This is a genomic window from Stenomitos frigidus ULC18, from assembly GCF_003003795.1.
GTDB lineage: Bacteria > Cyanobacteriota > Cyanobacteriia > Leptolyngbyales > Leptolyngbyaceae > Stenomitos > Stenomitos frigidus_A.
On sequence record NZ_PVWK01000050.1, the window covers coordinates 1 to 42,592 of the forward strand.

Sequence of the window (42,592 nt, forward strand, 5' to 3'; positions counted from 1 at the left end):
CTGGTTCATCAGGTTGCTTCTCTAGCTTACTGATGTAACTGGAAGTATTACACCTTATTTAATCCATAATCCTTAGCTTTCATGCCTCTTTACGCTTGCACGCAACTTGCATCTTCAATTTCCTCTGCCACTAAGAGACGTCACGATGAAGGGAATCAATCGCTCAATCACAGGTTTTTCTCTGTTAGTACTGGTTGGAGTGAGCTACTCCATCCCAACAGTCGCACAGACACAGACATCACCTGCTCAAACGAAGCTAGATCAAAAAGAGATTAGCGCTCCGCAGTCAGCTAGTCCTGTGCCGTCAGAAACTGCTTATACACTGGGCGCAGGCGATTTACTCAGAATCGATAGCTATGACACACCTGATCTCATTTTAGAAGCACGTTATCCAGTGCTAGTGGATGGCGCAGTAAATTTACCGTGGGTTGGCAGTGTTCCTGTCGCAGGCCTGACGCTCAAAGAGGCCTCTGAGCAGTTAAAAGCGAAGTATAGCAAGTTCATTAAAACCCCAACCATCACCGTCAGCTTAATCGGCGCTCGCACCTTAAAAATCGGTGTCATTGGTGAAGTCACCCGTCCAGGTTCTTACATTATTGCAAGCAATCTGATCAGTAGTTCTGCGGTAAACGTTAATGGCAATCAGAACACCCCGGCTGGGCAGCAGCAAGGTGGGGCTGAAAGCGGCAGTCAGTGGCCCACAGTGAGTAAAGCGATCCAGGCAGCCGGAGGCATTACCGAACAAGCAAATATCCGTCAAATCCAAATTCGTCGTGCGCAAGGTTCCGGTCGGGAAGAGACACTGACGATTGACCTCTGGAAATTTTTGAGTGCAGGCGATCTCTCTCAGGACATCCAGGTACGTGACGGTGATACCCTTGTGATTCCCAAAGCGGCTCAGGTTGATACAGCAGAGGCCCTTCAGATTGCCAGCAGCAATTTTTCTCCAGATGCTATCAAGGTTAACGTGGTCGGAGAAGTTGCAACACCTGGGGCTGTTGCCGTGAAACCTAACACAACATTAAACCAGGCAATTCTGGCGGCTGGCGGCTTTAAAAGTGGTCGGGCGAAGAAAGCTGTGGAGTTGATTCGTCTCAACCCCGATGGCTCTGTTGAACGGCGAAGCATTGCCGTTGATTTTTCACAAAATTTGGATGGAAAAAACAATCCCCCTTTACGCAATAACGATGTCGTTGTCGTGAATCGAAACGGGCTTGCTAGTGTTGGCGATACTTTAAGCACTGTTCTGGGGCCACTTGGCGGGATCTTAGGACTGTTTACTATCTTTAGGTAAGGTTTGACCGTCTCCGCGAGGCAGTCAAAAATTTTGTTGCTCAGAGTCAATGAGGTAGAGAGGAAAACCATGAAAGCTGAACAATACACTCAAGATTCATCGCTTAACGATCAAGAGCGATCGCGCGGAAATGGCATGTTGGGTGATGAAGCAGCCGACTCTACTGGAGGACAAAAGGGTCTGGATCTATCGCCTTTGGTAAGGATGATCCAGCGAAATGCTCTTCTTATTGCAGGTGTTACAACCGCTGGTGCTGCTCTTGTTGTCTATTCAATGCTGAGTGGACCGCGTACCTATAAAGGTCATTTTCAGCTTTTAGTAGAGCCAATCACGGCTCAAGCACGCCTTGCCGATCCCGCTGCGATTTCACGGCCGGGCGCGCAACAGCCTGATGCTGTTGACTATCCGACATTGATCCAGGTCTTACAAAGTCCTGAATTATTGTCTAAGATTGCGACCGAGATTCAACGTCGCTATCCCGACGTTACAGCAAATTCGCTTGCCGCTGCTGCCAGCAGTAAAGCACTGGTCATCAAGCGTTACGAGGTCATGGCACAGCGGTTTGGCTCTGATGCCTCAGACCCAACTAAAGTGCTTGATGTTTCGTACAAAGGTCAAGATCCTCAAAAAGTTGAATTTATCTTACAGGAGCTTGCCAGAGGGTATTTGAGATATAGCCTTGAAGACCGCAAAACTCGCATTGGCGGCGGTGTCCAGTTCATTGAAGACCAGCTTCCTAGCCTACAGCGCCGCGTCAATGACTTAGAAGGAGAACTGCAAGCCCTAAAGCAACGCTATCGGATCGCTGATCCAACGACGGAAGGGGCGCAGCTTTCTACTCAAGCTCAAGGCGTTCAGGCTCAGCAGCTAGAGACCCAGCGGAACTTGGCAGAGCAGCAGGCACTCTTCGCACGTCTGCAGGCACAGCTTGGCATTACACCGGAACAAGCGCTGGCAGCATCTTCTCTGAGTGAAAACACCAGCTATCAAACTCAGGTCGCTGAGTTGAAAAGGATACAAGCGCTCATTGCCTCTAAGTCAGCACGATATAGCGATGATAGTCCAGTCATTCGAGGGTTAAGGGAGCAGCAAACGAAAATAGAGCAATTCCTGGATCAGGAAGCTCGCAAGAACTTAGGCTTAACTGCTTCTAACGCAGCTATCGATCCACGCATTCTAGCGTTCCAAAATGCACTTCGAATAGACTTGATTAAGCAACTCGTCACCGCTGCAAATACCACTCAGCAATTGCAAGTACGTAAGCAGGCGATCGCACAGTCTCAAGCATTCCTCAATCAAAAGCTACAGGAATTTCCAGTCGTTGTTCGTCAATACACCGGCCTCAGTCAGCGGTTGGATCTTGCCAGAACGACACTGAATCAATTTCTGACACAACGTGAAACACTGCGAATTGAGGCGGCACAGAAAGAAGTTCCCTGGGAGATTGTCTCGGCTCCATCGATCGATCGAGATGGCAAAAACAATCCGATTCCATCCGCAAGTATTGAACCCAAATTCTTGATCGCTGGTTTAGGCGCTTGTTTATTGCTTGGGCTAGCCGCCGCTTTGCTGAAAGAGAAATCCAGGAATCAGTTCTACAGTGCAGAGGACATGGAAGGCTCTTTAAAATTGCCGCTTCTAGCAACGATTCCTTTCAGAGCAGGCTTAAACCAAACCACAAATTCTCTTGCGGCTCCGCGATCGGACGCCTTTTCAAAAGCCTTTAGTTCTCTTTATACAAACATTCACTTTCTCAATACCAATTCAGCTGTGCGCTCTATCGTCGTTAGCTCCGCAGAAGCGGGTGATGGCAAAACGATGGTTGCTTTCCATCTCGCACTAGAAGCTGCTTCGATGGGACAGCGAGTGTTGTTGGTTGATACCAACATGCGGTCTCCCCAGGTGCATGCGCTTTTTAGCTTGCCAAACTCCGCGGGGCTAAACGAAGTACTGTCAGGCAAGGCAGAGTTGGAACAAGCGATTCAACGCTCGCCCGTAGACAATAGTCTCTCTGTGTTGACGGCTGGTCAGACCCTACCAGATTCGGGCAGAGCGCTAGCTTCAAACAAAATGCAGGGACTGATGCAAAAATTGCACGATAAGTTTGACCTTGTGATTTATGACACATCCGCACTGTCAGACTTTTCTGACGCGAATTTTCTGGCAGCTCAGTCTAGCGGACTGCTCATGGTCGCTGGTGTTGCGAAAACAAAGCGTTCTGTCTTGACTCAAGTCATCGCTGAACTGGGTAGATTCCGGTTGCCTGTGCTAGGTTTCGTTCCTAATCACCCTGGCAGAGGGACCGCAAACGCTTACAATCAGCCGGGTCAGTTTGGGCAAAGCTTCACTGGTAAACCAACACTGTTGGAAAATCTCAAAATGCTCAAGCCGAATGAGTAAGTGTCAGGGTCAGCGATCGAGCGACCGGTTTCGAGACGTCGCTGTGTCACGCCAGCTATGCTTGAACTCATGTAAATTCAATTCATCCAAAAGTGAGCGAGCCACAGTGGAAGTGCCAGAGATGTCGTGATGAATCAACTGTTTAATTTTTTCTTGTTGGCGATCGCCATCGTCCTACTCATCCCCATCATCGTTCTTTGGGTAGAATGCTTTGCTGCAGTGTTGCCGGAACGCCAAAGACTGAAAGAGACGCCATCGGAACGTCCGACGATCGCTGTCCTGGTTCCAGCGCATGATGAGGCGGCAGGCATTGACGTCACTTTAAAGACTCTCTTACCACAGTTGACCAAGCAAGATCGCCTGGTGGTAGTGGCTGACAACTGTAGTGATGAAACGGCATCAGTAGCACAAGCGGCTGGTGCAGTAGTCATTGAGCGGCACGATTCCGAGAGACGCGGTAAGGGTTATGCATTAGACTTTGGGTTGAAATTTCTAGCCTCCGAGCCGCCTGAAGTGGTGGTGGTGGTCGATGCTGACTGCCTGGTTGCAGAAGGCTCGATCGAGAACATTGCATGGTTAGCAGCCGTGAAACAACGACCAGTGCAGGCAAGCTACCTGCTGACTCAACCCCCAAACCCTAGTCCTGCCTCTGCTGTTTCGCTCCTTGCTTTTACAGTCAAGAATTTAGTGCGTCCAGTCGGGCTGGCTCAACTGGGTTTACCTTGCCTTTTAACAGGTACTGGGATGGCATTCCCCTGGTCTGTGATCCAACAAGTTTCCTTAGCGAGCGGCAATCTTGTTGAAGATATGCAGCTCTCTCTTGATTTATTGATTGCTGGATATCCCACAATTTTCTGTGCAGAGGCTGATGTGACTGGCGCGCTGCCACAGGACAGAAAGGCTGCGACCAGCCAGCGAACGCGGTGGGAGCATGGTCATCTAAAAACCCTGCTCAAGCAGGTGCCACGTCTGCTCAAGGCATGGATTGACCAAAAGCGTTTTGCTTTGCTAGCGATCGCGCTTGACTTGTGTATTCCCCCACTATCGCTGTTAGTGATGTTGTGGTGTATGGCGACGATCGCTGCGATCGCGTTTAGCTTAACCGTTCAAATGTATGCGCCATTACTTCTACTGATGGTGGAAGGGCTGCTAATCTTAGTTGCAATTACGGCTGCTTGGGCAAAATTTACGCGACATCAATTACCGTTGAGTACGCTCTTAGCAGTGCCACTTTATGTCCTGTGGAAAGTACCTCTTTATATCGCTTTTTGGGTAAAACCCCAAACCAAATGGGTTCGCACAGAGCGGGACTTGGCAAAATCTCAAGAGCTTTAGTTCGCCCAACATCTGTAACACCGATTCGTTTTAAGCCTGCACTTTAATAGTATTGCTGGGCTGCATGGGGTGGAGTTGAACGGCTGAAAGCCTGCTCTTATGAGCTTCCATATCCATTTCTTGTGTAAGAGCCGCTCTGAAAAAGCCGCAAAGGTCGGCCTGTAGCATAGAGATTTTGCTGGCTGGACTCTTTACACAAGCTCTTATGAGCAGAGTCTTGCCGATTCTTCATGCAAGGTTTATCGCTCTTTAAGCATAGGTAGTAGACAGAAATTGTCGCTTTGAATACAACCTCTGAGAGAGGGCTTAACTAAGAACCTTTCGTATCGTTAAGGAGTGGATAGAGAAAGCGTTTGTTTGCTCTGTCCAATTCAAATAGTTCTTTAGAAACGGAGTACGAAGATGAGTTTGGAAGAAAGAGCTAAGGCTGCTGCCAAAAATGTCGAAGGCAAAGTTCAAGATGCGGCAGGCAAAGTGACAGGCGACCCCGCAGATCAAGCAGAAGGTAAAGCGAAGCAAGCGGAAGCGCATGCACGCAACGCCAAAGAAGATCTGAAAGATGGTGCAAAACGCACAGTTGACAACGTATAGTTTACGCATGTGGCTAGCAAAAGGGGACATCAATCAATTGATGTCCCCTTTTGCTTTTAATGCCTTTGTAAAGGCGATGAGCTAGAAAACTGGAGTGCTAAGCAAAAAATCGATCGCGAGTCTCCCTTCTCAGAAGAGAATAGCTGTTGTTACTGGACAGATTTTTAGTACGATGCTGTTTATTGACTTAGCACTCTGTGATTACTCGTGGCACAACGTTTTAGCACCTCGAATTTAGACGCGTCAGCCGATGCCTCCTTGCCCTCAAACGAATGGACTGTTCTGTTGCAGCAGTTACTCGATCGCGAGTCACTTTCAACTGAGCAAGCCGCTACTCTCATGCAAGGGTGGCTGCAGGATGCGATTCCGCCCGTGCTGTCAGGTGCAATTTTGATCGCACTGCAAACCAAAGGGGTATCTGCAGGCGAGTTGGTTGGCATGGCACAGGTGTTGCAGGGGTTGGCGTCCCCATTATCTTCAGGTAGGTACTTAGCTCTGCCTACGGTTGTTGACACCTGTGGCACAGGTGGTGATGGTTCTGGAACCTTCAATATTTCTACAGCAGTTGCGTTTGTGACTGCAGCCGCAGGTGTTCCTGTCGCTAAGCATGGTAACCGTTCTGCCTCTAGTCGTGTTGGTTCTGCAGACGTACTAGAAGCTCTAGGCGTTCATTTGGCCGCACCTGCAGAGACAATTCAGGCTGCGCTCTATGAAGTCGGCATCACATTCTTGTTTGCTCCAGGCTGGCATCCAGCGCTAAAAGTGGTGGCGCCAATGCGTCGTGCATTGAAAGTGCGAACAGTCTTTAATCTCTTAGGGCCATTAGTCAACCCAATGAACCCGACAGGGCAGGTGTTGGGAGTCTACACTCCAGGACTAATCAAAACGGTCGCGGAGGCGTTGCATCAGCTAGGTGTAAGACGAGCGATCGTGCTGCATGGTCGTGAAAAGCTAGACGAAGCTGGAATCGGAGACCTCACAGATCTGGCAATTTTGTCGGATCAGACCGTTAATTTGACCAGTGTGAATCCTGTTGAGCTGGGTATTAAGGCTGCACCACTGAGCGCGATCGCTGGGGGCGATGTAACCCACAACGCTGAGATTTTACGTTCAGTGCTGCAAGGTAAAGGAACACAGGCGCAGCAAGACGTCGTAGCCCTGAATGCAGCGTTAGCACTTCAGGTGGGTGACGCACTACCTCAAACAGACAACCCCTACGCAAAGGGTGTCATACTTGCCAGGGAGATCTTAAGCAGTGGTGCTGCCTGGCAGAAGCTTGAACAGCTAGTGCAGTTTCTCAAGCAAGCGGCATAAAGGTTCCATCCGCTGTCAAGGGAGACGCACGCGCAGTCATCTCTCCTTAGCGGGGCTTGAATTCAACGACATTTCGTTTGATGGTGACATCGTAATCAGCGAAAAAGTCGTGTCCTAATAAACCCGTATCCAGTGCTGAGTTGCCGATCGCAACGACCACGCCTTTAACCACTGCGCCACCAGCCGCAAGCGAGTTGATATAAGCAAGAGGCACTTCCACACCTTTTTCACTAGCAGTGTCTACTTTTGCTTTGCCGATGACACTAACCCCCAAAACCGATGCCATCGTACTGGTAATCACCGTACCGCTTGCTCCTGTATCAACAATCATTTCAAAGGTGCGACGGCCGTTGAACGTCACATCAATGACTGGCGTGCCTCCTTCCCGGCGCTTAATTCTAGCTATATAGACGCGTTGGTTACGGGGTGATGGATCTGAGCTGATGGCTTCAGGTTTGCTGTCAGAGGCGCTGTAGGTGCGAGGAGGCATGGGTAAAAGAGTTGGTTCAGAAGCAATTTCACCCGAACTAGCACTGATCGCCTGTCGTTTGGCATAGGCAAGATTGCGCTGATACTCGGTCAGCTTTGACTGTGCCAACGATCGATAAGGGCTGCCACTTGGAATCGATCGCAGGAACTGAATTGCCTGTTGCCAGCGACTAGCAACCAAATTCCAGTCATCCTTCGATTGAGCAGAGATCGTAATATTGCCTGCACTGTCTGCTTTTTCTAACGCAAGCTTATAAGGATCTAAACTGCTAGTGGTCACTGGTTGTGGTTTCGGAACGGGTGGCTCCGGGTTGGCATTAGGGACAAGGGATGGGGCATTTTCGGTCTCAAGGGCAGTGGGTGAAGCATTTTCAGCGCTCTTGGCAGCGGTTTTAATCGTTGTGGTATCGCGATTACAAGCAGTGCTTCCCAGCAAAATCGCACCCGATAGCAGAAGCAGAACGGCACCAGCACAAGAGCGTTTTAGCATGGGCTAAGAGAACTCACAAATAAGGTACGGATAGAGCGATTGCACACCTGTGTTGGTTTAGATCCACACTCTAACCATAGAGTGCCGCACTACTGGTGCTCAATTAACGCACTCTACGAAAATAACAAACTGAGCCTTAGCTAGATCATGCGAAACGACAGGCAGTGCTGATAGAGAGCCGTTTACAGCCAATCTGCTGTGAGGTTAAGGGTCATGGCTTTGCGACAGCTGTTGTCCGTTGTTAAAAGCGACTTGCTGATGTGAGCAGCGGCTTTGCTTTGCAAACCCTCAACAGGTGGCTTTGCAAGCCCTCAACAGGTGAAAGTGGCTTTGCTTTAACCTTCACATGCTTATGCTGAACTCCTGCAGTTGTTTGCGCATGGCATAATAAAGCGTCTATGTCTGATTGCAAAGGTGATTATGGTTCTTTCTCCTACTCAGCCTGCGTTGCTAGTCTTAGCGGATGGTACGTCTTACCAAGGATTATCGTTTGGGGCAACTGGCACAGCGATCGGTGAGGTTGTGTTCAATACAGGTATGACGGGTTATCAAGAGGTTTTGACCGACCCTAGCTACTGTGGTCAGATCGTCACGTTTACCTATCCAGAATTGGGTAATACAGGTGTGAATCCTGATGACGATGAGTCAGCCCAACCCCAAGTGCGAGGCACAATCGCTCGCAATGTTTGCTTTAAACCTAGCAATTGGCGATCGCAGCAATCGTTGCCCGACTACCTTAAACAACACCATATCCTGGCCATTTACGGTATCGATACCCGAGCCCTTACACTCAAGCTGCGCTCATCAGGAGCCATGAACGGGGCTATATCCACTGAAATCCTTGACCCTGCAGAGTTGTTGTCGCACGTGCAGGATGTCCCCAGCATGGCAGGGTTAAATCTAGTACGCGAAGTGAGTACTAAAACTAGCTATGAGTGGTCGGAAACCACAGATGCGGTTTGGGAGTTTGGACCGGTTGCCCAGCCTGCAGGTACGACTCCGCTCACAGTCGTTGCGATCGACTTTGGTATCAAGCGCAATATTCTGCGTCGCCTTGCCAGTTACGGGTGTCGCGTCATCGTCGTACCAGCAAACACGTCACCAGAGGAAATCCTCAAATACAACCCAGATGGCATCTTCCTCTCGAACGGGCCCGGTGACCCAGCGGCTGTGAGCGAAGGCATTGCGACAACCAAAGCGTTACTAGCAAGCCAAAAACCAATTTTTGGGATCTGTATGGGGCATCAGATTCTGGGTTTATCCCTTGGAGCAGAGACATTTAAATTGAAGTTTGGGCACCGAGGGTTGAATCAACCCTGTGGGCTGCATCAGCAAGTAGAAATTACCAGTCAGAATCACGGCTTTGCAATTACTGCCGATTCGTTAGCCGCTGATATCGAAATTACTCACTTGAATCTCAACGATCGTACGGTTGCTGGCTTACGCCACAAATCGCTACCGCTGTTTTCCGTCCAATATCACCCCGAAGCAAGTCCCGGCCCTCATGATGCTGACTACCTCTTCGATCGCTTCGTGCAAACGATGCGAGAACACTTGCCAGTAAGTGCAACATAAAGATAGAAAGGTAGACAAAGAGAAGGTGACTTCAGGTTTTCTTTTCCCTGTCTATCAATTATTCGCTAAGATATCGGCATTTAAGGGCAACCTTGCAGTAGCAGATTGACTGACGAGGATGTATACTTAAACGTCGAATCAAGGACTAAAAAGCTAGGAGGGTTTTATTCCTGAACAACTAACCCTGACGGTCAGCTTAAGAGGCACGCGCGAAGTTAGGGAAAATTACCAGTTATTTCGCCTCACAGGTCTCTTGGATGCCTTCTCAGAGCCTACTTTCCGTAAGGTGCTCACCAAATGTATAGAGGAGGGGCCCAAGCACATCATTCTGGATCTATCGAAAATTGATTTCGTCGATAGCTCTGGTTTAGGTGCTCTCGTGCAGCTTGCCAAGAAAGCTCAGACTGCTGAGGGTACTTTGCAAATTGTGACTAACCCTCGTGTTACTCAGACAGTCAAGCTCGTTCGCTTAGAGCAGTTCCTTGCGCTCCAAACTTCGGTTGAAGTTGCGATCGAGAACGTTAAAGCGGCCTAAACTTTAGCGTTTGTTCACCGCATTAGAGACAATCAAGCGATCAGTGTTTTTTGCAGCATGCACTGAGCTAGATAATTTGCCACTATTTGAGGGAGCTTGCTGCTGTGTCTTGGATGTCGTTCAGCATTCGACAATGCTTTAGAGTAGCTTGCACAGTTCCTGATCATGTTTGGCTGATCAAATAGCTCACCATGTCCTGCTGTTGTTGAGATTGTTGTCGTCTTTGCAGTTGGCAGGAGTTGAAGCTAAGCTATAGAGCGCGACATGATGACTACATTTATATGAGCCAGTTTATGCATTGGACTTGGCAAAATAGTTTACATCGATTTGTTGTCCTGGTTTTGGGGTTTGCAGTCACTATTTTGCTGCTCACCATCTCTTTGACTACGGTTAACGCTGCTCAGACGACTGTCCACGCAACTCCCAAAAATCACACTATGAGTACTCTTGCTCCACTTTCCAAGGAAGAATTGAACTCAGCCTTAACCCAACTCAGTGGTTGGAGTGTCAAAAATGGTAAGCTTCATCGCCAGCTACAATTTGCGTCCTTTGTTGAAGCCTTTGGGTTTATGTCGAGCGTGGCCTTGGTAGCAGAAGCCGCAGGGCATCATCCAGAGTGGTTTAATGTCTACAACCGCGTCACGATAGATTTGACCACCCATGATGCGGGCGGCATCACAACCAAGGATGTTGAGCTTGCCCGTCGAGTGAATACGCTAGCAAAATAAGCGCTTTTTACCGAGCTGCATCGCTGCCAATGCTCGGTCACGGTTGTAACCTCGCTGCTGTCCTAAGCACTTTAGAGTATTGTTACGATGCTCGTGGCAAGTGGGTGCAAGGGTTGTCGTTTAAGAAAGCGGATTGATCATCTTTAATGCCTGTGGATCTGTGCAATTTGTGTGCGTCCACAGGCATTTTTTTTGGTCTGAGTTCATGCATGCTGCAGCTCGATCGCATTCCCCGTTAGAACAACAGTAGAGTCCCAAAAAAAAGCCCCCGGAGGTCGGTGGGGTTTTTTGTGTGAAGGAGTGACGAGGTTTATAGTTCAAATGTACTAAAATGGTGCCGTTTCGTCAAGCTTTTGTAAATTTCGGAGCGAGAGAGGTGAATTTACTAGCAAAACGGGGAATCGTTGCGGAATTCAAGCCTACAGGTGTGGAAAGTCTAGAAGCGTTCCAGCAGCCCTCATGTCGTTAATGCTTGATTGAGCAATTGCTGCGATCGTGCTTGCCCCACCTCAATTGATATTAGATATTCTATGCCCTATCCTTACTCTCCCACCCCAAACCCTGGTCAAGCGCTAGATCCCACCCTATCGGTGCCTGCGACTTCAACCAATCCTGTGCCTAGCAGTGCGGTGACTGGGTTACTGGTTGTCACGCTAACGATCAGTTTGGCACTGGCTGCTTTTGGTTATAAAAAATATCGTGCGGTCCAGCGATCGCGGTTGTTAAAACGGCAAGTTGCTATGTTAGAGGCAATGTGGCGAATGAGTTCAACGAAACGAAAGTTTTAGCCACAATATTTCACCTCCTACACTCGTACAATCTATTTACCCTGCCAAGCTGCAAGATACTTTGCAGCTTGGCAGAGTGACTGGGGCTTTTAGAGGCCAAGTTACGACTGAATCTCCTTATGAAAGTTAAGGATGTATTTGGGTCATTATAGTGCAGGCATCTTGCCCGCATTGGCTGTGCTGCAGACGGGTGAATTGGGGCTTGGTATCATTTTCCACAAGCGATAGCGATGAAGGTTAATGTAGTGTGGCTTGACTTCATTGTGTTGCATTGATTTCACCGGTCTATGCCGTTAAAAGGAGCCCTTGATCGCATCAGCTTCAGCCTTCTGTGGCAGGCTGATCACATAGCGGTAGCCTGATTCGGATAGGCTTTGCATGGCAATTTGACCGTTGTGCATTTCAACCAGTTGACGACTCAGCAGTAAGCCTAAATTTTTGCTGGGAGCTGCCAACGCGTCTTTCATATTACCGTTAAGCCGTTCTACGGTCTCTGCTACTTTGGCTTCAGAAGCCTGTTGACTCAGTAGCACGTCTGCTGCTTCTAAGGGAGGTATGTGGTAGCTAGCGGGTAATTCTATGCTTGTCTGATTGGCGATCAATGAGGGCATGGGTAGTGCTATGGAATGAGCGCTCACTTCGGCGTAAGGCAAGCCCTCGCCAAGCCACGGGTGGGATACCCAAACGGCGATGATTAAATTGCTGCTCCGGTTGGAGACGTGGATTCGAATGGTGCTACCAGCGTTTGAGGCTTGGATGATGCTGAATACCAGGTGGTAAAGCATTTGGCGGACTTTATCTTTATCTAGTAGCCAGATACGGCGACCGGGTTCCACTGAGAGCTGGATCTGCTGTTCGCGGCGATGGGTAGCCTGTTCCAGCGTGTTAATAGCCTGTTGACAAAGCATCTCAATATCGACGGAGGCTAATTGCAACTGGCTACTGTCCTTCAAGCTCGACAGTTCGATAATTTCTTTGACCAACGATAACAAGTACTGCCCGCTGTGATGGATGATGTCCAGATATTCTTTTTGCTTGCTGGTCAGTGGTCCGTAGATTTCACGGGTTAACACACTTGCCATACCCATAACTGATGTCAGGGGCGTGCACAGCTCTTGTGTGAGTTGGCTCAGTAACTCAACTTTTAGCTGACTGGCGATCGATGGGTTGGCAGGAGCGGGCGTTGCGTTGACAGCAGAGGCTTTAACACAGCTTTTGCGAGCCTCGCTCTTAGTCAATGTTGAGGGCACCGTCGCCTGACTTTTAACCGCCTGCTGCCGTTCAAATTCGCTCATACTCCAGCGGGCAGTCAGTTCTAAAAACTCAACATCCTTCTCGGTAAAAGGATGTGACCTCAAATCCATCACCGCCAGAGTGCCAATACAGCAGCCACGAGAGGTGATTAGAGGCACTCCAAGATACGCTCTTACTCCATACTGCTGCGTCAGCAGGCTGTTAGCAAAAGCAGGATGAGTAAACGTATCTTCGATCGCCAGCACTTGATGACTATCTACGACATACGTACAAAACGATTCGAAGCGTGAAAATTGGCGGGAGGTTGCCAGGTTGTTCATCAACCCTAGCCGTGAAAGACCGACAAAGGACTTGAAATGTTGGGATTGTTGATCCATCAAACTCAGAGTGCAAACAGGCGCATTCAAAAAATGTGCGGCTGTTTGAGTCGCTTCATCGAAGACAGAGATATTCGTCAGCGCCGAGAAGCCTAGCTCTGCGATCGCGAGCATGCGCCGCTGCTCTCTTACTAAGACGGTTTCACCGTCAAGGCGACAAAACAATCGATTGTCAGGGTGTACCATTCCGACCTGCGTCCCCCGTATGTCACCGTAGAACCCTTGCCAAACCTCAAGGGCTTTAAACTATACCCATCGTTCCCTAACATCTGATGGGATGAACGTCTGCAGAGCAGGAGAGATTACTGAACTTTCCATCTCATCACGGTTGTAGGCAGGAAAGAATACGGAGGGAGGATGTTAGTTGTTGGTTGTTCCATCGGGTAGCGTAGCGCCCTGAAGGTTGGCTCCGGTTAAATTAGCGCTGCTTAATTCGGCCTTTGCCAAGTTTGCGTCGGTCAGGTTTGCATCACGTAAGTCGGCTCGACCGAGGTAGGCTTCGATCAGGGTGGCCTCGGTCAAATCGACGTTGTGTAACGTGGCACGACTCAAGTCTGCCCGGTTCAACCGTACTCGTCGCATGACAGACTGGGAGAAATTTACTTTGCTTAAAACTGCTTGCGTCAAGTTTGCTTCAGTCAGATTAGCGCTTTTAAGCGTTGCTTCAGTCAGGTTGGCGCGCTCTAACTTGGCATTGGTTAAATCTGCCTGACTCAAATTTGCCGCAGTTAAGATGGCATCGGTTAAGAAGCTACTTTGCAGTATTGCTCCCATCAGGTTGGCAGCGGTGAAATTCACCTCCCGCAAGTTGGTTTCAGTCAGATTGGCACCGCGCAGATCAGCTTTGGTTAAGTTGGCACCGTTGAAATTAGCGCCGCGTAAATCGGCATTACGGAGATCAACGCCGCGCAGATTAGCACCCTCATAGCAGCGCTTTTCGTAACGTAGGTTGGCCCCACGCAAGCAGGCTCCCCGGAGGTTAGCGCTGCCCAGATTCACGTTCCGCAAGTCGGCGCTGATCAAATTGGCATCCAACAGAGTTGCCAGAGTAATGTCGGCACCACGTAGATCGGCTCCATACAGAATGGCCCCGTGAAGGTCAGCATCGCGGAGTTTGGCGCTGATGAGGTCTGCCTGACTCAGATTGGCTCCACTGAAGCGGGTTCCGACCAGGTTAGCCTTGCTCAGATTGGCTCGATTGAGGTAAGCCAGGACTAGATTGGCTCCCCGCAGATCGGTGCCGCTAAGGTCTGCACCAATCAGATCGGCACCACTGAGGTCTGCGCCGCTGAGATTGGCTCCCCGGAAGTCTGTTTCACCGGCCTGGTAGCGTTTCACGAGTTCGATCGCGTCCATGCGTTGTTCCCCCCAGCGGCTATGAATCAGTTGCTCTTCGTTATTCGTTATCGATCGCGCTAGCGAACAGCCTTTTTATGGTGCCCATTGAGCATGACAACTGATACAGCGTTCGTTGTCGCGTTCTACGCCAACGGCGGCTGTAGAGAGGGCTTGCTTGAACCGTTTTCAGTCTGCTTGAGATTGTCTGCGATCGCAGTCACTGGGAGCATCAGTGACTGCTCTAGCGAAGACCCGTCGAAGATCCTCGTTGCTTCGACTACGGGCGGCAACAGTTGGCAAGTGTGGTCATCTTCGTCGGCGATGCTGGTAAATTCCAGTGTGTTTTCTTCAAAGTCGTCGAGCTTAAGTTGGGTAGGCTCCGTCAAACCAGCAGTTAGTTGGGCAGAACTGCTGTACAGATAGAAAGAGCGCAAGCACTTAATGATGGCTTCAGCAGTCTGCACAGTTGTTTCTGGCTCGGCCGATCGTCGTGCGGCTCCAAAAAGGCAGGCTTCCAGGTCTGTATAGGTTTTGCAAACGCTCAAGAGATGGCGCAATAAGCTGTCTAGATCATGCTGTTTGAGGTTGCTCCAGGCTTGACTGCTGAAATCAAAGTCATCGTGCAGAGCGGAGAAAAGCAGGATTTTTGCCTGTAATGGGTTTGTATACTTCATGATGCCAAGCCGAAAGTCAAACAGGCTCAGCTGCACCTCATGTAGAGAAGGGAGTGATGCTGCTACGACAGACGATCGCGCTCCTTCTCCTTTTCCTTCTCCTTTTCCTTCTCCTTTTCCTTCTCCTTTTCCTTCTCCTTTTCCTTCTCCTTTTCCTTCTCCTTTTCCTTCTCCTTTTCCTTCTCCTTTTCCTTCTCCTTTTCCTTCTCCTTTTCCTTCTCCTTCTCCTTTTCCTTCTCCTTCTCCTTTTCCTTCTCCTTCTCCTTTTCCTTCTCCTTTTCCTTCTCCTTTTCCTTCTCCTTTTCCTTCTCCTTTTCCTTCTCCTTCTCCTTTTCCTTCTCCTTCTCCTTTTCCTTCTCCTTCTCCTTTTCCTTCTCCTTTTCCTTCTCCTTTTCCTTCTCCTTTTCCTTCTCCTTTTCCTTCTCCTTCTCCTTTTCCTTCTCCTTTTCCTTCTCCTTTTCCTTTCGCCTGCTTGCCGTCCACCAACGCTACATTGGCAGCAACATGAGGCAGCACTGATTGGGCATCTACCTGTGGCGTTGGTAGCGGCTCTGGTGCGGGTGCTCGATATTCAGTGGCAGCAACTTGCGGCTCTAGTGTTGACACGGGCTGTGCCTCTGACTCCGGTGCTTGATAGCCAGGATAAAGCTGAGCCAGCTTGGTCACGATTGTCTGGGCGATCGCCCGATATTCGCCTTGCTTGTTCAGCGTTTTGACCACTGCATGCAGAGCTAACTCTAGCTGCTCAACAGTGCGTGTCATCTGATGGACGTCTTGCAGCAAACGCGTAAGGTCTAGGCTCTCTAATTTAGCGGCATCACTTTCCCATTGGCGGGAACAAACGTAGAACAGTAGCTTTTTGATCCGCAGGAGATTTGGCTCTGACTGTAGACTGCGAGCGATGACAGTGTACAGCGTTGTAGCCTCTGGTACTATTGGTGTAACAAGACCGATCGGAGGTACTTCTAACGGGGCTAACGCCTGACGTGGCTGAGGTGTAGCGACAGCAGCAGGTTCTGCAGCAGACACTCCATAAAGACGCTGCAGCTTGCTGATGATTGTGTTGGCAATCAAAGTATATTCTGCTTGCTTGCTGAGGGTTTGCACAAAGCCATCGATCGCGATCGTGAGTCGTTCCAACGTCGGCATCGACTGGTGTAGTTCGGCAACGAGATCCTCCAAGCGAATACTGTCTAGACGTCCTTGATCATTTTCCCAGCGTCGTCTACAGACGTAAAAAGCAAGTTTCTTAATGCGTGCCCCATTTCCAGTCGCTTCTAGCTCAGTGGCAAGTTGTTCGTAAAGTGCGTTAACAGCATGCTGTGATGGCTGAACCTCTGCTGGTAGGTTGTAGCAAGTTGGATCGTCATCGCGATCGTGCGCCACGGGATAAATGCGACTGATTTCCTTGACAAGCATATTGGCAATCAGGGAGTACTCGGCTGGCTTGCTCAGGGTTCTCACCGCAGCATCCAAAAAAAATCTGAGCCGCTCTGGTGTGGGGGCAAGCAGCATCACCTCCTGGATTTGGTCAGCCAAGTTTAGCAAGTTCAGCTTATTGTGGTCACTTTCCCAGCTGTTTTTGCACGCATAGAACAACAGCTTTTTGACACGCAGTAGGTTGCGGCTTTGCTCAAGATTGCGGATGGCTACCGTGTGCGGGTTTAAAACCTTCGACTCTGGCGTCATCAGAATCCGGTAAACAGGCACCACTTCACGAATGTTTTTCAGTTCACGCGGCCCAAGGTATTCACTCTCGACATGGAGACTGGCTTTGATGACATCAAAAACCGTTTGAGAAATGCAAATACCGCCCGGATCTGCTTCCGTTTGCAACCGTGCCGCGATATTGACGCCATTGCCCATCACGTCGGTTTCGGTGATGAACATATCCGCTAAGTGAATGCCGATACGATGCTCTAGCGCATCTTCAGGCGGAAGCTTAACGGCCTTTTCAGTCAGACTTTTCTGGATCTCCATCGCGCATTCAACGGCCTTGACAGCGCTGGTAAAGCACATCAACAAGCCATCGCCAGTGGATTTCAGAACGCGCCCTTCATATTGTCCGCAGAGCTGCTTCATGTACTTGAGATCACGACGAATCAGGTCAAGGGTGTGATCTTCATCGACTGACATCCTGGCGCTGAAACCAACGCAATCTGTAAACACCACAGTGGCGAGTGTGCGCTGCCCCCTCAATTCCGATGTTAGTAAGTCGTTTTCCATGAAGTTGCGACCAGCAAGCGCGTGCAGTCTAGGTGAGGTCAGGCATGACAGAGTCGTTTTGACATGATGCCCAGTGAAACAGCCTGCTAAGAAACTATGAGGGAGTGCGACAACCGCGCGATCGTCGATTTTCTATCTTAAGAGCTTAAAGATTTAATAAAGCTAATTAATTCATACAAACATGTCAGGCAGTTCAATTGTAGACACTCTTTTTAGTAGAGTGCCCTAATACTTGAAGTTTTAAACGGAGGCAGAGAAATCGGGAGATGAGTCCGGGAAAGACGTTGTGAGCTTTAAGTTAACTGTAACCACCAACTCCTGACCCGTGACTACCCACCCCTCAAGGCCCTCACACTTCTCACCACGAGAGGCATTGCACCGATCAGAATGAGGCTTGCAACAACAAGGCTAATGACTCCATCGGCCCAGAGCCATTGCAGAGTGGCAACCGCGATCGCGGCAAGAATGACCCCGATGCAACTCATGGCATCTGCCAGTACATGCAGAAACGCGCCACGCAGGTTGAGATCATGACTGCTACCGCGATGTAAGAGGGCAATATTGACACTATTCACAACAAGCCCAATAGCGGCTGTAATCAGCATAGGTAGACTCGCAATTGCTTCTGGAGGCGTATACAAGCGTTGGGCAGCTTCCCAGCCAATCCAAAAGGCAATCGCGACAAGTCCCAACCCATTAACCAATGCCGCCCACGTTTCCCATGCGGCTTGTGATGAGATGGGAGACGCTTCTGCCACCATGCCTGTCAGTAAATCACTCAATACACTGCCTTTGGGACGGAGGGTGAGTCGAGTGGCAACTAATGCCAGCACTAGCGCCAGGCTGTCAGCAGTCATGTGACCGGCTTCGGCAATAAGCGCCAAACTACCGCTGGTCAGACCGACTACGAGCTCGGCAACGGCAAAGCTGCCGATCAGTAGAAGGGCGATCGTTAATTGGGTTTGCTTGGTTTGTGACTCGCTTGCTGGCGACCCGGTTGCTTGTGGCTCTAACGGAATGTGATGGCAGTCAGCGGAATGTTGATGCATGCATGCGAGACGGGAAAAAATGAGGGATAGTAGCCGTAGTAGTGCGTTCCGGTTAATTCTACTCTTTGTGTGTCCTCTGCCTTACTGATGGTGTCACTTGGGGAGGTGTCACTTAGGAAACAGTATAACCGCAGTCGTCGATCGCCCCATCAGGTCATAAGATAAGGGCAAGGCTTTAGGAGTTGCGCGATGAACCGTTCCCACACATTGCCCATGACTGAGCAAGAACGCCAAACGTTAAGCCAGTTGCTCGACTACAGTCAAGCAAAATCGCTTCCAGAGATGTGGGCGATCGCAGCACAGCGCTTCAGCCAAAACGTGGCTGTATACGATCCTCACGCTAAGCCGATCGTCCAGCTCACTTACGCTGAACTTTACCAGCAGATGCAGCAGTTTGCGGCAGGTCTGCAAGCCTTGGGTGTGAAGCAAGGTGATCACGTTGCGTTGTTTGCCGATAACAGCCCGCACTGGCTGATTGCAGACCAGGGCATGATGGGTGCGGGTGCCGTAAATGCTGTGCGAGGTTCGCAAGCCGATCGCGATGAACTGCTGTTTATTCTCAAGCACAGCGACAGTAAGGCGATCGTGGTGCAAGATCAGGCAACGTTGAAAAAACTGGCTCAAGGATTGGAGACGCTGCCGCTACAGTTTATCGTCACGCTGACAGACGAACCACCACTGCCTGTCGGCACGTTGAAAAGCCTCAATTTTTCCCAACTAATGGAGCTTGGTGCAGGGCGTGCACTTCAACCTGTGCAGCTAGCCCGTGAGTCGTTGGCAACGCTGATGTATACCTCTGGCACCTCTGGCAGGCCCAAAGGGGTGATGCTAAGTCATAGCAACCTGCTAGCCCAAATTAGCGGTGCAGCATCGGTTGTTAATCCGCAGCAGGGGCGGGTGCTGAGCATTCTGCCCATCTGGCACTGCTACGAGCGCACCTTTGAGTACTTCATTTTTGCGTACGGCTGCGCCCAGGCGTATACCAACATCCGCCATGTCAAAAAAGATCTGAAGGACTTTAAGCCCAACTACATGGTGGCCGTACCGCGTCTGTGGGAATCCATCTATGAAGGGGTGCAAAAGCAGTTTCGCGATCAGCCGCCCAGCAAGCAGCGTCTGGTGACGTTCTTTTTCGATGTGAGCCATCGCTATATTGCCGCTCGCCGCATTCTACACGGTGTGAGCCTGGAAGTGTTAAGCCCCTCGATCGCCCAACGTCTTGCTGCAGCTTTGCAAGCAGCCCTTTGGTGGCTCCCCCATCGCTTAGGCGATCGACTGGTCTATCGTCAGGTGAGAGAGGGGATTGGCGGTGAAGTGACATTCCTGGTGAGCGGTGGCGGGTCGATCGCTGAACACCTGGAAGATTTTTTTGAAATCATTGGTGTGGCTATTTTGGGTGGCTATGGACTGACGGAAACTGCTCCCATTACCCATGTTCGGAGACCCTGGCGCAACATCCGCGGTGGTGACGGACAACCATTGCCCCAGACCGAAACTCGCATCGTTGATCCGGAGACTCGGAAACCAGTGCCCCTCCTGAAGCAGGGTTTGGTATTGATTCGTGGGGCTCAGGTGATGCAGGGCTACTACAAAAATCCAGAGGCGACTGCGAAAGCGATCGATCCCGATGGCTGGTTCGATACAGGCGATTTAGGCTGGGTGACAGACCAGGATGACCTGATTATTACCGGACGAGCCAAAGATACAATCGTGCTGACCAGTGGTGAAAACATTGAACCCCAGCCGATCGAAGATGCCTGCCTCCGCAGTCCCTATATTGACCAGATTATGTTGGTAGGGCAGGATCAAAAATTGCTGGGAGCGCTGATCGTACCGAATCTGGAGGCGTTACAGAAATGGGCGGTAGCGCAGAATATGGATTTGCAGCTACCACCGGAGTCAGCGGTCAGCGGTCAGCCATCAGCCGTCAGCAGTCAGGATCAACTCAAACCTCAAAACGCTCCACGCCTCATGCCTCACGCTTCATGCCTCACGCTCGACAGCAAACCTGTTCAAGATCTCATTCGCCAAGAGCTCAACCGAGAAGTGCAGAATCGTCCAGGCTATCGTGCGGACGATCGCGTGGGGCTCTTTCGACTACTTCCAGAACCGTTTTCGATCGAAAACGGGATGCTGACACAGACGCTAAAAATTCGGCGTAATGTCGTGACGGAGCGCTACCACGGTATGATTAACGAGATGTTCGTTGGGTAGTCTGGCTAGGTGCAAGCCGCAGTACCTCATTGGTTGTGACTACTGAGCGGGTGGCATCAGTGCAATTGCTTGCCCAAAGATATGCCAACGGACGCTCTGTCATTCCTCACACTTCTCCCCGACCCAACGTTATATGGATGTTTCTCAATCTCATCTGCTGTTAAAGCGGACGGTCAACGTGAAGGCGATCGTCACTTCCCAATGGAAGGAAGACGCACAGCAACAGCTACAGGCGCAGATTAATCAGCTTGACAACCAACTCCAGCAGCTTGAAATGCAGGGGCAGCGCATGATCGCTGAAATTCAGAAGCAGAGCCTCAAGCCACCCGGTCCTGAGACCCTACAACAAATCGACAGCATTCAAATTCAGGTCAATGAGAAGAAAAGCGAATTTTTGGAGCAAAAAAACCAGATCTTGCAACAGCTTCAACAAATTCAACTGCTAGAACTCAATCAAGAAGTCCAGCAAGGGCAAATTGACAGCATCTTTCGGGTGGAAACGGGTGACAACCTGATTGAAAAAATGCAGGTTGAAATTCTTCTCCGCGACGGCATCGTCGAAGCGATTCGTGGTGCTGTTTAATTATTAGTTGCCTAGTGCCGAATGAATAGTTCGACACATCTGACGGATTGCTCAATGTGCCACAGTAAAGAGAGCTAGGGCTATCTGTAGCGATCGCTGTCATCGTTGGTTATTAGTTTAAGCTAGTAGCTGAGTTTGGTAGAGTTGCGATCGCCAGTCGCTAGCTTGTCTGCGCTTCACACAACTTTTTTCTACTAAATTTCAGACCTGGAACTCATCCATGATTTACGAAGTCTTCATGCCTGCGCTTAGCTCCACCATGACCGAGGGCAAAATCGTCTCCTGGACGAAAGAACCTGGTGATAAGGTCGAAAAGGGTGAGACCGTCGTCGTGGTTGAGTCTGACAAAGCTGATATGGACGTAGAGTCTTTTTATGAAGGCTATCTGGGTGCGATTGTCGTACCAGCCGGTGAAACGGCTCCCGTAGGAGAGGCGATCGCCCTCATTGCTGAGACTGAAGCTGAAATTGCCACAGCTCAACAACAAGCGGCTGGACAGGCAACAGCCGCGCCTGTAGAAACTCCAGGCGCGATCGCTGACACCCAGCAAGAAGCACTAGCGGCTGTTGTGGCTCCAATGGCAGCGGTGCAAAACGGTAGCACTGCAGCATCGAATGGTCGTGTTGCTGTGTCGCCGCGTGCTCGCAAGCTGGCCAAGGAACTGAAAGTTGATCTCAGTACACTGAGAGGCAGTGGACCTCACGGGCGTATCGTTGCAGAGGACGTCGAAGCGGCGGCTGGCGGTCAGCCTGCAGTTAAAACTCCTACGGTACCAATGACACCACCACCATCGGTCACGCCTCTGACGCCCAAACCAGCAGTCGCGGCTCCAGCGACACCCGCGATCGCCGGTCAGCAGGTACCGCTCACAACATTGCAGAACGCGGTTGTACGGAACATGGTTGCCAGTCTAGAGGTGCCCACCTACCATGTCGGCTATACGATCACAACGGACAACCTGGACAAGCTCTACAAACAAATCAAGTCTAAAGGCGTGACGATGACGGCGCTTTTAGCAAAAGCCGTTGCTATCACCCTGCAAAAGCACCCACTGCTGAATGCAAGTTACGTTAACCAGAGCCTCTCCCATCCTGCTGCTATTAACATCGCAGTGGCAGTAGCCATGGAGGATGGCGGCTTGATTACACCCGTACTACAACGTGCTGATCAGCTTGATCTTTACACTCTATCGCGTACCTGGAAAGATCTGGTTGATCGCGCCCGCTCCAAACAGCTGCAGCCTGTGGAATATAACTCCGGCACTTTTACCCTTTCCAATTTGGGCATGTTTGGGGTCGATCGCTTCGATGCAATTCTGCCCCCTGGAACAGGAGCGATTCTGGCGATCGGCGCGTCGTTGCCTACTGTTGTTGCCACGGATGACGGGCTGTTGGGTGTGAAACGGCAGATGCAGGTCAATCTGACCTGCGACCATCGCGTTATCTACGGTGCTCATGCCGCCGCATTCTTAAAGGATTTGGCAAAAGTGATCGACACGAACGTACAATCGCTCACACTTTAGAAGCGAGCAGTGTCTAACCGTTAGTATTCGGCAGTGAAACTGAGGCTGATATGTCAGTGGCCAGTCGTTAGTAGTCAGTGCAAGTAAGACTGTAACGATGATGTTCCGACTGATACATTCTGGCTGATACATAGAGTGTGGCTTAAGCTCCATGCCCCAGCTGACGGCTGATGGCTGACCGCTACTGCTTCAATCTCCTCATCGAATGCCCCAGCGTCGTCGCCAGCTAGAGGTGGATTCTAGTGTAGAAAGTGCCTGTTCTTGCTGATGCCGCTCCAGGATTAGGGTCGCTGGATCACTTAAGCTGGGGTCACGGTAAGGCACGGCTGCTCGCGTGTACAAATGCTCTTGTTCCATTTGGGAAAGGGGATGCAGCGTTTGCCCATCAAAGCTGCCAACCGTTCCTTGTGACCATTCATGCGGTAAGTGAGCCGTACCTAGCGGAATCGTCCCGATCGTCAATCCTGCTGCTTGCATGGCCGATCGCACTGCAGCCGAGCGTGAGTACGTTGCTAGTTTGCCTTGCGGTGCTAAACAGCGTGTCACCAGAGCAAAAAACTCGATCGTCCATAGCTGTGGACAGCGACGCGGCGAAAAAGGATCAAAGAAAATGGCATCTGCTTGAAAGCCCAATTGACAAAGGGATGGCATCGTTTGACGCGCATCTCCAATTAGAAGCGTTGCGTTGAGGCAAGGCATTCTACAGGTATGCGACAATGCCATCTGCTGCAAAACCATCTGCACCATTGGCGACCAATCCTGAATCAGGGGAGGTGCGATCGCTGCTTGGGGAACGGTAGCATCTAACTCCAGCCCATAAAGCTCCACCTCACAAGCGGGATTAACGTTCCAAATTGTTTCCAGTGCTGCTGCTGTGTTACAGCCTAGGCCATAGCAAACATCGAGCAGGCGCAAACAGGGCTGCTGTGCTTTCTGCGTTAACTCGGTTGCCTGCGCAAATTTGTGTATTGCTTCTGCTCTTGCTCCCTGACGGCTGTGAAAGGCCTCACCAAAGACCTCCGAGAAGAAGGTAAAAGAGCCATCGTCAGTTTGCTGTGGCACCCAGTTGGTTGAGGTTGTCATTTTTTGATGCACTATGACATGGCACGCGTTCTCCTTCCCGTAGCAGTTCAATTCGCTTAGCCTTCTGCATCTAGCTGGATTCCGGTGAAGCAATTGCGACCACTACTTTTGGAAGTATAAAGTGCTGTATCAGCTTGGGCAACGAGGGTTGATCCAGACCAGTCTGCATTTCTTAAGTATTGGTCGCTAACTTTTACAGTCGCAATGCCACAGCTGAGGGTCACGCAGTGCGCGGCTACCGAAGTCTCATGCGGTATTTCCAGTGCTCTAACTTGATTAATGATGCCATTTGCAACAATCTTTGCACCCTCTAACGTTGCATGCGGCAAAACGATGACAAATTCTTCTCCACCATAACGAGCGACAAAATCTGTTTGGCGTGTTGCACTACGGATTGCCTGAGCTACTTTGCGTAGGCACTCATCACCGACTGGTGCCCATACGTATCGTTGTACAGCTTAAAACAATCAATGTCACACAAGATGAGTGATAAGCTGCCTTTCTTCTGAGCCTGTTCCGCAAGAAACAGATCAAAATAACGACGGTTGGCCACCTGAGTCAAACCATCAAAATAGGCGAGTCGTTGCAGTTTGTAACTGTGATAAGCAAAGCACATAAAAACCGCACTGTTTAGAGCTAAAACAGGAGGCGCAACTGGAAACCACCAACTTGCTAGAAAGAAGACTTGTTGCCAAATAAAAGTACATGAAAGTGGTGCAGAGGCTGACTTTCCCTACCCTCTTCCAGTTAAGCTGCTGCCAAATGGAAGTTCCATAGCCCAGCCGCTGTTAGCATCAGACGGTCATCAAAATCAGGCACCCGATTCCTATAAATGGCAGAGACTGCCTGCTATCGCTTTATCCCAGCATGGGCATGTACCCTACGGGAAGCAAGCTACACACTTGACTCGTTGACGGCTAAATTCTCGGTTCTCCTGCTGTTGCTGCTGACGCCACTCTTTGCCTCTCGGCTTTTTATGGGGTAGATGAATGTTGACAAATTCGTTCTGTAAGCCCTGAAAGCCTAAATCGCCCTCAACGCTCACCGCATCGGGAAGAGGCTCCACTCGCTCTTCCTCATCGAGTGGCCGTTTGTCATAGATTTTTCCAGCCCTCGCTTTCGTCAACACAAGCACTCGCTTTTGGCGGGTCGTGCCGGTGATGTGCTTACGAGTCTGCCGTTGCTTCTTGCCGGAGTCACACTCCTTTTGCTTCTGGGCGTCTTTCGGTCGTGGCACCGGACGTTCTGTGCCATCAACGATCACCGCCTTGACCGCAGGAAAGCACTGTAAAAACTGCTCGATACCCTCGATTTTACGTTCGGGCAACACCATCTTCTTGCCCAAGGCAGTTGCCAAAAGCCCTTGCAGTCGATGCGCCCACCGATTGCTGCGACCGCGCTCTCGCTCAAACAACAACCCTAAAACAGCGAATGTCGGATCACACTTGAAAGAGCACAAGATGAAGCATAGTTTGGCTTCGAGGCTCTGTAACCGAGTTTGCCGTACCCCACCTTTGGCACGTTGGCGGGGTTTAGCGTCGCGCTCAAGTGGTTCTTGATACACGACCTCGAAGACCGCACACAACTTGTCAAACGCTTTCCGATTCCCAGTCAACGCCCGCAACAAGCGCTCATTCTCCAGCGCACGATCAATGTTGAGCATGGTCTACTGCTTCATCAGGGGATAGAGCTAATTTACCTTATAAAGCAACAAGTCTAGTATGTACGCCTCTTAGCTCCTGATACACCGCTGCTGCTTGCTACGAGGCGATCTCCAACTCGCCGATCGTCCGCTCTTAGCGTTAGAACAGGTCAGCGAAGGCGGACAGGATACAGTTCGCGGCTACCGACAAGACCTGCTACTTGCCGATAATGGTTTGTTTGCGTCGGCAGAAGTCCGCATTCCACTGCTAAGATTACCCAAACTCAATGGGCTGCTACAGTTGCCCCCTTTTATTAGACCTCTTGCAGATTAAGATGAGAGGCTTGCCAACAGTGATGGGAAAGAGGAAACATCAGGACTATAGCAATTTATTCAGTATCCTGATGATGAACTATACAATAGCTCAAACCCTTTCCCTTGAACACTTTAAGCCCGCTTTGGGATCCATCGAGCCACGTTTAAGGAGATGGTGAAAGTGCTCAAACCGCAGTGGAGAGCGGTGCTGAAACCGGGTGCTCGACCCAAGCTCGAGCTCGAGGATCGGATCTTGGTGGCGTTGGAGTACTGGCGAGAGTATCGCACCTACTTCCACATCGGTAGCAGTTGGAGGATTAGCGAAGCCACGGTGTGCCGCATTGTGCATTGGGTGGAAGACCATTTGATGGGTTCAGGGAGATTCCGCTTACCGGGCAAGAAACGCTTGGTGCAGGGCTTCGGTCGTCCCCAGGTGGTCGTGATGGATGTGACGGAAACGCCCATTGAGCGCCCTCAACGGGGGCAACGCCAGTTTTATTCCGGCAAGCAGAAGCGGCATACGCTCAAATGCCAAGTGCTCATCGACCAGCAGACGGGGGAGGTGCTCTGTCTGTTTTTTGGCAAAGGCAGTCGCCATGATTTCAAACTCTTTCAAGCCTCAGGGGTCCACCTTCATCCGGACACGCAAAGTTTTCAGGATAAGGGCTATCAAGGAATCCAAAAGCTCCACGCCAACAGTCGCTTGCCTGTCAAGAAACCGAAGGGCGGCTCGCTCACTCCCGCTGAGAAACGGCACAACCGTGAACTGGCGAGGGAACGGATTGGGATTGAACATGTCAATCGCCGCCTCAAGATTTTTAGAATCCTGGCTGAACGCTACCGCAATCGCCGTCGTCGCTATGGTCTTCGCTGTAATTTGATTGCCGCTTTGTACAACTATGAATGGGCTCTTGAGGCTTAACGCGGTTAATGTGCAAGAGGTCTATTGATTTTGCGACAGTTGCAAATCGAAGCAGTAACGTCAGCCTGAATCCGAAGAGGATCGCGTCGGTCGGGTTGGGGCTGCGCTTGCAGCTAGGCGATCGTCTAACGGCTCGTTTCGATTGGGGTATGCCTTTAGTCTCCGTTTCGGGTGACAAATTCACCCTACAAGAGAACGGGCTCTATTTTTCCGTCGTTTATAGTCACCCTTTCTGAGTTCCATAATAAATTCCCCTTCCATTAGTGCCCACAAAAACAAGCCCGAACTCTTGCCAGCTAGCTTCCATGACATTAGGACTGTTACCAACAGGGTTAGAAGAACGATCGAGGCGTTTCCAGGTTTTTCCTAAATCCAAGGAAGAAAAAATTCCGTCACCCATTTCAGAAATTCTGCCGTAGAGATACAAGGCCGGTGCAGTGCTTCCCGCTTGTGGCTTTCCGAAAGCAAATAAATAAGCTTTTTCTACATTGCTAAGCTTGGAAAACGTCTCGCCGCTGTCGGACGATCGATGTAAACCTTGCGAATCCAGACTAATCCAAACTTCACCCTTAAAGCCGGGCATTGTTTTAAGTGATTGCCAGCCCTCACTCGGTAGTGCGCTATTTACAATACTAAAGAGATTCCCGCCATCAGTACTGCGGTAAACCTTGCCATCGGCATAGTAATAAAACGCATTACCATCTACAGGGTCTGATGCCAATGGTTGAGACCAATTCCAGGGTCCCTTTACTCCATTGGGCAACCCTAATACCTTGCTCCATGAAATACCACCATCCAGAGTCCGCAAAGGCTCTTGTTCACTAACAGTAGTAACAAACAAATTTGGATTGGTTGCTGAAACCGCAACACGCATAGGCATTATATTTGCTGGAAAGGACTCAAATACTTTCCAGTGCAGACCGCCATCAGTTGAGGAGGCTCCTGTAAAGACTGAGCTTTCACGGTTGCCGCCTACACGCACTAGATTCAAAGGCGCGGTCTGGCAGTAGGCAATGCTATAAGTATCTTGAAAGGATGGCCCGCTACGACCAAAACCCTGAGACGGGTAAGTATCTAACCCATTGTTGTGGTAAAACCCATCTACGTCAGCCACGCCACTGAGTAAAAGAGCACCTTTCGGAGGAGAAGCCAAGGTAAAAGTCACTATTTCTTCATGACCTCTTTCATAATTAGTCCAAACAACTGGATTAGCCTTAATATCTTCTGTCCGCCAAATGCCGTACCAGTCTGTGAGCCAGACTCGGTTGCTCACCTTCGGATCAAACTCAATAGCAGAAATCCAGGGCTGTGAAACCATGAACTCGCTCCACCAGGGAACAGTACTATTTGAAAAGCGTATTTTTTCTATCCAAGTAGAACCACCATCAAGGGATTGATAGATAGTAGTAGATGGTGTCTCGCCAAGAGCAATGAGCACATTGTTGACATTCACTGGATCAACACTGAGAGCATTGAAAGAGTTTCGTGTTCCTGACGGTGTAATGTCACTCCACCGATCACTGACATATTTGCTTACACCAGACGCATGCGTTACGTACAAGTCACCACTGTTAGCTACCGAAATTCGCTTTGCGAAGGCAGGGCTGTCAATTAGCTTATTCCAGCTAGCTCCTGTATCAATAGATTGATAAATACCATCACCATAAACAACGCTATAGAGCAAGCCAGGTACTTGTTGATTGAAGACCAATGCCGTAATGCCGATACCCGCTTCAAGCTTTCCAGGGAAAGTAGTCACCTTAAACCATGTTGCGCCTGCATCTGATGATTTCCATAGACCATCTAAGCGGGAACCAAAAAAGATGTCTTTAGAGTTATGTGGGTTAACGACCAGTCTTTCTCCTACCCATCGAAGATTCTCATTGCCTCCCATTTTTAAATCGATGCTTAGCTTTTTCCACGTCGCTCCCTGATCGGTCGATTTGAAGATTGTTCCGATCGGTTGTGCCCAGTCCGCCGTAAATTTGCCAGTAGCGATATAAACAATGCTGGAATCATTTGGATCGAGCGCTAATGACTCTCCACCGTAGTAATTGCTTTGAGTCAGGGAAAAGTGGTCTGTGAGCGGAGACCAATTAGAGTCGATCGAGTTCCAACGATAAAAACCACCAATATCTGTTTTGATATATGCAAGGTCTTTCTGCTGCGGATGAAGGGAGATACCTGTAACGTACCCTCCACCCCCTATGGGAGCACTTTTTTCTCCTAAAACCGTAGCTTTCTGGTACTTCAGAGCGTCACCCGTATCTGCGGTGAGCGCAACAAGAGGAGGAATATTGGAGGCCGACGTTATGACTCTGTGAGAGAAGAAGGTAATTGACAGTAATAGACTGAAGAAAATAGGGATTAAAAACCAGGTTTTAGAACTACAGAAACGAGTTTTCTTCATGCAGACCTATTAGTATTATTGACTTGAGCATCCCGTCATTGGCTTGAGCATCCAACCGTAAAGCCCTGATGTATTTCCCCAGGCAATTTTTGCATTATCCTCGTGAAGGTAACCTAGTGTAAAGACCATTAAGCCATGGCTCGTTAAAGAGGAATATGCAATCAGAAGCTTTCACCACTTTTGGCTACACCTGCTAGTACATCTTTGTAAAAGTTGTATTTCAGTTTAGAGACAATTGCTTGAGAACAGGTTGATTTAATAGAATCTTGAGCATTTTTGCAAATTAAAAATGTGCGTTTAATATCTTTTAGAAGATAATCAATCGACCATAAAAAAGCTTTTTTATCATTTGCAACTAAGACACTTTCCATATGCTTGACATTAATTCCTGCAAGTGAAAATTCGGTAGCAATAACTGGAAGACCCTGAGCCATTGCTGTAATTATCTTAGTTTTCAAACCAGCACCGATAGTAATAGGAGATATGCTAATGCTATTCTTTGAAGCCTCGTATAAATTATCTACATACCCAACAAAGTTAACTCCGCCTGGATGTTTTTTGTATCTCTCAACTGTTTTTTCATCCCACTTTCCAATAATGTGCAGCATCAGCCCAAACTGTTCGCGTACCTCCACTGAAACTTCATTAATAAACCATTCTGCTGCCTCTTTATTTGGATAGTGACTATCACCGCCAACAAAAATGAGCTTGTTGGGCATCTGGAATGTGTCCACGCTAATTTCCTTAAAATCTTCATCGAAAACAGGAAAAGGCATGGTAGAAAACTGTATCCTCTTGCTGGCTTCTCCCAGAGCTACTTCTAAGGTAAAAGTATCATGATCACTAAAGGTTGAAATAGCATCAAATTCACTAAGAAACGCTTTCTTAATACGATGATTAAAGTTATATACATAATCAGCATAAATTGACTGGAGTTGCTTCTCCTCAATATGAGATTGAATCCTAGCCAATCTAGACTCATGACTCAAATATACTTTTTTAACATGATCTGGAATAATTGTGACTAGACTGAGATTTTCGACAAATTCTATTTGGACAAGGTTGATTCGCTCGATCGAGATAATTTCAAGCAGCTTATCAACAAAGGATTGGCTAAGGAGGAGATATGGGTTGCTAGATGAAGAGGCATAGTCTCTAGTAAACCTCTCCCGGTTGGAAAGCGCCCTACCTGTCTTCACAGAGAAGACAGGCAAATAATTCATCAGTTGGCTTAATCCATTTTTGAGCAATCGAGCAGCACTAAGAAACCTCTTTCCCCCTTTGTTTGCCAAGCGACCTTTACTTGAGAGAAAATTGGAGTCTCCCAGCTCGTAAATCTTTACATACGGTAGAAGCTTACTTAATTCATGTAGATTTTCTCGCGTAATTGAATGGTTTTCTGGCAACAACAAACTGACATTACATAACTTACTTAGATATTCAAGTGTTGCAAATTGGGCAACACTCGCGCCGTTATTACAGGGATAATTCAAGTAGGAAGAAACAATCAAAATGTTCATAATAGTTTTTTATAGAGATGATAAGAGGCATGGACTCTCCATACTGACAAGGAGTTAACCTCGCAGCTAAAACTATTAATGAAGGCGAAACCTTATGGGATACGTTTAGCTGGAAGATGCTACGCATATATTATAAGAATTTTACAGTATTTTGCCTGTGCTCTTGTTCGTACTTTTGATACGGCAAATGGCTTAAAAATGGTTTTTGTCAAAGTTTTTAGAGAGTCATGTGAAATATTAGATGTATAAAAAGCAAAACCTTCTCTTGAAAGTATTATAGGAGAGGAAACTTAGTGAGGGAGCATCCCGCTTTGGCAGATATATCCTTTTGCCAGATGACAGCATAAGGTTTCGGAATGTTCGACAGTGTTTTTACAAAAGTGGGGTACTCCTCTTAAGTGATATAGTCAGAGTCAAAATTTTGGTTGAAAACAATTCCAAATATTCAAATATTTTTCAGCTTAGAATGGGTTATTCTCCGTACAGTACATTATCTCTTATAAATCTAGAAGTCTTTCAATATCTACTTTTCAATTAAACCAATCATGAAAAGCGATAATACAAGAGTCAATAAGTTTACTCCGATTTCTTATGCATTAGTATATCTTTACATGCTCTAGATCTAGATCTTCTCAGCATAAGAATAGCTTGATGACAATCAAAGTACATTAAGGGCCGACGGTTTCTTGAGTAAGTTCTCTAGGTTCTCCCGACTTTACGCTGATAAAGCAACCTTATATCAGACTATCACTAGGTTTCAGCCATTGATCGGACAGCATTTCGTAGCCTCTTATACGATTTCAGCCACATATCCGGAAGAGCCGTTCTCTATGATCGCGTCGCACGCTAAGCGAACGCTCATACTGATTACTTTGTTTGATCTTGAATTAGACGACGCTTTTGATTCGTTTCTGTGGTCTTGAGAGCAAGTCCTTCAAGCTGGTAATAGAGAGTTTGAGGCAAAAGCCAAAGGAGATAAGCCGCCGCCCAAGTTAATAACGTGCGTCGGGGCTCTTCTAAAAGAATTTGCCAATGGTTTTTTAAGGCTTGGTGAAACAGCTTGACTGCCGTTGAACCATCTCTCAGTGTAATAGCTCTACGAGCAAGATAGCGATATTGGTAGGCTCTAGCTGGACTTTCCCATTGTGCAATCAAGGTTGGAGCATAAGAACGTGTCTTTTCAATCACTTTTTCCCAGGAGTCTAGTTGTTTAAAGACACTTGCTGACAGTCCGTTTGAGTTCACTCGATACAAAGTTAATGCTTCAGGAATCCCCTCAATTGTCCACTGTGTTTTAATTGCGATACGGAACCAGCACTCAATATCTTCAGATGCGCGGAACCGATCATCAAAATAGAAATATTCCGTATCACCATAAAGATTCTCTTCAAATTTAATCTCTTCAAAGACCTCACGACGAATCACTGGAGCTGAGCCATTGCTAATTGGATTACGGCAAAGTAAATTAGGAATAGTGATTCCCGTCAGCTTAGGCATTTGGTAAATACCAAGAGGTTCCCCTATTTCATTAATAAATGCAGATCGGCTGAAGCTAATCCCTACCATTTTTGAGTGCTCTAAGTGCGCAACATGCTTCTCAAGTTTTTCAGGAGCCCACAAATCATCACCATCTAAAAATGCTAAATAGTCTCCTTGAGCATTACGTATACCCGTATTCCTAGCTCCTGCCAAACCACGATTTTTTTGATGGATTATTCTAATCCTAGAATCTACAAATTCCCGACAGATGTCGATACTGTGATCGCGAGATTCATCGTCAATAATAAGCAATTCAAAATTTTCATACGTTTGAGCTAAAACCGACTGTACAGTTTTAGAAATATATCGTTCAACTCCATAGACAGGAACGATCACAGAAACTTTTTTCATTGCTTTGACTCCACACAAAGTATCTATCCTATCAAAAGTTATAAGCTTCTTCTAAGTTCGATATTCGAAGATTTACAACCAGGAAAAAGAATCATCTCAAGCCTTCTAAAGATTAGCCTTTCATTCTAGATGTTATTTGTATTGCAAATATTTTCCGAGAAGCCTCCTAATCCAATTTCTTTATTTTCATTTTAAGATAGGTGATAATTTTCTTAGGTCAATCAACGCTTTTGAAAAATCATTGCTCTACTTGAAACAATAGACTCTAAATAACAATATATTGATTTTGGGATAAGCCAAACCAAATAAGCAGCGATCCATGTTAAGGTAGTAAATCGAAAACCTTCAAACAAAATGCACCAATGTGTGAATAGTGCTCGATGAATCAGATCGACTGCCAGGGCTCCTTGGTGTAAACGGACTGCTCTACGTGCAAGATATCTCAATAAATGTGCTCTAGATCTATTTTCCCAATGAGAAACGAGTTGAGAATCGTAGGTACGAATTTTTTCTATTACCTGATCCCAAGCCTCTATATTTTTAAGTAGGTTTGACGATACTCCGTGAGGATTGACTCGATACCGGGTTAACACTTTAGGAATGCCTTCAACCTTCCAGGTTGTTTGAATAACAATGCGTAGTAGGCATTCGAGATCTTGAATCATACGAAAGTGTTCATCAAAATAGCAATCTTCTTCAAATCCATGAATATTGTCTTGAAATTTAATTGCTTCAAAAACTTCTCGTCGGTATACAGCAGCGGAACCATTCCCAAGCGGGTTTGAGAGCAACAAATCAGACACCAAGATATTCTTAAGTTTGGGTTTCTGACGAGATCCTAGAGATTGTCCTGTATCATCAATAAAATCAGATGGACTAAAACTTACACCCAATCCTCCACATTCTTTTAGATGCTGAACATGCATCTCTAATTTTTCTGGTAGCCAGATATCATCTCCATCTAAGAGCGCTATATATTCGCCCTTTGAATGGCGGATTCCAGTATTAGAAGTTCCAGAGGGACCACGATTCTCCTTGTGGCAAAAGACTTGAATTCTTGGATCATTAAAATTCTGGCATATCTCCACAGTCTTGTCAGAAGAAACATCGTCAACAATCAGAACTTCGAAATTTTGATATGTCTGATCTAGAACAGACTGAATTGTGTTTGAGATATATTTTTCGACATTATAGACTGGAATGATAACGGAAACTTTCCCCATAAATATCCTCCTAAATAACAGCCTTTCTTTTAGCAGCACGAAGCCTGCTAATTTGCTTAAGTAAAGAGTTAGCACGTTCAGGAGAAAGAATTAATATCAGTAACAACTTAAAAGTTAAAATTCTCATGCTTTTACTCAATAAACTTTTAGGGTAAAGTTTAATTGATTTATACAGCATTCTGAAAGCTTGTTTAGCCGCTTCAGTACCCGACACATGAGTTAAACAAAGCTGAGCTAAAAATTGATTCTTATTAGATAAACTCTGATTTTTAAGTCTCTTTAAGTCAGGTGGAGCTTTCTCAAAAGCTTTCTCAATAACGATGAGATGGTTTTTATCCATCACATCAATTTTAGATGACATTGCCCCTGAAGATTGACGATATAAAATTTGTGATTTAGGAACTACAACAAAAATCCAATCAGGTGCAACACGCAACCAATAATCCCAGTCCTCACAAGATTTAAGAGTCGAATCAAAGACTCCTACAGCCTCAATCGTCTCTCTTCGCAACATTATATTAGAGCCGCTCGCGATAAAATTACTTAGTAGCATTTCACGATAAACATTGCCTTCAAAAGACACGGATTTTCCAGGATGAAAATTTTCACCTTTCTCATCCATCACTAAAGTCCAGCTGTAAACCGCGCCTGCCTCTGGACAGTTTTTTAATGCTGCTACTTGCAGCTCCAATTTGTCAGGCGTCCATAAGTCATCAGCATCCAAAAAGGTAATAAATTGCCCAGTCGCTTGGGCAATTCCGCGATTTCGTGCAGTGGGTAGCCCAGCATTGCCATAGGAGAAGACCTTTAGCCGTGAATCTTGAATGCTACCAAGCAACTCTAAGGTTTTATCTGTAGATCCGTCATTGATGACAATCAACTCAAAATCCGAGAAAGTCTGCCGCTGTACAGACGCGATTGTTTCTAGGATAGTACGCCCACTATTATAAGCTGGAACAATAACAGATACGGACGGCATATTAACTTACCTCTGGATACTATGATTATTTATATTAGTGACTCTCATGCTTTAGCCTTGGATCACCAATATTACGAGCTACACCAATTAGTTGAATAAAGTATTTAGTAACTTTTGGAGAGAACAGCTGCATTATTAAGCATTTTATTATATATCTTTGAGTTAATCTACTCAATAAAATATTAGGGTATAAGCGAATTGCCATTTTCAACTTTTGACCTGCCTGTTGAACCTCATAAAGATTAGTAATATCAGCTAAATACATTCCAGCTAAATACTGATACATGATAGCTAAGCTTTGATGTTTCAGATTCTGCAAACCTGAAGGGGCTGATTGAAACATTTTATCAATAACAAAAAGGGTTTCCTCCTCCAACACATCAATTTTGGACGACATTGAACCTGAGGTTTGGCGATAGAGAACTTGTGGCTTGGGAACTACAACAAAGTTCCAATGAAATGCTAATCGCAGATAGAAGTCCCAATCTGCACAATATGCAAGCGTTGGATCAAATCCTCCTACTGATTCAACCGCTTGCCTGCGAACTAGAAGATTTGAGCCATTAGCAATAAAATTACTCCGTAACAGCTCTGTATAAACATCGCCTGTAAACAGAGGGGAGTGACCCACCTCAAAACGATCCCCCCCCTCACTCATATTACAAGTCCAACTGTAGGCGACTCCCGCTTCTAGATTTTGTTGTAAAGCTATTAGCTGTAGCTCTAATTTATCAGGTGTCCATAGGTCATCGTGATCAAGAAAGGCAATGAACTCTCCAGTAGCGTGAGCAATACCGCGATTACGGGCAACTGATACTCCACCATTTTCGTAAGAGAAAACCTTTACACGTGGATCATTAACTGCATTCAACTGCTTTAAGGTATCATCGCTTGAACCATCGTCAACCAAAATCAACTCGAAATTGGCGAAAGATTGGTTCTGTACAGAAGTAACTGTTTCTAAAATAGTGTGTTCAGCATTGTAAACAGGAACAATGATAGAGATAGTTGGCATTTTCAAGTTTCTCTTTCCTAAAAAATACACAGTGGTCTAATGAGTAACGCCTAACAACTGATAGAAAATCACCACTAATGAAAGCACCGCTTGAGGAGATTTTTTGGGCGAAATTCTGAACATTAAACGTAAAATTTAGCTTTACTCTTCATTTTTAGCTCCGGTTTTTATTTGGCAAAAGGTGAATTCGGACGAAGGACATATCTAGTAGCCCAAAAGGTGAAGATTGGCATTGCTACTATATGAGATACGAGTACGGCTACCGCTACTGTAAATATTCCCGACTTCATAGCAAAAATTAGAAGTACTGCTAAGAACACAGTAAAAATCAGATTCCACTTAAGATCGATATCCGTTTTATCCACTGCTACAAGCAAAGCTGAAGCGGCTATAGAAAAAGGACGAGGTAGAGCAGAAAGGCAAATTACTATTAATATTGGAATTGCCGCAATCCACTTTTGACCAAACACAATCGGCACATAAAAAGGTGCCAAACTTGATTGTAAAATCACAAGTGGAACGATGACCAAGGCAATTGTTCTAATACTACTAAAATACTTATCTTTAAATTCATTAAAGTTACTACGGACAGAACACAAATAAGGAAACAAGGGCCAAGTAAGTACATTAATTACATTTAAACTAATTCCTAGTCCAGCATTGAAAGCAAAATAGTAAACTCCTAGAGCATCAACTCCTAAAAATGTTCCAACCAGCAGATAGTCTAGATTAGCTCTCAGTTTATCCAGCAACTCAACACCAAGAACATTTTTACCGAAATTAAAGACTTCACGCCACCGATACAACGTAAAGTTTTTCTTGGGACGCCAAGAGTGAGATTTATAAGCAATTATTATCCATACAGGCGTGGATAGTACAACTGGGAATACGATTGCCCACATACCCATACCTAGCAAGGCTAAAACTATTGTTGAGAAATTACCAATGGCTGATTGTATTGTAGAAGCTAATGCTGTAACGCTATATCGGTTTTCTCGATTTATTAACGCCATCTGAATTGCAAAAAATGGTAATAATAAATATTCTAAGGCAACAATACAAATAGGCAAAATAATTTGGTTGTCTCTATAAATCCAAGCGATTGGAAAAGCTGCAATACACTGAACAACAAAAAGCGAAATACACAGCATCCAATTCAGCCAGTACGCTGTATTGCTGAAAATTTCTACATCCTTTTGGTCAGCTTGGATCAGCTTACCTGCGACTCCAGATCTAAGAGTAAAAACAGATGCAAATTCTTTCGTCGTTAAAACAATTGCTGCTAATCCATAGTCGTGGGGACTTAGGAGGCGAGCAAGAATTACTGTTGTCCCTAGCCGAAAAATACGATTGGCTAATTCCCCTACTCCCAACCAACCAACGTTTTGTACAAATGGACTAGACAGTTTCTGCTTTAAATTGTTGATCGACATTAATTTTCTCTATAAAAGTTATTACTGTTTATGGGTTGTCTAAAATAGCATTAGGCTCTTTTTTTAATTTGCTTTTATCAACATAACTAGAATCTCTCTTTAAAGCAATTCCAAGAATCATTAAGGCCGGCCAAAAAAGGTACGCTAAAGCATCCAAACTCTCGCCAGACGAGAAAAAAAGCATAACTAATAAGAGGGTTAAACCAAGCCTTGCTATCTTATTTTTCTGTGCTTTTACTAATAAGCTGATTAAGGTGCATATAACTGGTACTAGGAAAGTAAACAAACCGACTGTGCCATGCATAAACATAAGCCCTCCCCAGGTAGTATGAGAGCCTATTGGCATATTTTCTAGTGCTTTATAACTCGCCTCTTGATTTCCATGTCCCCATATGGGTGCTTCTTTTGATCGCTCAAAAGCTACTTCAACGAGTGCCTTGCGAATTTTTGTAGATGATGATCTAGAGCCTAAAACAGTTTCTGTTAAGTCTTTAACGGTCAAGAGAATTTGAGCACTGAAAATACTAAAAGCAAAACTTAAAAAACCTAGACAAATTTGTATCTTTGGTTTCCAGAAATTTGTTAAGAGCCAAACTCCAATCAAAATTAGTGGTACGGCAATGTAAGCTAATCGAGAAGATGATCCAGCGCACATGGCGATAGCTCCAAATGCTCCAATCCATTGCCACCTTTTATCAGGCTCTTGAATGGCTAAGAAGAAGTAAAGTGTAGCAGCAAGTCCAAGTGCAGGTGCCCACGGAGCAAATAGCGCTAAGCGAAGTTCGTGATTATATTCTGTATAATGATATAGCGCTACGTTGTAGTAAAGTTTTCCATTTTGAATGACCCTTTCAATCGGGGAAGAATAAATTAGAGAGGGTAGATGTATGAAGTAAGCTAAATAGCTTAATGGAATAAAAACTAAACTCTGCAGACAGAGCATACATACAGCTCTATAAATAAGTTGTGGTCGAATATTAAGGCAACCAACGAAGGGGAATAAGGCAAGTAGTGCCCAAGAAATAAACCACCCTATTACTCCTCTGATATAGTCGTTTTTAACAGAACCAAAATCCTCTAATCCAACAACTCTAACAAATAGCATTATGAGCATAGAGACTAACCAGAACCATATTTCCCATGGAACTCTGATTTGTCTTTCAATAGGGGTATCTTCCAGTTGGCTCCAAAGTCTTTTACACAGATAGACAAATAGCACCCATCCTAACAGTGCATTAACTGGAAGTAACAGACCAAATATGTAGAATATATAGGTTCCATTTATGGAGTACCAAACCAATCGCTCTTCAAAGTTCTGAGGCTTCATAGTTTGCTATTTGTTTTACTCCAGCTACTTTTTTATTAGCCAGTTCGATCCCACGCCGTTTGTATGAAAAGATCAGCATTAGACCAGTAGCTGTCAAAAGAGAAGAAACTGCTGTACCGAGAAAAACCAGCTTCTTTTTTGGTGAAACGGGAATATCAGACAAACTAGGCTCTGCAAGAAGTTGAACCTCTGGGTAAGAGCTTGTAAGGGCCGATTTGCCAAGATCTGAGTTTGCAAGAGTTGATGAAAATACAGCTTCATAAAGTCTGTACTCGCGTTTGAGAGCTTCCAATTTAGATCCCGACTGCGCTGATATTGTTAGTCGCGCTTCAAACTCAGCAACTTGCTGATCCAATGCCTGAACATATGCTTGAAATCCTTGTTGCTCTGCCTGGGCTGTAACTATATCCTTAAAAAGAAGTTCTCGAGCTGTACTAGGTTGCTCACCACTACCAATATTGAGTTGAGCCAGAGTGGTTTCATTCATAGAGTGACCTAAGACAGATCGACTCCGCTCTAATAGAGCAACTTTAACAGCATCAAGCTTGCTTTGCTCTCGGGCGACAGAGGGACTTTGAGGTGTATATCTGGAAGCAAGAAGAGCCATGTTTGCAGTTGAGGTGGTGTAATCCTTTAAGTGGCGCTGAAATATTTGATCTGATTTGAGCATGAAAGCATCAGATGCCTGTGATGTGCTGATGTCTAGATCTGTTGACAACTGTCTGAAGCGAGCGCCAGTCTGCTTTAATTGTGCGATTCCTTCTGCTCTTTTCTTCCGTAATTCTTCGATCGCATTTGAAAGCTGTTCAATTTGAGTAGCTGATGCTAATCCAGAACGAATTTGATACTCAGCGACACGTCGTTGAGCGTCTGCAAGCTTCGTATGGGCGCTATCTAAAGCCCTTAATGCTTTTTCTTCTCGCTGAATAACTTCTTGATTCCTAAGCTCATTGAGTCGTGATTGAAAAGCTTTATAAAACGCGAAGGATTTTTTCTGCGCTTCTCCAGGGCTTGCTCCGCTAATTGAGAAACTCATCAACGTCGTGTTATTGACTATTTTGATCCTGGGTTGACCGAGCTCTTTTGAAGTCATATTGAGCTGAGCTGCAGCTTTTTGTTGCACCGCTTCACTCGTAGCTATAAACTTGTAATTTTCTCTGGGATCCTGTGCTGGATTTGCATAGGGAGATATTTGTTCGGTAGAAGCAGTACCAGTATCAGGCAAATTTAGCTTCGTATTGGCTGTGGTTCCAGGCAAAGTAAGAGTCCAGTCGCTAGCGTAGGTTGGACGCGTTTTACTTACATAGAAGAAAGCCAAACTCCACATAATAGCGCTCGCAGATATCCCTGCCAACAAGTAAGGGAGGTAGTGAACTTGAGGTTTTGTTGATGTCTGCACATATTCAGATTTATTGAAAACACCAGTCATCAGCCTTAAAAAAGTTTGCATGATACCTTTTCACTTTCATGTATAGTTACGTACAAACAAATATGAAAACGATCTAGTTACTTTAAGAAAATCATGTCAAAATATTGGCTATTCTGTATCACGGTTCACACGAACTTTCGATATTTTGGCGTTATGTTCTCGAAGTGGTTTCGAGTGTTGCAAGAAGCAAGTTTAGATGAAGTAAATCCTTATCTTTGCTGACTTAGAGACGATTTAATGAAATCAAGCTGATACTATCCTAAATATTAACCTGGCAATTTTAAATGTGCAATTGGTAATACCGCATAATTTTGCATCAGGTATTTCGTGGATGATGCAATGAGCTACCTAGCCTGTGAGGGGGTGTTGAGATTCTTACGCTGCTAGAGATTTAGCTTTTAACACCTCCTGCAAGATACCTAAAGGCTGTAAGCGATAAGCCAAGATTCTTACTGGAAGGCATATCTACCACAAACTACTTCTTTTAGAGGTATATCACCTCTGAGAGTATACGGAACTAAAACCCTACGCAAACCCTGCAAATCTCACAGAAAATCCATAAAAGCTTCCGCTTGATAAGAGTTCGGTGAAGTATATGGTAATACTCAGTAGTTTATGAGAGAAATTTAGCAGGGTGTTCGAAAGGCCACACTTACCCAGGATTTCTACATACCTCTAACTTAGCTTTGAGTCAATGACAACAGCTCTATATCAGCCAAATTGCTGAATAGGCTTTTAAGAAGGTTGTATCTTTTTCATTCAGAATGCTGCCCCATTCGTAGTTGGCTTTAGGTAAACCTAAATAGTCTTCTAGAAACCATTAAGTATAAATACTGGCGATCACAGTACAAACACTGGAGTACATCGATCGGTACAACAAATGTTGTAGCAAGAATTTAACTCCTTGCAAATTCGATACTTCTGAGACTTCATGCCATTCCTTGAGCTTTTAGCGAGTGACATGATTCTGCTGCGCCGTGGTCTTGAATTTATAGGCCTTTGAACTGCAGCGTATCAGCTCTTTATAGTTGAGAAGCTTTGCAGGCCTTGCTATAGCAAAGCAATTATATATCTCTGCTATCGATAATTTTAGGTGAGTCAGTATGATTTTAGTTACTGTAGGAACAGAGCAATACCCCTTTAATCGCTTAATGAATTGGTTGGATTTATTAATAAGAGATGGAGTAATTTCTAAAGATGAAAGATTGATTATTCAGTATGGTTCTTCTACTAAGATTCCATTTCGATCGGAAGCTTTCGAACGGTTACCTGAACCAGAATTTAAATCATTACTGGAGCAAGCGAGAGTTGTTATTTCTCATTGCGGAGAAGGATCAGTAATATTACTAGAATCTCTTAATAAACCTTATCTTTTGGTACCACGGGCTCGCCGTTTTGGTGAACATGTTGATGATCATCAATTAGAAATGGCTGAGTTTTTAAAGAAGCAAGGAATTCCCATAGCTGAATGTCCTGGCGATATAGCCCGATTTCTTTCGGAACCAAGATCTTCAGGAATCAAGCTAAATCACAGTGAGGATGAGCTGTGCCAAGTTCTAGCCAACGATTATGACTTCAATCAGCATACGAAAGCCATGCTGATTTGTTCTTCTGGCGGTCACTTTAAATATGCACAGGGTCTCAGACCACTCCTAGATAAATTTCAAAAAGTTTGTTGGGTTACGTTTATGACAGGCACAACAAAAGCACAACTTTCAAATAGTGGCGAGTCTATACACTGGGCTTATAGTCCTACAAATCGAAATCTTCTCAACTTGATTCGAAATTTGGCTCTGGCTGTTAGAGTGTTAAAGCAGGAACAGCCCGACATCGTCATTTCGACAGGGGCTGGTGTTGCGGTACCGTTTTTACTACTGGCCAAATTTATTTATCGTAAAGAGACAATATTTATAGAATCGAAAACTCGAGTATCCGACCTAAGTTTGTCAGCAAAACTACTATATTATGCTTCGGGTTTTAGCAAACTGATTGTTCGCAATCAAGCCATAGAAAGCTTGTATCCAAAAACCAAGTATATTGGTATTGCTTCAGCAGATAAAATTATTGATATACGAAAAGTTTTTACATCTAGAGCTGATAGAGAGAATACCACTCTTACAAAAGTGAATGGCATAGCCATTATTAAAGCTCCAGACTATTTAGGACTGGATGAAATTGATCGGTTCAACTATACTTTTCAATCGGTAAGCGAATTATATCCAAAAAAAATTGTGATTGATCTGAGTTCAACTACTTCAATTGATATCGTAGGGATAGAAGCTTTGAAGAAGAGCTTGGCTATTTCTAAAGCTGCGAAAATTAAGCTAGCACTCTGGAGCGTTAATCAAACAGTGCAGTCAGCTTTATCGAAGTCAAACCTAAAGAAATCATTTGCAATTGAAACTGAAAGTTTAGCAACAACTATTGTCCGAAACAAGGTTAACTCACACGGCCGTTTTCAGCTGGCTAGAGCTCGTTAGAAGCTAATTGATTGCCGAAGGAAGTCTTGCCCAAGTGGTTATGATAAAAAGTAGTCAAATTAGCAATGCTAATACCGTTTTAATATGAAGCTGCGCCAAATAGGGCTTCGAGAATGAAATTGTAGGCGGTCAACGACGCAATCGTTTC

General features: G+C 46.4%; 30 protein-coding genes and 2 pseudogenes. 15 read left to right on the top strand and 17 right to left on the bottom strand.

Annotated elements, in window-relative coordinates; translation table 11 throughout:
- Positions 1 to 145: 145 nt before the first annotated feature.
- From C7B82_RS08500 to trpD, 5 genes are all read left to right on the top strand, one after another.
- Complete coding sequence (locus C7B82_RS08500) at positions 146 to 1,294, top strand: polysaccharide biosynthesis/export family protein (RefSeq protein ID WP_106255870.1); 1,149 nt, start codon at positions 146 to 148, stop codon at positions 1,292 to 1,294.
- A 69-nt stretch (positions 1,295 to 1,363) separates the two neighbouring features.
- Positions 1,364 to 3,694, top strand: coding sequence for a GumC family protein (locus C7B82_RS08505; RefSeq protein ID WP_106255871.1), 2,331 nt, complete (start codon positions 1,364 to 1,366; stop codon positions 3,692 to 3,694).
- A gap of 129 nt (positions 3,695 to 3,823) precedes the next feature.
- On the top strand, positions 3,824 to 5,029 hold the full coding sequence (locus C7B82_RS08510) for a glycosyltransferase family 2 protein (protein WP_106255872.1): 1,206 nt from the start codon (positions 3,824 to 3,826) through the stop codon (positions 5,027 to 5,029).
- Between the two features lie 402 nt (positions 5,030 to 5,431).
- A complete protein-coding gene (locus C7B82_RS08515; RefSeq protein ID WP_106255873.1) occupies positions 5,432 to 5,620 on the top strand; it encodes a CsbD family protein in 189 nt (62 codons plus the stop codon).
- Between the two features lie 207 nt (positions 5,621 to 5,827).
- Entirely contained in the window at positions 5,828 to 6,934 is a 1,107-nt protein-coding gene (gene trpD, locus C7B82_RS08520; RefSeq protein ID WP_106255874.1) for an anthranilate phosphoribosyltransferase, read from the top strand.
- Positions 6,935 to 6,980: 46 nt separating this feature from the next.
- Here trpD and C7B82_RS08525 read toward each other — a convergent pair whose 3' ends face one another.
- Complete coding sequence (locus C7B82_RS08525; RefSeq protein WP_106255875.1) at positions 6,981 to 7,913, bottom strand: retropepsin-like aspartic protease family protein; 933 nt, start codon at positions 7,911 to 7,913, stop codon at positions 6,981 to 6,983.
- Positions 7,914 to 8,333: 420 nt separating this feature from the next.
- On the opposite strand from C7B82_RS08525, the gene carA reads away from it, so the two are divergent.
- The 4 genes from carA (at position 8,334) to C7B82_RS08545 (ending at position 11,539) form a co-directional block, all read left to right on the top strand.
- A complete protein-coding gene (gene carA, locus C7B82_RS08530; protein WP_106255876.1) occupies positions 8,334 to 9,488 on the top strand; it encodes a glutamine-hydrolyzing carbamoyl-phosphate synthase small subunit in 1,155 nt (384 codons plus the stop codon).
- A gap of 184 nt (positions 9,489 to 9,672) precedes the next feature.
- Positions 9,673 to 10,023, top strand: a complete 351-nt coding sequence (locus tag C7B82_RS08535; protein WP_219904157.1) for an STAS domain-containing protein — start codon at positions 9,673 to 9,675, stop codon at positions 10,021 to 10,023.
- A 437-nt stretch (positions 10,024 to 10,460) separates the two neighbouring features.
- Positions 10,461 to 10,751: a 4a-hydroxytetrahydrobiopterin dehydratase gene (locus C7B82_RS08540; RefSeq protein WP_106255900.1), complete on the top strand. Its 291-nt coding sequence runs from the start codon at positions 10,461 to 10,463 to the stop codon at positions 10,749 to 10,751.
- A gap of 530 nt (positions 10,752 to 11,281) precedes the next feature.
- Positions 11,282 to 11,539: a hypothetical protein gene (locus tag C7B82_RS08545; protein ID WP_106255878.1), complete on the top strand. Its 258-nt coding sequence runs from the start codon at positions 11,282 to 11,284 to the stop codon at positions 11,537 to 11,539.
- Between the two features lie 293 nt (positions 11,540 to 11,832).
- Here the strand turns inward: C7B82_RS08545 and C7B82_RS08550 are convergent, their stop codons facing one another.
- The 4 genes from C7B82_RS08550 to C7B82_RS08565 all read right to left on the bottom strand — a co-directional run bounded on the left by C7B82_RS08550 (position 11,833) and on the right by C7B82_RS08565 (position 18,457).
- Positions 11,833 to 13,356 carry a GAF domain-containing sensor histidine kinase gene (locus tag C7B82_RS08550; protein ID WP_106255879.1) on the bottom strand — a complete coding sequence of 508 codons (1,524 nt, stop codon included), beginning with the start codon at positions 13,354 to 13,356 and terminating at the stop codon, positions 11,833 to 11,835.
- Positions 13,357 to 13,530: 174 nt separating this feature from the next.
- A complete protein-coding gene (locus C7B82_RS08555) occupies positions 13,531 to 14,526 on the bottom strand; it encodes a pentapeptide repeat-containing protein (protein ID WP_106255880.1) in 996 nt (331 codons plus the stop codon).
- 125 nt (positions 14,527 to 14,651) lie between these two features.
- Positions 14,652 to 17,408, bottom strand: a complete 2,757-nt coding sequence (locus C7B82_RS08560; RefSeq protein ID WP_106255881.1) for an adenylate/guanylate cyclase domain-containing protein — start codon at positions 17,406 to 17,408, stop codon at positions 14,652 to 14,654.
- A 329-nt stretch (positions 17,409 to 17,737) separates the two neighbouring features.
- The gene (locus C7B82_RS08565) at positions 17,738 to 18,457 is read right to left on the bottom strand and encodes a cation diffusion facilitator family transporter (protein WP_106255882.1); all 720 of its coding nucleotides are present in this window, start codon (positions 18,455 to 18,457) and stop codon (positions 17,738 to 17,740) included.
- A gap of 189 nt (positions 18,458 to 18,646) precedes the next feature.
- On the opposite strand from C7B82_RS08565, the gene C7B82_RS08570 reads away from it, so the two are divergent.
- The 3 genes from C7B82_RS08570 to C7B82_RS08580 all read left to right on the top strand — a co-directional run bounded on the left by C7B82_RS08570 (position 18,647) and on the right by C7B82_RS08580 (position 22,776).
- Positions 18,647 to 20,671 carry an AMP-dependent synthetase/ligase gene (locus C7B82_RS08570; protein WP_106255883.1) on the top strand — a complete coding sequence of 675 codons (2,025 nt, stop codon included), beginning with the start codon at positions 18,647 to 18,649 and terminating at the stop codon, positions 20,669 to 20,671.
- Between the two features lie 133 nt (positions 20,672 to 20,804).
- Positions 20,805 to 21,254: a YlqD family protein gene (locus C7B82_RS08575; RefSeq protein ID WP_106255884.1), complete on the top strand. Its 450-nt coding sequence runs from the start codon at positions 20,805 to 20,807 to the stop codon at positions 21,252 to 21,254.
- 220 nt (positions 21,255 to 21,474) lie between these two features.
- Positions 21,475 to 22,776 carry a dihydrolipoamide acetyltransferase family protein gene (locus C7B82_RS08580; RefSeq protein ID WP_106255885.1) on the top strand — a complete coding sequence of 434 codons (1,302 nt, stop codon included), beginning with the start codon at positions 21,475 to 21,477 and terminating at the stop codon, positions 22,774 to 22,776.
- Between the two features lie 198 nt (positions 22,777 to 22,974).
- Here the strand turns inward: C7B82_RS08580 and C7B82_RS08585 are convergent, their stop codons facing one another.
- The 3 genes and pseudogenes from C7B82_RS08585 to C7B82_RS08600 form a co-directional block, all read right to left on the bottom strand.
- Positions 22,975 to 23,859 carry a tRNA (5-methylaminomethyl-2-thiouridine)(34)-methyltransferase MnmD gene (locus tag C7B82_RS08585; protein ID WP_106255886.1) on the bottom strand — a complete coding sequence of 295 codons (885 nt, stop codon included), beginning with the start codon at positions 23,857 to 23,859 and terminating at the stop codon, positions 22,975 to 22,977.
- Between the two features lie 56 nt (positions 23,860 to 23,915).
- A pseudogene (locus C7B82_RS35070) lies at positions 23,916 to 24,475 on the bottom strand (diguanylate cyclase).
- Between the two features lie 264 nt (positions 24,476 to 24,739).
- Entirely contained in the window at positions 24,740 to 25,522 is a 783-nt protein-coding gene (locus C7B82_RS08600; protein ID WP_245939799.1) for a transposase, read from the bottom strand.
- Positions 25,523 to 25,616: 94 nt separating this feature from the next.
- Here C7B82_RS08600 and C7B82_RS08605 point away from each other — a divergent pair, with 94 nt between their 5' ends.
- Both C7B82_RS08605 and C7B82_RS08610 read left to right on the top strand, forming a co-directional pair.
- Positions 25,617 to 25,835, top strand: coding sequence for a ShlB/FhaC/HecB family hemolysin secretion/activation protein (locus tag C7B82_RS08605; protein WP_181357408.1), 219 nt, complete (start codon positions 25,617 to 25,619; stop codon positions 25,833 to 25,835).
- A gap of 73 nt (positions 25,836 to 25,908) precedes the next feature.
- Positions 25,909 to 26,738, top strand: a pseudogene (locus tag C7B82_RS08610) (IS5 family transposase).
- Positions 26,739 to 26,961: 223 nt separating this feature from the next.
- On the opposite strand, the gene C7B82_RS08620 reads toward C7B82_RS08610, so the two are convergent.
- From C7B82_RS08620 to C7B82_RS08660, 9 genes are all read right to left on the bottom strand, one after another.
- Positions 26,962 to 29,148, bottom strand: a complete 2,187-nt coding sequence (locus C7B82_RS08620; RefSeq protein ID WP_106255890.1) for a beta propeller repeat protein — start codon at positions 29,146 to 29,148, stop codon at positions 26,962 to 26,964.
- A 161-nt stretch (positions 29,149 to 29,309) separates the two neighbouring features.
- Positions 29,310 to 30,668 (bottom strand): glycosyltransferase, encoded by a 1,359-nt coding sequence (locus tag C7B82_RS08625; RefSeq protein WP_106255891.1) that lies wholly within the window; start codon positions 30,666 to 30,668, stop codon positions 29,310 to 29,312.
- Between the two features lie 867 nt (positions 30,669 to 31,535).
- Positions 31,536 to 32,558, bottom strand: a complete 1,023-nt coding sequence (locus tag C7B82_RS08630; RefSeq protein ID WP_106255892.1) for a glycosyltransferase family 2 protein — start codon at positions 32,556 to 32,558, stop codon at positions 31,536 to 31,538.
- Positions 32,559 to 32,779: 221 nt separating this feature from the next.
- A complete protein-coding gene (locus tag C7B82_RS08635; RefSeq protein ID WP_106255893.1) occupies positions 32,780 to 33,781 on the bottom strand; it encodes a glycosyltransferase family 2 protein in 1,002 nt (333 codons plus the stop codon).
- Positions 33,782 to 33,791: 10 nt separating this feature from the next.
- A complete protein-coding gene (locus C7B82_RS08640; RefSeq protein ID WP_106255894.1) occupies positions 33,792 to 34,760 on the bottom strand; it encodes a glycosyltransferase family 2 protein in 969 nt (322 codons plus the stop codon).
- 34 nt (positions 34,761 to 34,794) lie between these two features.
- Entirely contained in the window at positions 34,795 to 35,775 is a 981-nt protein-coding gene (locus C7B82_RS08645; RefSeq protein ID WP_106255895.1) for a glycosyltransferase family 2 protein, read from the bottom strand.
- A gap of 167 nt (positions 35,776 to 35,942) precedes the next feature.
- Complete coding sequence (locus C7B82_RS08650) at positions 35,943 to 37,208, bottom strand: lipopolysaccharide biosynthesis protein (protein ID WP_106255896.1); 1,266 nt, start codon at positions 37,206 to 37,208, stop codon at positions 35,943 to 35,945.
- A 28-nt stretch (positions 37,209 to 37,236) separates the two neighbouring features.
- On the bottom strand, positions 37,237 to 38,535 hold the full coding sequence (locus C7B82_RS08655; RefSeq protein WP_106255897.1) for an O-antigen ligase family protein: 1,299 nt from the start codon (positions 38,533 to 38,535) through the stop codon (positions 37,237 to 37,239).
- Entirely contained in the window at positions 38,516 to 39,985 is a 1,470-nt protein-coding gene (locus tag C7B82_RS08660) for a GumC family protein (protein ID WP_106255898.1), read from the bottom strand. Before C7B82_RS08660 ends, C7B82_RS08655 begins: the two co-directional genes overlap by 20 nt.
- A 1,082-nt stretch (positions 39,986 to 41,067) precedes the next feature.
- Here C7B82_RS08660 and C7B82_RS08665 point away from each other — a divergent pair.
- Positions 41,068 to 42,444 (top strand): glycosyltransferase, encoded by a 1,377-nt coding sequence (locus C7B82_RS08665; protein WP_106255899.1) that lies wholly within the window; start codon positions 41,068 to 41,070, stop codon positions 42,442 to 42,444.
- The last annotated feature ends 148 nt before the right edge of the window (positions 42,445 to 42,592 follow it).

What these genes read in the sequence shown, in the direction of transcription:
- C7B82_RS08560 (WP_106255881.1), bottom strand. Translation starts at nt 17,408, where the DNA reads ATGGAAAACGACTTACTAACATCGGAATTGAGGGGGCAGCGCACACTC.
- C7B82_RS08585 (WP_106255886.1), bottom strand. Translation starts at nt 23,859, where the DNA reads ATGACAACCTCAACCAACTGGGTGCCACAGCAAACTGACGATGGCTCT.
- C7B82_RS08565 (WP_106255882.1), bottom strand. Translation starts at nt 18,457, where the DNA reads ATGCATCAACATTCCGCTGACTGCCATCACATTCCGTTAGAGCCACAA.
- C7B82_RS08620 (WP_106255890.1), bottom strand. Translation starts at nt 29,148, where the DNA reads ATGAAGAAAACTCGTTTCTGTAGTTCTAAAACCTGGTTTTTAATCCCT.
- C7B82_RS08665 (WP_106255899.1), top strand. Translation starts at nt 41,068, where the DNA reads ATGATTTTAGTTACTGTAGGAACAGAGCAATACCCCTTTAATCGCTTA.
- C7B82_RS08545 (WP_106255878.1), top strand. Translation starts at nt 11,282, where the DNA reads ATGCCCTATCCTTACTCTCCCACCCCAAACCCTGGTCAAGCGCTAGAT.
- C7B82_RS08515 (WP_106255873.1), top strand. Translation starts at nt 5,432, where the DNA reads ATGAGTTTGGAAGAAAGAGCTAAGGCTGCTGCCAAAAATGTCGAAGGC.
- C7B82_RS08505 (WP_106255871.1), top strand. Translation starts at nt 1,364, where the DNA reads ATGAAAGCTGAACAATACACTCAAGATTCATCGCTTAACGATCAAGAG.
- C7B82_RS08580 (WP_106255885.1), top strand. Translation starts at nt 21,475, where the DNA reads ATGATTTACGAAGTCTTCATGCCTGCGCTTAGCTCCACCATGACCGAG.
- C7B82_RS08660 (WP_106255898.1), bottom strand. Translation starts at nt 39,985, where the DNA reads ATGCAAACTTTTTTAAGGCTGATGACTGGTGTTTTCAATAAATCTGAA.
- C7B82_RS08550 (WP_106255879.1), bottom strand. Translation starts at nt 13,356, where the DNA reads ATGGTACACCCTGACAATCGATTGTTTTGTCGCCTTGACGGTGAAACC.
- C7B82_RS08625 (WP_106255891.1), bottom strand. Translation starts at nt 30,668, where the DNA reads ATGAACATTTTGATTGTTTCTTCCTACTTGAATTATCCCTGTAATAAC.
- C7B82_RS08555 (WP_106255880.1), bottom strand. Translation starts at nt 14,526, where the DNA reads ATGGACGCGATCGAACTCGTGAAACGCTACCAGGCCGGTGAAACAGAC.
- C7B82_RS08630 (WP_106255892.1), bottom strand. Translation starts at nt 32,558, where the DNA reads ATGAAAAAAGTTTCTGTGATCGTTCCTGTCTATGGAGTTGAACGATAT.
- C7B82_RS08510 (WP_106255872.1), top strand. Translation starts at nt 3,824, where the DNA reads ATGAATCAACTGTTTAATTTTTTCTTGTTGGCGATCGCCATCGTCCTA.
- C7B82_RS08540 (WP_106255900.1), top strand. Translation starts at nt 10,461, where the DNA reads ATGAGTACTCTTGCTCCACTTTCCAAGGAAGAATTGAACTCAGCCTTA.
- carA (WP_106255876.1), top strand. Translation starts at nt 8,334, where the DNA reads ATGGTTCTTTCTCCTACTCAGCCTGCGTTGCTAGTCTTAGCGGATGGT.
- C7B82_RS08655 (WP_106255897.1), bottom strand. Translation starts at nt 38,535, where the DNA reads ATGAAGCCTCAGAACTTTGAAGAGCGATTGGTTTGGTACTCCATAAAT.
- C7B82_RS08645 (WP_106255895.1), bottom strand. Translation starts at nt 35,775, where the DNA reads ATGCCAACTATCTCTATCATTGTTCCTGTTTACAATGCTGAACACACT.
- C7B82_RS08635 (WP_106255893.1), bottom strand. Translation starts at nt 33,781, where the DNA reads ATGGGGAAAGTTTCCGTTATCATTCCAGTCTATAATGTCGAAAAATAT.
- C7B82_RS08500 (WP_106255870.1), top strand. Translation starts at nt 146, where the DNA reads ATGAAGGGAATCAATCGCTCAATCACAGGTTTTTCTCTGTTAGTACTG.
- C7B82_RS08650 (WP_106255896.1), bottom strand. Translation starts at nt 37,208, where the DNA reads ATGTCGATCAACAATTTAAAGCAGAAACTGTCTAGTCCATTTGTACAA.
- C7B82_RS08570 (WP_106255883.1), top strand. Translation starts at nt 18,647, where the DNA reads ATGAACCGTTCCCACACATTGCCCATGACTGAGCAAGAACGCCAAACG.
- C7B82_RS08525 (WP_106255875.1), bottom strand. Translation starts at nt 7,913, where the DNA reads ATGCTAAAACGCTCTTGTGCTGGTGCCGTTCTGCTTCTGCTATCGGGT.
- C7B82_RS08640 (WP_106255894.1), bottom strand. Translation starts at nt 34,760, where the DNA reads ATGCCGTCCGTATCTGTTATTGTTCCAGCTTATAATAGTGGGCGTACT.
- C7B82_RS08600 (WP_245939799.1), bottom strand. Translation starts at nt 25,522, where the DNA reads ATGCTCAACATTGATCGTGCGCTGGAGAATGAGCGCTTGTTGCGGGCG.
- C7B82_RS08575 (WP_106255884.1), top strand. Translation starts at nt 20,805, where the DNA reads ATGGATGTTTCTCAATCTCATCTGCTGTTAAAGCGGACGGTCAACGTG.